The sequence below is a fragment of the Alcaligenes sp. GCM10023179 genome, from assembly GCF_042653705.1.
Classification (GTDB): Bacteria; Pseudomonadota; Gammaproteobacteria; order Burkholderiales; family Burkholderiaceae_B; genus Alcaligenes; species Alcaligenes phenolicus.
In genome coordinates, this window is record NZ_JBHSIQ010000002.1 from 575490 (window position 1) to 631703 (window position 56214).

A 56214-nucleotide genomic window follows, 5' to 3' on the forward strand; every position below is an offset into this window, starting at 1 on the left:
CCCGGCCAGATCATGGACGAGATCGCCCGTCTGACCCCGACCTTTGCCGGCGTGTCTTACGATCGCATCCAGGAACTGGGTGGCAGCGTGCAATGGCCTTGCAACGAACAGGCGCCTGAAGGCACCCCCACCATGCACATCGACGAGTTCGTGCGTGGCAAGGGCCGCTTCATGCTGACTCAGTACGTACCCACCGAAGAGCGCAGCAGCCGCAAGTTCCCCTTGCTGCTGACCACCGGCCGTATCCTGTCGCAATACAACGTGGGCGCACAAACCCGCCGTACCGACAACGTGGCCTGGCATGCAGAGGACTTGCTGGAAATTCACCCGGTGGATGCCGAAGATCGTGGCATTCGCAGTGGCGACAAAGTCTCGGTCAAGAGCCGTGCGGGCGAGACCGCCCTGCGCGCGACGGTGACCGAACGAGTGCAGCCAGGGGTGGTCTATACTACTTTCCACTTTCCCGAGTCGGGCGCCAACGTGGTCACCACCAACAACTCGGACTGGGCAACCAACTGCCCCGAGTACAAGGTGACGGCCGTGCAGATTCAGCGCGTGACCTCCGAGTCGGCCTGGCAAAATCGCTGGAACCGTTTCCACGATATTCAGCAGCGTCTCCTGCAAGGCGAGACCGTCCCGGCCGAGGATTTGGCCCAGGCGGATCACAGCCATTCGCATGAGCATGCCGAGGCCGTCGCGAAAGTATGATGCGTCCCAACAGGCCCTAAGGAGTTGCCCACGTGAGCCAGGCAGATTTTCGTGATGCCAGCGCCCCTGCCACCGTATGGCGGCAGGCGCGTACCCCAGCAGAAGCACAAGCTGACACCCTGCCCCAAGAGGATCAGGATGCGCTGGCGCGCGAACAGGCCGTGGCTCTGGAGTTCAATGGCATCAGCCATAGTGCCTTGTTATGCAGCCCCAGCGATCTGGAGGATCTGGCTTACGGATTTTCCATGACCGAGGGCATCATCCGTACCGCTGACGATATACGCGGCGTGGATGTGCTGGAAGGCGAGCGCGGCAGCCTGCTGCAAATCGAGATTGCCAGTGCTTGCCAGCATCAGCTCAAGGCGCGTCGCCGTCAGCTGGCTGGCCGTACAGGCTGTGGCCTGTGTGGTCTGGAAAGTCTGGACGAGGTACGCCGACAGCTACCCCGTCTGGATGCTCCCGAGCACCGCCCCGATGCTTCCGCCATCTTCCAGGCCCTGGATGCCTTGCGCTCCAGCCAGCCCTTGCATCGTCTGACGGGCGCTACCCATGCGGCTGCCTGGTGCAATCTGCAAGGCGATATCCTGGCCGTGCGTGAGGATGTAGGTCGCCACAACGCGCTGGACAAGCTGCTGGGCCACATGCTGCGCAACGATATTGATCCCCGCTCTGGCATGGTGCTGATCTCCAGCCGTGCCAGCTTCGAGATGGTCCAGAAGGCCGCTGCCATGGGCATCAACTTTGTGGTGGCCGTCTCCGCCCCCACCGCCTATGCCGTGCAGATTGCCGATGAACTGGGTGTCATGCTGGCCGCCTTCGCCCGTGACCGCAGCTTCACGCTGTACAGCCATCCCCATTATCTGAATTCTGCCGAGTCACGCTCGGCCACATCACCATGAACATTGTTCCTTTGATTCCCATGGCCAACCAGATCGGTCAGTTCTTTGAAATCCTGAGCAATCGGGAGCAAGGACTGCGCGAGATTGCGGAACATATCCAGAAATTCTGGGACCCGCGCATGCGCCGCTCCCTGCTGGATTTTGTGGAACAAAATCCCAGCGGTAAAAGCGAAGATGGCGAGCTGCTGCCTATTGTTTTGCAGGCAGTCGTGACCCATAAACAGCAACTGGAGCCACGCAGCCAATAAGACTTGCCGCAGACACAGAAAAGCCCGCCTAGGCGGGCTTTTTCTTTGGGCTGAAAAACGATTAATCGCTTTCTTTGACGCGGTACACCAGCACGGTGTTCTTGGCCATATTCAGCACCTTGATGGTCACGCTACCCAACAACAGGCGGGACAGACCACTGCGGCCGTGACTGCCGATAAAGATCAGATCGCAGCCTTCCTGCTCGGCAACCTGAACCACACCGTCGGCCACGTTGAAGTTCGATACGGATTTGCCGGTAGCCTTGACGCCAGCGGTCTCGGCACGGTCCAGAATTTGTTGCAGGTATTTCTGCGACTGTTCTTTGGCGGTCTTGTCGTAGTCCTCGTCGGTGATGGCGTAGGCAGCAGCCATACCATCAAAACCAACGGTGGCAGCAAATGGCTGCGTCACGTGCAAAGCCAGAACCTCGGCACCAATTTGGCGGGCAAAGGTCACGCCTTTGTTGGCTGCTTGGGAGGAGAGCTCGGAACCGTCAGTTGGAATCAGAATTTTCTTGAACATGGCATAACCCCTTTGAATGGAGACAGATAGCTTACCGCTGCATACCGGCACAGGACAAGCTAGTACAGACCTGAACCTTGAGCCAGGTCAGGATTCGTTCAATGCGCGGAACAATACGGCACAGCGAGTACCCGTGCGGCAGTAGGCCAAAGTCGGGCCAGGCAAGGCTTCAAGCAATTGACCAAAACGGGCAACATCAGCAGAAGTAATAGCGCTACCCACTACTGGCTGATACTCCACCTGCAAGCCTGCCGCCTGGGCGGCCTTCATCACGTCTGCCGACAAGGGCTGGTCGGGACCGCCTTCCATATCGGGACGGTTGATGATGACACTTTTAAAACCGGCATCGGCCACGGCTTGCATGTCCTCCCCCGATAATTGAGGGGCGACGGCCAATTGCTCGGTCAAAAACTGGTGCGGGAAGGACATAGAAACTCCTGAAATCGGGATAAACTAAATCAGTTCAAAGGAAAAATAGTATGTTCCCCCCCGATAGTACGCAAGCCCCTTTCTCTGCCTCCCTGCCGCAAGGCAATCACGCCAGTGCCTTGTTGATACGTCAGGCCACGTTGGACGATATGGCAGCAGTGCAAAACATCTATGCCTATCACGTGCTGCACAGCACGGCGACCTTTGAACAACGTCCACCGGACGAGCAGGAAATGCGTGCCCGCTTCACACAAGTGCGCGAGCAGAATTTGCCCTGGCTGGTCGCAGAGCTGGACGGGCAGATCGTGGGCTATGCCTACGCAGGAACGTATCGCTCCCGCCCGGCCTATCGCTTCACGATAGAAGACTCCATCTATCTGGCTCAAGGTCAGATTGGCAAAGGTCTGGGCAAAGCCTTGCTGGAACAATTGCTGCTGGAATGCGAGAAAGGCCCGTGGCGGCAAATGGTGGCCATCATCTCCGGCCATGACAGCCGGGGCTCGATTGCTCTGCACCGTTCGCTGGGCTTTGCCCATGTAGGTACTCAGCCAGCGGTAGGCTATAAATTCCAGCAGTGGATTGACGTGGTCATCATGCAGCGCAGTCTGGGTGACGGCAGCCAAAGCCAGCCAGCCCAGACGCTCTGATCTTCCTTCTCAGGCAATGCGCAGGCTGTATTGATCCAGCCATTGCTGCATCTCATCGGCAGCCAGCACCTCGTACTCTGCCTGACGTTGCAAGCCCACAGGATCGTCCTGCACGCTGCTCAAGGAGGGATGGCACATCATGCTGTCCCCGTGCTGCATCACCGCCAGCCAGGCTTTGACCAAGGCGCTGTAGCGCTCCTTACCACCTTGAAAGTCGTATACACCGGTAAAGCTGCTATTCAAGGTGGCACCTTTGGCTCTGGCCAGGCGCAACAAATCTCTGGAACCCAGCCCGGCAATAATCTGCGCCTTGAATCGGTCTTTAAACGCAAAACCCGTAGCCAGACGCTGGGCACCGGTATAGCGCAGCCAGGGCATGGAAGCGGCGTAACGACGCTCCATTTCCGCCAGCAAGGCCTCGCGTATCATGGGTAGTTGATGCACATGCTGATGCCCGTCGATATAGTCCGGGCCCTGCCCCATCACCTCTTCAAAACGATCCAGCTGGCGAGCCACGCTATCCTTGACCTTCTGATCATCCAGACGATGCAGCAGGCTGCGGATAATCACCTGCTTGAGCGGCATGGCATACACGCCCGCTTGGGAAGCAAACTCGGTAAAATTCAGGTGCAAACCTTTTTGCAGCGTGCTCTGGCGCAGTGCTGGTGCATTTTGCACAAAGCTGTCCCCATCGACCAGGCAGGATGTTCCTGTCAGGCGTCGGGCCTGGGCCAATTTCAGTATGGCCTCGTCCACGGCGGGGGCCATGCCAAAATCATCCGCGCATATACTGATCTGCCTGTCCTTGGCCACTGCTCGCTCCGCTTTATGTCTCGTCAAATCATTCTGTTCATACTGGTCGGCACTTTGGCCGCCTTCACGCACTGGGGCATTGTAATCGCCCTGGTGCAAACGCTGAGCCTGTCTCCGCTGCTGGCCAATCTTTTTGGCTGGTTGATTGCGTTCCTGGTGTCCTTTGGTGGCCACTACTGGCTGACATTCCGCTCCCAGAATGCCCGCTTTCTGCCGGCTCTGACACGTTTTTTTCTGGTGTCTGCCGCTGGCTTCGCCGTCAACGAAGCCAGCTATGCGTTTTTACTGAATCATTCTGGTCTGCGCTACGACTTGCTGCTGGGCCTGATTCTTATCGGCTTGGCTGTGCTGACGTTTCTGGCTGGGCGGCTTTGGGCGTTCCGCCGCACATAAGCTCGTACTCGTCGTGATCAAAGCGCCACAGAGCAATACGCTGATCTTCATAAAGGCGCTGAGCATGGTTAAGCACCTGGCTTTGGCGCACGGCATCTGGCGAGCCGATCAACCAGACTACCGCCTTGCTGTCCCGACATAACTGCTGACGAAGGGTTGCCCGATCTATCAAGGTCAGCGCCCCACGTTGCGGCTCAAAGCGAGCTGCCTCCAGCAGCTCCTTGCGCCAACTATCGGTGCGCATGATTTCCGGATCATCCCAGCGTCCCATCACGCTGATGTTCTGCAGGCCCGGAACATAGAAGCCCAGGTCATAACGGTAATTATTCAGAAAGACGACACGGTCACCCTTTTGGTATTCACTGGCCAGTACACGGCCCAAGGCCTGACTGTTGACCTGTGGGCGCAACATCATCGTCACCACGGCAAACGCACAAATCGCAACACAAACACCCAGGCTCCAGACCGCAAAGCGCTCTACCTTTGCTTCCCCATCCCGCTGACTGCGGCGAATCACCACATCCGCCAGAAAAAAAGCCCAAGGGCCAATCGCAGGCAGGACATAGCCCACCAGCTTGGACGTAGGAACGGAAAAGAAAACCAGCACAGTCAGCAATGCCGACAGCATCAAGCCTCGTACTGCTCCCAAACCGTCGGAAGCATTAGCAGAACCACGAAAGCGCTTGAACAAGAATGGCGTCCAACCCAAGGTGGCAACAGGCATCAGGGCAAAGTAGAACCAGAAAGGCTGAGGGTTGTTAAAGCCGGTTTCCAGAAAACGCTGGAAGTGCTGATAGACGATGTAATAGTCAAAAAAACCGGGGTAGCGCGCCTGCATGGCCCACATCCAGGGCGTGGCAACCAGCAGCAAAACCCCCAGGCCTGTCACAGAAAACAGGCGCAACAACGTACGCCACTGGCCTCGACCCAGCAGCCAGAACACCAAGATACCGCCGGGGATCAAAATCCCGATCAAGCCTTTTGCCAGAAAAGCCAGGCCTGCGGTGGCATACAGCCCCATCAAGGCCCAACGATAGGAGCGCCCCTGCTCCATCTGCAAGGCAGCATGACCACCCAAGAGCACACAGCTACTGATCAAGGCAGCAACCGTCATGTCCAGATTGGCGTAATGGGAAGCACCGAAAAGCAAGGGGCTGCTGACCAGAATCAAAGCCGTCCAGCCCGCATGTTGCTGGCTGGCATGACGCTTCAAGAACGCGTGCATACCGGCAATCAACAAGGCCGCCATCAAGGCAGGTACCAGACGAGCAGCCACAAAATTCACACCCAACACTTTCAGGCTCAGGGCAGTCAGCCAATAATGCAAGGGAGGTTTATGGAAAAACGGCAGGCCGTCCAGACGCGGCACCAGATAATCACCGGATTCCAGCATGGACAGGGCCACGCCGACATAACGCCCCTCATCCGGAATCAACAAGGGGTACGCCCCCAGGGTCAGCGCAAACCACAGCAGTGCCAGCAGCCCCACGGACACACTAGAGAGCGTACCCAGGCGCTGGACGCCGCAACGTAACCAGTAGGCCGGTCCACGCGCTTGTCCAAGCGGTAGCGTTGCACCGGAAGAGGAAAAGGAATTATCGGTACTCATCGCTCAAAGCCAAACCAATAGGGGTAGGCAGCTACTTGTGTAGCTGTCGAAGCGATTCAGAATATCGATGTAGCGTTCAATTACAAATGAGAGCAGTTCGCCAATTAAACGATCCGGCCTGCCTTCAAAACCAGGCTTGCCTTCAGCCTTGCTGCGGGTCCTGATCGGGGGTCGCTAACTGCTTCTGGTCAGGTGCCGGTTCAGAGGCCTGAGCCAGTCCCTGCCCCCGGCGACGATGCACCAGATACAAGGGCCGATGCTTGACCTCGGCAAAGATGCTGGCGACATACTCGCCCACCACACCCAGCGAGAGCATATTCACCCCCGCGAAAAACAGTACCACCGTAATCAAGGTTGCCCAGCCCCGAACGGCATCCCCATACAACAAGTGCTTGAAGATAATGAACAAGCCGTAGCTGAAAGACAGCATGGCCAACACTGCCCCTAACAGGCTCAACAACCGCAGTGGCCAGGTGGTGAATGCCGTCAAACCATCCACCGCAAAGCGCAATAGTTTAGTGGGGCGGAATCGGCTGACACCATGCAAGCGTTCGGCAGGCGAGTAGTAAATGGGCTCGGACGGAAAACCCACCCAGGCAAACAAGCCTTTCATGAAGCGGCTGCGCTCGGGCAAGGCCATCAAGGCATCAACGACACAGCGATCCATCAGGCGAAAATCGCCTGCATCACGCGGCACACGCAAACCGTTAGACGTGCGCATCAGCTTGTAAAACAAACTGGTGCCCGCCCGCTTCATCCAGGTCTCGTCGTCACGGGTTTCCCGCACGGCATAGACCATTTCCAGGCCTGTAGACCAGCGCTCCAGCATGGCTTCGATCAAGGCAGGGGGATGCTGCAAATCCGCATCCATGCACACGACTACCTGCCCGCGGCTGGCCTCCAGCCCTGCCGTCAACGCCGCCTCTTTGCCAAAGTTGCGCGATAACTGCAAATAGACCAATTGAGGGTAGGTTTGACGCAATTGCTCAATAACCAAAGGCGTTGCGTCGGTACTGCCATCGTCAACGAAAATGATTTCAAAGTCCGGAACCAGTTCGCGCAACTTTGCCACCAAAACCGGCAGCAATGCGGGCAGGTTTTCTGCTTCATTCAAACCAGGGATAACGCAAGAAAGCGTTTGGGCCTGTCGTTTTGTAATCATTATTCCTTGAGCACCGTGCTGTAACAAAACCAAGGTCTAGCCAACAAAAAGTAATCGTAGCCCGCCAGACCGCCTAGTGCAATTTACCTTCGGTGATACTTGTCTTTCTTAAAGAGCACCGTTCAAGACTTGTACAGCCCTTGCAAGCCGGCCAGACTGGCCAAACACCGCAAACGCAACATCCATACGCTGAAACGTGCAAGCAGTGTAGGAAAGCAAGCGTTGAATCAGCGTGAAATCCGGCGTGAAAATGTCCCGTTCCCAAGCGTTTTCTTTCCGGCTTGACCCCGATGAGTCCTACCAATAAGATAGATAAAATATATATCTTTAAATTCAAAATATTATGGCTCTCAACCCTTTGTGTACCCGCCAGGAAATTCATGACCTGGTCTGGGACTTTTACGATCGCATCCGCATGGACGACGTCCTTGGCCCCATTTTCTCCGAGCGCATCAAGGATTGGGATACGCATCTGGGCGTAATGGAAGAGTTCTGGTCATCTCTATTGCTCAAGACCGATGGCTTCAATGGCAATCCCATGGCCAAGCATTTGTCGCTCAAGCATATTCAGGCCAGCCACTTTGAACAATGGCTACGCCTGTTCAAGGAAACCTGCCAGGAGCGTGAAAACCAGGCCATGGCCGCGCTGGCATTGGAATATGCCCAGCGCATCGCCCGCAGCTTCTGGTTTGGCTACCAGTTCCAGCACAACCCCACTCAAGTGGCCAGCGAGCTGCAACTGCCCTGATCATGCGTCTGACCAACCTTACCGACTACGCCCTGCGTCAATTGATGTATCTGGGTCAGAACGAAGACAGGCTCTGTACCATCGCGGAAATTGCCCAGTACCACCAGATTTCCCAAGCCCATCTGATGAAAGTCACCCACCTGCTCGCCAAGGGCGGGTGGATTCAGACACAGCGCGGGAAAAACGGCGGAATGCGGCTGGCCCGTGCGCCGGAAGACATCAACCTGGGCGAGCTGGTACGCTATACCGAAACCGATCTGGCGGTAGTGGAGTGCCTGGGCAGCGGCACCCACTGCATCCTGAGCGGTCGCTGCAACCTGAGCAATATCCTTAAACAGGCGCTGGCCCAGTTCCTGAGTTATCTGGATAACTACACCTTGCGCGACATTATTGTTCCTGGCAGCAGCCCGGAACAGACGATTGCCTGGCCCACCAAGTCCATGCACTCGGCCTGATCGCAGACGGACGGATAGCAGACGGCCCCGGATTCAAAAGAATCCGGGGCCGTTTGTTTAGGATCCGATTACCGCTTCAAGCCGGGAAAATCAGATCGCTCCGTACGGTACCAGGATGGGCACGCACAGCTTCCAGCAAACCCTGCTCGGGCACACGATCCAGGTCCGTCATGGCATAACCCAACTCGCCTTGCGTTTGCAGCTGCTGGCGGGTGATGTTGATACCGTGCTGGGCCAGAATATTGTTCAAGCCACCCATCGCGCCGGGAACGTTGCGATGAACATGCAGCAGGCGCACAGCACCCTGGATGTCGTAGTAAGACACTTCGGGGAAGTTCACCGCGCCCTTGGTAGCGCCGCTACGCAAGTAGCTAACCAGTTTCTCGGCCACTTCACGGCCAATGTTTTCCTGGGATTCCTGAGTACTACCGCCAATATGCGGCGTCAGGATCACATTAGGCATACCGATCAAGGGGCTCTTCAAAGGTTCGTCCACGCTTTTCGGTTCGGTTGGGAACACGTCCAGCGCAGCACCTGCCAGATGACCGCTAAGCAAAGCCTGGTGCAAGGCATCAATATCCACCACCGTGCCGCGAGAAGCGTTGATCAGGATGGAACCGGGTTTCATGGCCGCAATCGTCTCGGCATTCATGATGTTGTGCGTGCCCTGCCCGCCTGGTACGTGCAAGGTGACCACATCGGACTCGGCCAGCATCTGCTTCAAGCTGCCATAGACACGGGCATTGCTCAGCGGCAGTTTGGATTCCACATCGTGGTAGAGCACGCGCATACCCAGCGCTTCGGCCAGAGTACCGACTTGGGAACCAATATTGCCGTAACCAATCACGCCCAAAGTCTTGCCACGGATCTCGAAAGCGCCATCGGCACTTTTGTCCCAGAAACCCTGGTGTACGCGCAGGTTCTTCTCGGGGATACGACGTAGCAACAAGATGGCCTCACCCAGCACCAGCTCGGCAACGGAGCGGGTATTGGAGAACGGCGCATTAAAGACCGGTACACCATGGTTCTGGGCTTGATCCAGATCCACCTGGTTGGTACCAATACAAAAGCATCCCAGCACTTTGAGCTGGTCTGCGTGCTCCAGCACCCGGCTGTCAAACTGGGTACGGGAACGAATTCCGACAACTTCGGCGCCTTTGACAGCGTCCAGCAGCTCCTGACCCGACAAGGCTCCCTTGTAGGTCTGAATATCGGTCAAACCCGCAGCCTCAAAAACTTCACGGGCGCTAGGATGAATGTTTTCAAACAGGACAATGCGACTCATGATGGTTCCAGTCATTGAAATAGTATCTAAATGGTACTATTTTTTTAGCCCGCCTGATCGAGCATCAACAATAACAGCAGGGGATTCTTGTCTTGAACGCCAAGCAAGGCCATGAATCCACAGCCAAATACAAAAACCCAGGCCAGGAAAATAAAAAATCCAGGACCTGGGTCACTTCAAGGCGGCCTAGCTCATGAAAAGCCGCCTGAATAGCCTGCTATCAAGAACCAAATGGCACCGGACGTGGTGTGTTGTCACGCGAAGGTGGCAGAATTGGCAGCACGATTTCAGGCTGTTTGCCCGTCAGCGTTTTCAGGAACGCGACGATCTGGGCATTTTCCTCTGCAGAGAAACTGCGACCCAACTGCAGACGACCCATTGTATCCACTGCTTCAGTCAAGGTATTGACGGCACCATCGTGGAAGTAAGGGTAGGTCAGCTCGACGTTACGCAAGGTAGGAACCTTGAAGTTGAAACGGTCAGCATCCTTACCCGTCACAGCCGCACGGCCTTCAGCCGGGTTGGTGGTTTGGTACGGCTCGATCAGACCCATTTTCTGGAAGGAGGTACCGCCCAGATTGGGACCGTTGTGGCAGGCCACACAACCACTATTCTTGAACAGTTGATAGCCAGCCAGCTCCTGATCAGTAATGGCTTTCTTGTCACCCTTCAACCACAGGTCAAAGCGGGAATCGGGCGTCACCAAGGTTTCTTCAAAGGCGGCAATTGCGGAGGTGACTTCATCAATACCGAAGTCGGCCTTGCCAAAGACTTGCTTGAACTCGGCCTTGTACTCGGGGATGGAGCTCAGGAACTCCATGGCCAGCTCGTGTGTGAACGCCATTTCCTTGGGGTTGGCAATCGGGCCACCGGCCTGCTCTTTCAGGTCGCTGGCACGGCCGTCCCAGAACTGGGCCACGTTCAGGCTGGAGTTCAGGACGGTAGGCGAGTTGATGGGGCCTTCCTGCCAGCGATCCCCGATGGAGGTACGGATATTGTCCGTGCCACCCATGCTCAGGTTATGACAGGAGTTACAGGAGATGAAACCAGAACGGGACAGGCGAGGTTCAAACCACAGCTTCTTGCCCAGTTCAACGCGTGCCGGATCAGTGACAACTGCGGCGGGAATCGGCTGTACAGGCTCATTTTCCTGAGCTTGCGCGGCACTGCCAAGCAGCAGACCGGCGGCCAGAGCAGAGAGAGTGAACAGGCGTAATTTCATAACAACTTCCTTATGGGATGACAGAGCTTCCTGCCAGTGAGTGGTCCGGTTAGGACCCATAACCCTGCTGGCCTTATGGACATCGTAAGGAATGCCATTTCATTACACATTGATACATCGCAAGGAAATAATCTTTCCAGAGATGCTTAGGGAACTTTCAGAAGAAAGTGCAACTACTCCGCCACAATCCCCTATAGCGCCTTGACGAAACTCATAAAAAATGCCGCCTGCAATCAAGCAGGCGGCATCTTGGGATTGTTGCAGTTTGTGTTTTTTTACACGCCCAAATAGCGCGTCCACAAGGTGCGATCAGCCCCCAATGCTTCGGAGTTCCCCTGCCAGACCAATTTGCCACGTTCCAGAATAATGTGGTGATCCGACAAGGCCATCAGCCGCTCGACATATTTGTCGATCAGCAAGATGGTTTGCCCTTCTTCACGCAAGACGGCCAGACAGTTCCAGATTTCTTCACGCACCTTGGGTGCCAGTCCCTCGGAGGCTTCATCCAGAATCAGCAGCTTGGGGTTGGTGACCAGCGCACGGCCAATGGCCAGCATTTGCTGTTCACCGCCCGAGAGCTGGTTGCCCATATTGGACGCACGCTCACGCAAGCGCGGGAAAAAGTCATAGACACGCTCGGGCGTCCAGGTCTTGTTGGCTTTGGGGTTGCGGTTGCAAGCAAAGGCCGTCAAGTGCTCGGCCACGGTCAGGTTGGGAAAGCACTGACGCCCTTCGGGCACAATGGCAATCCCGGCACGGGCAATACGGTCCGGATTCCAGCCCGCAATGGACTGGCCGTCGAACTTCACATCGCCGCCGCGCACCGGCAACTGGCCCAGAATGGTTTTCAGCAAGGTGGTCTTGCCCATGCCATTACGGCCCAGCACAGTCACAACCTGCCCGCTACGAATGGACAGATCTACCCCGAACAGCACCTGGCTGGCGCCATAGCCGCTTTGTAATTGAGTCGTTTCAAGCATGGCTTTCCACCTTGGTTGGAACTGGCGTGTCGTCGTCGCCCAGATAAGCTTGACGCACAGCCTCGTTATCGCGGATTTCGGCAGCCGTGCCGGTAGCAATAATGTGCCCCGCCACCAGCACAGAAATCCGGTCAGCCAGACGGAAAACGGCTTCCATATCATGCTCGACCAGCAACATGGTGGCTTTGCCACGCATGGTTTCGATCAATTCAGTCAGGCGCAGCGTTTCGTCCGGCCCCATCCCGGCCATAGGCTCATCCAGCAGCAGAACTTGCGGACGGCTGGCCAAAGCCAGGGCGAATTCCACCTTGCGCTGCTCGCCATGCGGCAACACACCGGCCTGGGTATGCAGCAAGGACGCATCAATGGCACATTCGGCAGCCAAAGCACGGGCTTGCTCGTACAGCTCGGTTTCCGCCTGACGAGCACGCCAGAAGCGGAAGCTGCTGCCACTGCATGCCTGCAAAGCCAGCACCAGGTTATCCAGCACCGTGTAGTTCTTGAAGATGTTGGTGATCTGGAACGAACGTGCCAGACCGGCAGCCACACGCTGGTGACCCGACAAGGAAGTCACATCCCGGCCACCCAGCAAGAGCTGGCCCGAATCCGGGGTCAAGGTGCCCGACAGCAAATGAATCAGGGTCGATTTACCAGCCCCGTTCGGGCCGATCAAACCATGAATTTCACCAGGCACCAGGTCCAGGGACACATCGTTGGTAGCCTGCAAAGCACCAAAGCGCTTCATCAGACCACGGGCTTGCAAAGCGGCCGAGCCGCTGCCCGCCTTGGAGGCGGTTGCTATCGTGTTCGTCATGCTTGCTCCTTGGCGGTAGTAGCGGGATCAGCGGCCGAGCGGACACGCACCAGCCCGGCCAGCCCCTTGGGTGCAAAAAACACCACCAGCAGCAACAAGATACCCAAAGGCATGTGCCAGTACTCGGTCCAGTTGCGCAGCAACTCTTCCAGCACCAACATCACGAACGCACCCAGAGCACCGCCATACAGCAAGCCAATACCCCCCACCAGCACCATGATGATCAGGTCAGCCGACTGGGTCCAGTTCATCAGGCTGGGCGAGACAAACAGGTTGTGGTTGGCCAGCAAGGCTCCGGCCAGACCCATGATGGCGCCGCTCAAGGTGTAAGCCGTCAGGCGAATGCGGTAGACGGGGTAACCCAAGGTTGTCATGCGGCTTTCGTTTTCACGCGTGCCCATCAAGGCCTGCCCGAAACGGGCTTTAACCAGACGATTGAACAGGAACAGCACCCCCACCAGAATAGCCAGAACCAGGTAGTAAAAGCTCAGCTCATTGCTCAGATCAATCCCGGGCAAGGATGAATGGCTGTACATGTTCAGGCCGTCCTCGCCACCGTACTGGCGCAAGGAAATGAACAGATAAAAGATCATCTGGGCAAACGCCAGCGTGATCATGATGAAGTACACACCACGAGTACGCAGCGACACGGCACCGGTCAGGAAAGCCAGCAAGCCGGAGATCACCATGGCGGCAGGCCAGGCAATCAGGCCACTTTGCACGCCTTCGGTAGCCAGGATACCCACGGTATAGGCCCCTGCCCCGAAAAACGCGGCATGGCCCAGGGCCACCATCCCGCCATAACCCAGCACCAGATTCAAGGCACTGGCAGCCAGGGCATAGATGAAGATACGGCGTACAAACGAAATGTAGAACTCAAGTCCATACATCGGTGCAATCAAGGGGAAAGCCAATAAGGCCACCAGCACCAGGGCGGACAAAATACGCGAAGTAGACATACATTAACCTCGCGCCGGGAACAGGCCCGAAGGACGGAAAACAAGAACAACAGCCATCAGGACATAGATCGAAATGGCGGCAATCGTAGGACCGACGCTGGAAGCCACATCTGCCGGGAAAACGTTACGCAGCAACATAGGCAGGAATGCACGGCCAGCGGTATCAACCATACCCACCAGCAAGGCACCTACAAACGCGCCACGAATCGAACCAATCCCGCCAATCACGATGCAGACCAGAACCAGGATCAGAATGTCCTCGCCCATACCGATCTGAACCGCGGTAATCGGACCCAACAAGGCACCGGCCAGCGCTGCCAAAGCGGCTCCCAGAGTGAACACACCCAGGAACAGAATAGGCACACGCACCCCCATCAGGGTGGCCATTTGTCGGTTGGAAGCACCGGCACGCACCAGCACCCCAGCTCGTGTTTTGGTCACGAAGGCATACAGGGCCAGCGCCATCACCAGACCGACCGCAATAATCATCAGACGGAAGGCGGGATAGAGAAAGTCAGGCAAGAGTTCTACCGGCCCGGACAACAAGGCAGGCATATTCAACATAACGGGGGTTGGGCCCCAAATCATTTTGACCACATCATTGGCGATCAAAATAACGGCGTAGGTTCCCAGTACCTGAGCCAGGTGATCACGAGTGACCAGCTTGCGCAGAATGAGAATTTCCAAGGCAATACCGACCAGGGCTGTCACCGCCACCGCCACCACAATGGCGGCGGTAAAAGACCCTGTACGCTGCATGGTTTCCGCGGCCACATAGGCTCCCGCCATATAGAGGGAGCCGTGGGCCAGGTTCATGATATCCATAATGCCGAAGACCAAAGTCAGGCCCGCGGCAATCAGAAACAACATCAAACCAAACTGCAAACCATTCAGCAATTGCTCGCTAATCAGAATGAGCGACATGCTTTTACCACCTGTGAATCTTAATTAAGTTTGCATTCTTTGGCGTAGACGTCCTGGTAGGAGTCAAACACCTTGCTGACCATACGGTTCACAAGACGTCCGTCCTGATCCTTGACCACTTCACGCAAGTAATAAGCCTGCACGGGGAAGTTGTTGTTGCCGTAGGTAAATGGGCCGCGAACCGAGTTGTAGTCGGCGGCTTTCAGTGCCTTGAGCACCGCTTCGCGGTCGGACACCTTGCCATCAACCTGTTTGACGGCGGCGTCGATAGCCAGAATCACGTCATAGGCCTGAGCAGCGTAAACCGATGGATAGCGGCCGTCGTAGGCTTTGCGGAACTCTTCCACAAAGGTCTTGTTGGCAGGAACATCCAGGTCAGGCGACCACTGAGCCGTGTTCAACATGCCCAGGATAGGCTCGCCCACGGCGGGGATGATGTCCTCGTCACCCGAGAAGGCTGGGCCCAGCAACACCACATCTTTATTCAGGCCAGCGGCCACAAACTGTTTGATGAAGTTGATGCCCATGGCGCCGGGCAGGAAGAAGAACACGGCCTGGGGCTTGGCCGCACGGATCTGTGCCAGTTCAGCCGAGTAGTCAATCTGGCCCAGCTTGGTGTAGAGCTCGTCGTTGACGGGTTTGCCGTAACCACGCTTGAAGCCGTTCAGGTGATCCTTGCCGGCTGGATAATCAGGGGCAATGATGAACATTTTTTCGTAGTTGCGATCCGCAGCCACTTTACCGGCGGCCTCGTCAAAGGCGTCGTTCTGGTAGGACACGCCAAAGAAGTACGGATTACAACCGGCACCGGCCAGTTGGCTGGGGCCCGGGTTACTGGTCAGGTAAGGCACTTTGGCCGAGAACAGGGCGGGAGCCACTGCCAGGGCTACGTTGGAACCCACGGGGCCAGTAAAGAAGTCGATCTTGTCGCGCTGCACGAAGCGATTGACCAATTGGCGGGCCTGGTCGGGATTACCGGCCATATCTTGTTGAATGAACTCGGCCGGGAAACCGCCCAGCTTGCCGTCCAGTTGTTTGATGGCCAGATTAAAGCCATCACGAACTTCACCACCAACGGCAGCGAACGGACCGGATGTGTCCATTGCCATCCCCACTTTGATGGTATCGGCATGAGCCAAAGAACCGCCAAAAGCCGCCGCCAGAGCTACGGTCAATGCAATACGTTTCATGTTATCTCCTTGCGCCACCGCGCTTATAGGCTGTCTTTAAATAAGATGCACAGCAGATCGAACTACAAATTCAACTATGCCAACCATTCATTTATAAATAGTTTAGTTATGAAACAATTTTGCTGGCAAGCTGTGGTTTTTACCTACACCCCTCAAATGCCCTGGTAATTCGACAGGAAACAAAGCCCCGTGCCAATCCCATGGACGGATAAGCACTATAACGACTGTAGGGATAGCCGTTTATGCAGGTTTTCCTTGATTTTGTTAACAATCCCGCACTAAGCGCGCTGCTAAACTGAAGGCTCGCCTCATTATTGGAGATCCCATGCGTATTTCCCATTCTCTGTGCCGCCTTGTCCTTGGCAGCGCCCTGCTCGTTCCTTTCCTGAGCAATGCACAGTCCTCGGAATCCGTTTATCTGGCTGACCTGGCCAAGTCCAACAAGCAAGTGGCCCAGCAGTATCAGAGCCTGATGCAGGACGTCGCCAAAAACGCCAGCTGGGTTAAAGATTTCGGTACGGCTTCGCCGGGCGAAACCGTGTCTCTGGATGGCCGCGACTACCAGGTTTTCCAGGGCTGCAAACCCCATGACTGCACCAGCTCCAGCTACGTAGTGCTACTGGACACCCAAAAGCAGACCATCTCCTACGGTGCTTTTGTGGAAAACAAGGAATCAGGCCCAGGTTTAGCCAGCAGCCAGATTCAATGGCTGGGCAATCCCGAGTTTGATCAGATCCGCCTGATGTCACCGGCCCTGTTTTAAAAAAAACAGCACTTGACCTTGCCCCCGTGGCAAGCCTTAAGCTGACTCCATTGTTTTTATCAAAGGAGTCAGCTATGTCCACCTTCTCCGTACCCGACATGACCTGCGGCCACTGTGTACGCAGCATCACTGAAGCCATTCAGGCTGTCGCCCCTCAAGCCACCGTCAGCACGGATCTGGAAAAACACCAGGTTACCGTTCAAGGTCTGGATGGCGCACAAGCCCTGAAAGTGATTGAAGAAGCGGGTTACACCCCCAGCGCCCTGTAAGCACGACGCGCCTTTCACGGTGCCAGCGCTTCAGAGCCAATAAAAAGGCCGGTTGATACCGGCCTTTTTTCATACTGCTTCGTTTAGCACGCACATACCGTCAACAACTGACAGGCTCTTGTGTGGTGTCAGCCGGGTCTGTCAATATTGACCGCAAGAATCGGAGTGCTTGCGATGAAAGACCCGCGTATTCTGGCTTCGTAATTGATGATGTCAGGATCCCTGCCCTATGACTACGAACCCTGCTTACAAAACCGACGATCAGCGCTGGGCGGCTGTGCAGGCACGAGACCCCGCTGCCGATGGCCAGTTCGTCTATGCGGTGCGTACCACAGGCGTGTACTGCCAACCCAGCTCAACAACACGGTTGCCCAAGCGCGAGAATGTCGAATTTTTCGATTCGCCCCAGAGCGCTGAAGCGGCAGGCTATCGTTATAGCCGTAGGGCCCATGGCTCTCAAACCAGCGCCGCAGCCGAGCGGGCCGCCATCGTGGCTCGTGCCTGCCGCCTGATCGAAACTTCGGAGACGCCGCCATCGCTGGACACGCTGGCAGCCGCGGTGGGCAAAAGCCCCTTCCATTTTCATCGGCTGTTCAAAGCCGAAACAGGTTTGACGCCCAAGGCATACAGCTCGGCCTATCGTGCTCGCAGACTGCGCGAGGAACTGAGTAGTCCGGACACGTCCATCACCAATGCGATCTACGACAGCGGATTCAACTCCAACAGCCGATTCTACGAAGCCTCTGAACAGTTGTTAGGCATGCGTGCACGGGACTACCGGGCTGGAGGGGCCGGTGCTGTCATCCGTTTCGCTGTAGGTCAGTGCTCTCTAGGAGCGATTCTGGTAGCCCAAAGCCAACGCGGCATCTGCGCCATCTTGCTGGGCGACGATCCCGATCAACTGGTTCGTGACCTGCAAGATCAGTTTCCCAAAGCCGAAATCATCGGCTGCGACGGCGACTTCGAGCAATTGATCGCTCAAGTCGTGGGCTTCATCGAAACGCCCTCTATTGGCTTGCACCTGCCAGTGGATGTACAAGGAACGGCCTTCCAGGAACGAGTCTGGCGCGCGCTCTGTGAGATCCCGCCAGGCGTCACCGTCAGCTACACCGACATTGCCGAACGCATAGGCTCGCCCAAAGCTGTGCGTGCCGTGGCCCAGGCTTGCGCCAACAACCACATTGCCGTGGCCATCCCATGCCACCGCGTCGTACGACGCGATGGCGATCTGGCCGGTTACCGCTGGGGGATAGACCGAAAACGTGAACTGCTACGCCGCGAAGTACAAGACTGATAGTCGGCTGCCTGCCCAATCATCAAGAACGAGTTTTGAAGGCAAGAAACGGAGTTCCCCGTCAGGCCAGGACACATACGATGTGAGCTCCCAATAGAAATACAGGAGATTTCACTCATGGCTTTGCTTGATGGAAAGGTTGCCCTTGTTACCGGCGCATCCTCTGGTATTGGACGCGCCATCGCATTGATGTTTGCTGAGCAGGGAGCGGCACTTGTTCTTACGGCAAGGCGTGGCGCATTGCTTGAGGCCGTCGCCAAGGAGATCCGGCAGTCTGGCGGCCGTGCCGAGTTTGTGGCGGGGGACATTACGCAGGCTGAAACCCATGAGCAACTGATCGAAGCCGCGAACAGCAGATTCGGTGGGCTGGATATTGCGATCAATAACGCCGGTATTGTCGGTGCCCTCAAGCCGCTGGCCGAGATGTCCCTGGAAGAATGGCAAGCAACACTGGATACCAATCTTGAGGCAGCCTTTCTGGGTGCCCGTAGCCAGATTCCGGCCATGCTCCATCGCGGAGGCGGCTCGATTGTTTTCACATCGAGCTTTGTAGGTACCAGTGTCGGCCTGCCCGGTATGAGCGCTTATGGTGCCGCTAAAGCGGCGCTCATGGGGCTGGTCAAAGGCATCACGGCGGACTATGCGGCGCAAGGTATACGTGCCAACGCTCTTTTGCCTGGCGGAACTGACACAGACATTGCCGGAGATCAGAGCACCAAGGATTGGGCGGCGGGGCTGCACGCCATGAAGCGAATCGCCCAACCTGAAGAAATTGCGTCCGCAGCGCTCTTTCTGGCCAGCCCCATGTCCAGTTTTGTGACCGGCTCCGCCTTGTTCGCGGATGGTGGCAATGCGGCCGTGAAGTGACAATGCGGTGCTTCCTGATAGCTGATGAAGCACCACGCTGATAACAGGCAAATACTGAGGCTTGTTAGCCCAGTTGCCCTAACACCGGGAAGGTCTTGAGCACCCAGATAGCAAACCGCGCCAGCTCGCCGGTTGCCATGGCCCAACCCATCACAATCAGCACCAGCCCCGCCCCCCAGCGCACATAGCGCCCGATCTTCCTGATCTGGGTCATGCGCTGCAAGAAGGGGGTCAGGAAGCAGGCGGCCAGGATGAAAGGTACGCCCAGACCCAAAGCGTAGACGGACAACAGGATACTGGCCTTGCCCGCACTGGCCGTGCTGGCTCCCATCATCAAAATGCCCGCCAGAATCGGGCCGATGCACGGAGTCCAGCCAAAGCCGAACGCCAGCCCCATTACCGTTGCCCCGCCAGGGCCTGCCGCTTTGCCGGATTCAAAGCGATAGTAACGTTGCAGACTCATGGGCATGCGCAGCACCCCCATCACACTCAAACCCGCTAAAGCCACCATGACACCTGCCGCCACATTCAACTCGTAGCGATAGGCCATCAACAGCTGACCAAGGTAAGAGAGACTGGCTCCCAAGGCGATAAAAACCAGTGAAAAGCCAGCCACAAAGCAAACGCTGCGACCCAGTAGCTGGCTGCGCTTGACCTGCGTATACACCTGCCCGTCCCCGGCCAGATAAGACAAATAACCGGGAACCAAGGGCAAGACGCAGGGGGACAGAAACGAAGCCATCCCCGCCAGAAATGCCGTTATCAGGGCGATAAGGCCCAAATCCAAAGACACTATTTCCATATCAAGGGGCCGTGGCAGGTTCCGCTGCAGGGGCGGCCGGCATACGCATACGTTCGCGCGCCAGTTGCAAGCCCTGGTTCACGACCTTGGCGGTTTCCGAATCAGGTGGAAACTGCGCCAGCAAACGCTGCCAGTAGTCGATCGCCGCCGGATACTCCTCTTTATGCAAAGCGGCAGCGCCGGCCAGCATCAAGCCCAATGGCTCCTCGGGATACAGCTCCAGCGATCGCTTGACCAAACGACCCGGCAAACCGTCCAAGGTATCGACACCGGCCAGCAGCATGGATTCCGCATATTCAGCCAATGCCGTCGGGTCTCCATCCACCACGGCCATGGCCTTGGCATACGCCTGTGTCGCTTCCTGATGGCGGCCGTAATAGCGATGCGAACGAGCCATCATCAACCAGGCACCCGGATCGTCCGGGTTTTCTTTCAGACGCTGCTCCAGACGGGCCACCATGGCCTCAATATCCACGGGCTGTGCGTTGGCCTGCTGCTGCACGGCGGCAGGATCGAGCATGGCCGGATTTCCCAGATAAAAGTACAAGGCGATAGCCGCGACCGGAATGCTGACCATCAAGGTCCAGGCCAGCTTCGGTGCGCCTGCTTGCTGCACAGATTCCGTTTTCAGCCCTTCGTTCTCTTCCAGCACACGCTGGCGCAAATCCATCTGCGCCTGTTCAAAGTCCTGAGCAGACAAGACACCGGCCTGCTTGTCCCGTTCGATTTCCTTGAGCTGCTCACGCAGAATCGCCAGATTGGCCTGCTTGTGTTCAACCACACGCTGCACGGCGGGCTTGCGCTTGACGCTCAACATCAAATACACCGCGCACAGCAGCACCAGTAGCGCGGCCACAATATAAAAAACAATAGTCACGATTGTTCATCCCGAGAAGAGCCCTGCAAGAGAGCATCGGCTTGACGACGTTGTTCCTCGGTCAAGGCCGTGTCATCACCCGCGCGGCGTCGACGGCGCAGGGTAAAGGCATAAACCAGAAAGCCAGTCAGCAATAACAGAGCTGGCCCGAACCAGAGCAGCAAGGTGGTGGATTTAAAGGGCGGGCGATACAAAATGAAGTCGCCATAGCGATCCACCATATACGTGCGGATCTGATCGGGGCTACGCCCCTGCCCCAACTGCTCCATGATCTGCTGACGCAAGTCCACCGCCAGCTCGGCACGCGATGCCGCAATGGATTCGTTCTGGCACACCAGACAACGCAGCTCGGCCGCAATTTCCAGCATCACCGATTCCTGGGCACCCTGCTCCCCCGACTGGGCCTGCGCCGCCGGCACCAGAAACCACACACTGGCCATCAAGGCCACCATCCATTGACGCATCATCATGGCTGCTGCTCCAAACGACGGATCAAAGGCAACAAGGTTTCCTCCATGGATTCACGCGACACGGGGCCTATGTGCTTGAAGCGCACAATGCCCTGCTTGTCGATCACAAAGGTTTCCGGCACACCGTACACGCCGAAATCAATGCCCACACGACCGTCCCTGTCCATGACAGAGACCTCATAAGAATTGCCATTGCGTAGCAGCCACTCGCGGCTTTCTTCAGGTACGTCCTTGTAGTTCAAGCCCACAATCGGCACCTTGTGCTTGGTGGACAGCTCTTTGATGAAAGCATGTTCGGTCAGGCACGGGTAGCACCACGAGGCCCACACGTTCAGCAACCAGACGCGTCCCTTCATTTGCTCCCCCGAAAAACTGGCTTCGGGATTGTGCAATTGAGGCAGGCTGAACGCCGGAGCCGGTTTATCGACCAAGGGCGAAGGCACTTCGCTGGGCTTCAAGGTCAAACCTATGCCCAGAAACACCAGCAACAGTACAAAACCGATCAAGGGAACAGTAAAACGGTTCATGCCTGCACCTGCGTATTCATGGCTTTGTTTTGCACAGCGGCACGGGTTTGCTTGGCGCGATAGCGTCGATCACTGATTGCCAGCGCACCGCCCAAGGCCATCAGCAAACAACCCAGCCAGATAAAGTCCACCAGAGGCTTGTAGTACAGACGAACACTCCAACCGCCCTGATCAAAGTTGTCGCCCAGCGCCACGTAAATATGACGCAAACCATTGGCGTTGATGGCCGATTCCGTCATGGGCAAGGCCGAGGACAGATAGGTGCGCTTTTCCGGATACAAGGTGGACACCACCTTGCCATCCTGCAGCAGTTCTACCGTGCCGCGTTCGGCCGAATAGTTCGGGCCGGGCACAATACGCACGCCCTGGAAGCGCGCGTCATACGCGCCCACCTGCGCCGTCTGACCGGGCTGCAACAAGACATCGGTTTCTGTCTCGTAGTGGCTGACCATGGTCACCCCCAGGACAAAGACAGCGACCCCGATGTGGGCCAAGTGCTGACCCAGCCAACTGCGTGGTTGCGAGAACACGCCGGACCGCGTGGCGCGCACACGCTTGACCACATCAAACAAGCTGCCCAAAACAATCCACATGGCCAGACCCGCGCCCAAGGCGGCAGTGCCCTGCCACTGGCCGTACAGCAAAGGAATGGCTGCACCCAGCACGATACTGAACAGGATCACCAGGGCCAGTTGGCGCACCATATCCATCATGCTGGCACGCTTCCAATTTGCCATGACGCCAAACACGATCAGAACCAGAGCCGGGATCATCAAAGGCACAAACACCTTGTTGAAATAAGGTGGCCCCACGGAGATTTTGCCCAGGCCCAGCGTATCCATAATCAGGGGATACAAGGTGCCCAACAGCACCGTGCCCGTCACCACTACCAGCAAAACGTTGTTGACCAGCAGCAAGGACTCACGCGACACCACGGCAAACTGCCCACCTGCTCCGACACGCGGTGCGCGCCAGGCAAACAGGATCAGGGAGCTGCCCACAATGACGGCAAACAGACTCAGAATGAACACACCTCGGGCCGGATCTGTAGCAAACGCGTGTACTGACGTCAGCACGCCAGAGCGCACCAGGAAAGCGCCCAAAATGGATAGCGAGAAGGTGCTGATTGCCAGCAACACGGTCCAGTTTTTGAAGCTGCCACGTTTCTCCGTGACCGCCAACGAGTGAATCAGGGCGGTACCCGCCAACCAGGGCACAAACGAGGAGTTCTCTACCGGGTCCCAGAACCACCAGCCGCCCCAACCCAGCTCGTAATAGGCCCACCAGCTACCTACGGCAATACCCAAGGTCAGAAAAAGCCAGGCCGAGGTTGTCCAGGGACGCGACCAACGTGCCCAACTGGCGTCCAGACGGCCTGCCAGCAAAGCGGCAATCGCAAAAGCAAAGGCCACCGAAAAGCCCACATAGCCCATATACAGCAAGGGAGGGTGAACAATCAGGCCAATATCCTGCAAGAGCGTATTCAGATCCAGACCTTCGGCCGGAACCGGGAACATGCGCTCAAAGGGGTTGGAACTAATCAACACAAACAGCAGAAAACCGGCGGTAATCAGACCCAAGACGCCCAGCACACGGGCCAGCATGGCTTCCGGCAAGGAACGCGAATAAATGCTGACAGCAAAGGCCCAACCCGTTTGCATGAACATCCACAGCAGCAGCGAGCCCTCATGCCCGCCCCACACTGCAGCAATGCGGTAGAACAAAGGCAGTTTGGTGCTGGAGTTCTGCGCCACGTAGGCAACAGAGAAATCAAAGCTCACAAAGGACCAGGCCAGACACAGCAAGCTGAAGGCCACCAAACCGAATTGCCAGCGGGCTGCGGGACGTGCAAAAGCCATCCAGGCCAAATTGCCACGCCAGGCACCATACAAGGACACAATGCCTTGGGCCAGCGCCAGTACAAAAGTCAGAATCAGGGCAAAGTGTCCAAGCTCCGGGATCATGGCTGGGCTCCTTGTTTCGCGCGCTCGGCCTGCTCCATGGCATGCATGGCCTCGGGCGGCATGTAGTTTTCATCGTGCTTGGCCAGCACTTCTTCCGCCACAAAATGGCCCTGCTCGTTCAAGCGACCTTGAGCCACCACGCCTTTCCCCTCTTGAAACAGGTCCGGCAAAATTCCCGTATAGCTGACAGGCACCTGGGCCGCGCCGTCTGTCACCACAAAGTTCACGGCCATGCCTTGGGCGCCACCACGGCGAATGCTGTCCATCTGCACAATGCCGCCCACCCGGAAGGTCCGGTTTTCAGGGCTTTGCCCCTGGCTGACTTCAGTAGGGGTAAAAAAGAACACCAGGCTGCTTTGGAAGGCATTGAGGATCAGGGCGGTTGCCGCCCCCAACACGATCAATGCGCCCAGAATCAGGACCAGACGATTTTGTCGCTTAGTCATGGCGCTGGTCCCCCAGGGCGCGCTCGTCACGTACCCGCTGCCAGGCCCGTGCCCGCCCTGACCGGACGCTGAGCACTTCACCCAGCATCAACACGGTACAGGCCAGCACCGAGCCCCACACATACACGGCATAGCCGCCCATAGCGAAAAAATCGCCCACACTCGACCAATGCATCATCAGCCCTCCGTCAAGTTGCGAACCCAGGCGGTATGCGCCTCACGTTCAAGAATCAAATTGCGCACCCGGTACAGTGCGATGGCAATGCTGTAGCACCACATGGCCAGACTCATCAGCAACATGCCTGTCAGCATGACGGTGGCCATGGATGGCGAGCTGGTCAGCGATACCGAAGCCCCCTGATGCAAGGTGTTCCACCACTGCACCGAGAAATAGATAACGGGCACATTCACCACCCCGACCAAGGCCAGGATGGAAGCGGCTTTGTCTGCGCGGCGCGGGTCGTCGATGGCACCACGCAAGCCCATGAAACCCATGTACAAGAACAGCAGCAACAATTCGGAAGTCAGACGGGCATCCCAGACCCACCAGGCGCCCCACATAGGTTTGCCCCACAGGGCTCCGGTGACCAGGGACAAGACCGTACAGATCGCCCCGGTCGGGGCCAGCGCGGCTGCCATCATGGCGGCGGTACGACTATTGAAAACCAGGCAGATCAAGGACCAGAAGCCCATGGCCAGATAGATCAGCATGGACATCCAGGACACGGGCACATGCAGGAAAATGATGCGATAGCCTTCGCCTTGCTGGAAGTCGGTAGGGGCCAAAAAGAAGCCTACATAAGCGCCGACCAGAAACAGCAGAAAGGCCAGGATGGCAGCCCACGGGATAATGCGTCCGGCCAGAACATAGAAGTTTTGAGGAGCGGCGTAGCGATACAGAAAGTTCATGGAATTTACTCAAGAGCAAGGCGCAACGCCGCTGCCGTAGCAGGTGGCGCAAAGAACAAAGCCAACAGTAAAAAAGCGGCCAGAACGGACAGATGCGCTTGCGCACCCAATCCGGCCTGAACCGCTTGCACCGCCCCCGCCCCGAAAACCAGCACAGGCACGTAAAAGGGCAAAATCAATAAAGCCAGCAAAACCCCTGCCGAGCGCAGGCCCAACACCAGAGCCGCGCCAATCGCCCCCAACAAGGTCAGAACGGGCAGGCCCAGCGCCAGGGACAGCATCAGCACGCCCAGGCTGGACGTAGGCAGACTGAATTGCAGCCCCAGAATCGGAGCCAGCAAAAGCAAGGGCAGGCCTGTCAAAAAGGTATGTGCCAGCACCTTGCCCAAAACCCAAACGCTAAGCGGCAGGTGAGAAAACAGAACCTGCTCCAGTGCACCATCCTGCTCGTCCTGTTCAAACAGGCGGCTTAGCGACAGCATGGTGGCCAGCAAGGCCGACACCCACAGCACGCCAGGCGCCATCTTGGACAGCAAGGCCGCATCCGCCCCCACACCCAAGGGAAACAGGCTGCACACCACCAAAAAGAAAACCAGTGGAATCAGGACATCGCCGGGGCGACGCATCGCCAGGCGCCACTCACGCTTCATCAAGGCTAAAAAGAGACTCAACATGCCTGCCCCAGATCCAGGTGCTGCACCTTCAAATCCCAGGGCAAGGTCTGGTGGCTAGTTAGAATGACAGCGCCCTGCTTATGCAGATGCTGCGCAATCAACTCGCCCAGAAACTTCTGACCGGCGCTGTCCAGCGCAGTCAGCTGCTCGTCCAGAATCCACAAGGGGCGATTGCTCAGGGACAGGCGCACCAGAAACACGCGGCGACGTTGTCCGGCTGACAACTGCCGTACAGGCACGCGACGGTAAGCCAGCAAACCGCCAGCCAACAACGCTTGGTCGCAAGCGTCCCGCTCTAGGGGAACGCGATCCTGCATGAGCAGGCTGTCCAGATTTTCTTGCACCGACAAACTGCTATTGAGTCCAGGCGCATGTCCGCCATACACCAGCTGCCGTCGGTAATCGCTATCGTTGCTTTGCACGGGACGGTCGTGCCAGATCAGTTGGCCTTCGTCGGCCTGGGCGATATTGGCCAGGATACGCAACAAGCTGGTTTTGCCGCTGCCATTGGGCCCACTGACCAAACAGCATTGGCCAGCTTCAAGCCTTAGGCTCAGCTCGGAGAACACACGACGCTGGCCCCGTCTACAGGTCAGCGAAACAGCTTGAAGCACAGCAACCCCTTGTCAAGAAAGCAAACAGAGCGAAGCCGCCCCTGAAAAAAGGCGGCTTGCTTAGCTCGCTAAGTAAAGACGAGCCCTCTTCAAGACAGGGGATGTTTTACTTAGTTCCACAATACCCACGAGAAACTCAAGCTTATTGATCTAGGCCAATCCGGGTTCAAGGCTGCATTCTTGATAAGATGCTGCCTTAGTACTTTCTTTGAGCAATAAACCATGAGCACCCCAATCACCCTGACTCCCCAGCCCCTCAGCCCCGAGGCTTTTGCTCCTTATGGCTGGATGTTGGGTAAAGGTCTGGCCACGGCGCCAGCGACGGCCGCCTTCAGCAATGCCGCCACTGACTTCTGGCACGAACATGCGTTTGACACAGGTCCAAGCGGTCAGACCGAAGTGCTATGGGTGAATTACCGCATTCAAGACCCCAACATCACGACCCTGGAAAACCACCTGCTGACGCAACAGGCACTGATCCCGCTGACTGGCGAAGTAGTCCATATCGTGGCCGAAAGCAAAGCCGAAGGCGGCCCGGATCTGTCCACCCTGAAAGCCTTTCGCATTCCTCAAGGACAAGGTGTGTGCATGCGACCCGGCTGCTGGCACAGCAGTCGGGTTGCTGGGGGTGAAGTGGCCTGTCTGATGTTGACGCGCATCTCTACCACGGTAGATCTGGTCGCCCATTTGAACGAGGGCAAACCCGCCACGGAAAGCGAGCTGCGCCCTCTGGAACAAAGTGTGGTGGTGACGCTATAAGGTGCCCGCAGCAGAGGGGGACCATCGCTCTGCCCGGCACCCGCATCAAAACGTTGATGCCGCGCCGTATTTCAGCGCCAGCTCAATAAAGGCGCGCATTGCAGCAGATTGATAGGCGCCCTTGCGCTGCATCAAAATGGCCCGTCGTTGCGGCGGGGCCGGGTCCAGACTCACAGCCACCAAATACTCGCTATTGCCGGCAATCGCGGCAGGCAACAAAGTCGCCAGACCCGTGCGCCGAACCACCTCGATCACGGCATTGAGCGAATTCGACTCCATTGATACGTTCAAATCCAGATCATGCTGACGACAATGGCGTTCGATCTGCCCACGCGTGGCAAACTCGGGCGTCAGCAAAACCAAAGACTCACGCATCAGCGTGTCCCTATCGATGCTGCGGCGCTCGGCCAAGGGGTGCGTGCGGCTCATCACCAACGCCAGCGTCTCCACCAGTAAAGGCTGAAACTCCACGGCAGCCGAAGTCGGCTTTTCAAAAGCGATACCAATATCCAGCTCGTCTTCGACCAATTGCGTTTCCACACGCTCCTGCAGCATTTCCTGCACCACCAGGCGCACATTGGGATAACGGCGGTAAAAGGCCTCTACCAGAGGGCCAATCAAGTAAGACGTAAAGGTAGGCGCCACCGCCACTCGCAAGGAGCCTCGACTCAAATCGCTGACGTCATGCAAGGCCCGCCGCCCTTCTTCCAGATCCTGCAAGGCTTGCCGGGCATAGCGCAAGTAGACCTCGCCCGCATCCGTCAAACGCACAAGACGTCCGGTGCGATCAAACAGTTGTGCGCCCAGATGTTCTTCCAGCTGGCGTACCTGCTGAGACAAGGCCGGTTGAGACACGTGCAAGGCGCGTGCGGCGCGGGTAAAGCTTTGATACTGGGCAACCGCCAGAAAATAATTAAGATGGCGCAAAAGCATAAGGGACCCTTCTATAAGCAAACCCAATGCAAAGCATCAGAAATCGGTATTTTACCTTATGACCCTGAAGGGTTAATCTTCTATCCAAGCCGAACTACAAGGACAAGGATGAAAGACATTATCGACGGTTTCCTGAAATTCCAACGGGAAGCCTATCCCAAGCGCGCCAAGCTCTTCAAAAATCTGGCCACACAACAAAACCCCCGCGCTTTGTTTATCTCTTGCTCCGATAGCCGTCTGGTCCCCGAGCTGGTAACACAACGTGAACCCGGCGATCTGTTCGTGATTCGTAACGCTGGCAACATCGTTCCCTCCTACGGCCCGGAACCCGGTGGTGTGACCGCCTCCGTGGAATACGCCGTGTCCGCCCTGCGTGTATCCGACGTCGTGATTTGTGGACACTCGGATTGTGGTGCCATGACCGCCATTGCCTCCTGTCAGTGCCTGGACCATATGCCCGCTGTAGAACACTGGCTACGCTACGCCGACTCGGCCCGCCTGGTGAACGAAGCCCGCACCCACGCCAACGAGCAAGAACGCATCTCTTCCATGGTGCGTGAAAACGTGGTGGCCCAGCTGGCCAATATCCAGACTCACCCTTCCGTGCGTCTGGCCATGTCCGAAGGCCGCTTGACCCTGCACGGCTGGGTCTACGACATTGAATCGGGCACGATCGACGCTTACGACGGTGGCAGCATGAAATTTGTGCCTCTGGCTGACAACCCGAATGTGTGTGTTGCTCCCTTGGTACGCCGATAAGTTCCTCCCGGACTGAACAAAAAAACGCCATGCAAATGCATGGCGTTTTTTTTGCTGCCTGCCTACGTTTATCCCGCCTTCAAAAACCTGTGCCTGTCTGTGTCAGGAATAAACGCCTCCCCACTATGATGGTCCTGATCCGATGATCTTTTCATCCCTCTATTCCATCCGAGTAGCGCGTTCATCTTGAACATCACGATATAACTAGCAAAGCGCTGTTCAGAACATGCCGCTCGGAGACTCTTTTTTAATGGCTGAACAATGAAAAAAACATGTCTTGCCCTGGCCTTGATGGCCTTGCATGCCGGGACACAGGCACAAGGCTTCTCCAACACCTACTTTATCGGCGACAGCCTGACTGACAGTGGGCAGTTCGGCTCGCGCTTTACCACCAATCCTGGCCAGGTCTGGTCCCAGGTACTGGCTCAGAAACTGGGAACCGACGCGGCCCCTAGCAGCCAAGGTGGTAACAACTATGCCGTCGGCGGAGCCCGCGTGGCTGTCGATGAGCTGCTGGATCCCAGCAAGCCTCCCAGCCCCACTAATCCCCCTTTGCCCGCCATGACCACGCAGACCGCTCAACTGCTGGCCATGCACAATGGACGCCTGGACGGACAGGCCCTGTACACCGTCTGGGGTGGCGCAAATGACTTGTTTGCCGCCGTAAAAGATCCGTTCAATATGTCCCAAATCGTGGCTGATTCCGTAGGCAATCAAGCCGCCTTGATCAACACGCTATCGCAAGCGGGCGCTCGCTACATTCTGGTCCCCAACATTCCTGATCTGGGCATGACTCCAGAGTTCGCCGGCTCCCCTATCAGCGCGGGTATCGCCACCTTGCTCAGTGACAGCTACAACCAGGCGTTTACCCAGCAGCTCAGTTCCAGCTCTGCCAATATCATTCCCTTGAACGTCTCGGCACTCTTGCATGAAGTGGCTGCCGACCCGCAGGCCTACGGCTTCAGCAACGTCAATACAGCAGCTTGCGGCAGTGTGTCCTCTCGCCTGTGTACGCCTGCCGATCTGGTGGCTCCTGGTGCAGACCAGAACTATCTGTTTGCTGATGGTGTCCACCCCACGTCAGGCGGCCATGCTGTTATTGCCGACTATGCCCACGCTGTCGTCAGCGCCCCCAGTCAGGTAGCCATGCTGGCCTCCGCAGCCAATACCGCCGGGCAGATGCAAATGCAGCACATTGACCGTCGTCTGCAAACGGTCAGTTCGTCACAAGACAGGGATCTGGCAGTCTGGTTCCAGGGAGAGGCCATCACGCGCAATGGCAGCAGTGCGAACTCACATCTGGATGGCACGCAGGCAGCCTGGAAGCTGGGTTTGGATAAGCGTCTGGCTGATTGGACGGTCGGTGCCTACCTGTCTTACGACAATCTGGATGGCGATACGAACGAAAAAGGCACTTATAGCCAGAAGCGTCAGTCCGCTGGTCTGTACGGCCGCTGGCAGGCCGAGAATCTATGGGTGAACGCCCAGCTTTTCTACAGCGATCTGGACAATAAAACCCGCCGTCATATCCGTCTGGGTGCCGCCACGCGCGAGCACCAGGCCAAAGCAGGCGGCAGCCAATACGGCGGCAAGATCAGCACGGGTTACGACTGGCAGGCCGGTGCCGTCATCCATGGCCCGCTGTTAAGCCTGAGCATGCAGAAATCCAAGATCAAGGCTCTGTCGGAAGATGGCCGAGGTTTGTCTACCTCCATGGGTTTTGATGCTCAGGACCAGACTTCGATACAAAGCAGCCTCGGTTACCAGATCAATGTTGCTGTCAGCAATCAGTGGTCCGTTTATGCCTCCGCACAGTGGCTGCATGAATTCAAGAAACCGGCAGAGCTGCTGGGCGCGCGCTTGCAGGACGGCGTCTACAACCACCGCCACTTTTATCTGCCTACGGATCAGGAGCGCGTGCGTGACACAGGCCTGCTGGAATTGGGTGCGACGGGTCAGCTAAGCAATAACTGGACGCTGGGAGCCGGTGTCAGCACCCAGGTTGGTAAAGGCACCAGCGCTCAAACAGCCTTGTACCTGAATACGGCTTACCGCTTCTAAGTCGGCAAGTCTTCACAGCTATTGCGGCATCCTGGCCAGGCCAGGATGCCGCAATTTCAATCTGCTTTACGTACCGATCTGCTGATCAGCCCAACAAGGAATCCAGGGTCTGATTCAGCGTTTCCAAAGGAGTACCAACCGCGGGTAGCTTAGTCACTTTTCGACCATCCACATACAGCAAGGTCGGATAGGATTGCGCGCCTAAAGCCCGAGCCAGGGCAAAATCAGCCAAGGCTTGTTCCCGGCCTGAACCGTCAGTCAAATGGCGTCGCACAGCATCTACATCCAGGCCATTGGCAGCAGCGATTCCCAGGCAGACCTCCTGATCAGACAAGCTGCGTCCGTTCAAGTAGAAAGCCTGCTGCAACTCGTGCACCCAATGAATGGCCTGCTCCGGATCTTGCGCTCGCAGCACCGCCAAGGCCGTGGCCGCATCCAGTGAATCCATGACAGTCGAGCCCTCCTCTGCCAAGGCTTTATAAGCAGCCCCAAACGTCGCCCCCGTCATTTGCGCGATGCGCTCGTTGGATTCGGAAATATAAGGGTAGCGGGACATAGGAGCAGCCCGGTCACCCACGAACAAGCCACCCGAGACAGCGGTAAAAGGAATGCGGTGTTTATTGGCCACTTCGAACTCGACCATGCGTTCGGCAAAACCCCAGCACCAACCGCAATACACATCCTGCACATACACAATCGAACGAGCGGGTAAATTGAATGTGTTCATGACATTCCTTCAAAATGGTGCGGCTTCCCGAATTGGGGGAGAAAAGGCAGTCCTGGCTCTAGCCTCCAGACATGAAGCGGTACAGAGGATGAAAAGCCGAGGACTCCACTTTATTGAATAAACGTCAGGAAATAAACTTCATTTCCTGTCGGGTGAAAGTCCCTCGCGGCTCGGTATTTCAAGCGGCCTGCAGCAGTACAGACCTCACCGCGCTGAAACCTGTAAAACAAGACCTCCAAACCGTGAGACAAACCTAAGCTTCTGAACCCAAACCGGCTCCTGTGTTGGAATGACACGACTTTCACCTCCCCCTTGAGAGCCCGACCGGCTTTACCTTCCCGGCAAAATGCTTTTATAGTGTGGCTTCGATTCATTTCCCGTGAGGTATTCGTCCAATGCGCCACTAATGCCGCCGTCTCTTTGACGGCCAGTCTCCACCCGCCCCCACTACGACTCAGGGGGAGTTCCTGGCATTAATGGAAGCATTACGCATGACGAATCCTTATCTGACGCTGGAAGGCGTGTCCTATACCTTGCCGCAAGGCAAGACCCTGTTTTCCCAACTGAACGAAACCTTCGACTCGCGGCGCACTGGCCTTGTCGGACGCAACGGTGTGGGCAAAACCATTCTGGCTCAAATCCTGGCCGGAGAAATTCAGCCTAGCAGCGGCCGTTGCCTGCGCTCGGGAAAAGTGCATTATCTGGCGCAGCAAGTGGCTTCTGTCAGCGGCTTGCGCGTCGCCGATCTGGCGGGCGTAGGACCGGCACTGGACGCCCTTGCCCGGATTGAATCCGGCAGTAGCGCCGTAGAAGACTTCACTCTGATCGAAGACCGTTGGGATATTCGACAGCAATTGCAGGAAGCGCTGGAGCGCAATGGTCTGGGTCATCTGACTGCCGAGACGCCTGCCGAAACATTAAGCGGCGGCCAGGCCATGCGGGTGTCGCTGATCAATGCCTTGCTGTCTCAGGCCGATTTCCTGATTCTAGATGAACCCAGCAACCACCTGGATCGCGACAACCGGCTTGCGCTGATTGAGCAGCTACGACACTGGCCCCATGGCCTGCTGGTCATCAGCCATGATCGCCAACTACTGGACACGATGGAGCGCATTGTGGAGCTGTCTTCCCTGGGGCTACGTAGCTATGGCGGCAATTACAGCCACTACGCCGAGCAGAAAGCCTTGGAGCAGCAAAGCGCCATGGACCAGCTGGAGCACCGCAAGCTGGAGCGTCAGCGCGCAGAAAGCACCATGCAAGAGCAGCGTCAACGTCAGGAGCGTAGACAGGCACGCGGCAATCAACAGGGCAAGCAGGCCAATCAGGCCAAAATCCTGCTGGACAGGCAAAAGGGCCGCAGTGAAGCCACCACCGGCAAGCTGCGCCAGCAACACGTGACGGCTCAAAAGCAGTTGGCACAACGCGTACAGGAGGCTGCCGAGTTGATCGAGCAGGACACCGCTATCAATCTGCACGCCCTGCCCTTGATGCCGCTAAGCCGCCAACGCGTTGTGGAGCTGGATGAAGTAAAGCTCCCTTTTGCCCCGGTAGACCAAGCCCCAATCTCGATGCTACTAAGCGGCCAGCAACGGATAGGTGTCATAGGCCCGAACGGATGCGGGAAATCCACGTTACTCAAGGTCATTGCAGGCCAATTGGCACCCGTTTCAGGCCACTGCAAAGTCGTGCCACAGCATGTTTACCTGGATCAGGGCTTGGCCGATCTGGACCCGCAGCAAACCGTGCTGGAACAAATACAGGCAGTCAACCGCAAAAGCAGCGAGGGCGATTTACGCATGCGTCTGGCACAGCTGGGACTGGACGCCCAAAAAGTCACCGGCCCCAGCGCTGCCTTGAGCGGTGGCGAACGCCTGAAAGCCGCCCTGGCCTGCGTGCTGTACGCGGATCCTCCGCCACAACTGCTGCTTCTGGATGAACCCAGCAACCATTTGGATCTGCCTTCAACCTTGGCCCTGGAAACCATGTTGAGCAGCTACCAGGGCACGCTGATGGTGGTCTCGCACGACGATGCCTTCATGAACAATCTTGGGCTGACGGAACGGCTGGAATTCAGTGAAGAACGCTGGAGATTGCTACCTTGGTAGCGGCGCAAAACATAAGTGGCGCTCCCCCGCTATCTGAACGACAACCACTGATAGCGGTGGGACCGAGGGCCAAATTCAGGGCGCACTCTTACAAAGCCTGCTTAATGTTTCCAAGTAGTGCCTGCGCCAAACGCTCTGCTTCCTTGCCCCTTGTGTCCCAGCGATCAAGCACCTCACCGACATAAGCCAGACGCGCATATTCCAAGGTCTTGGCCAGCTCCGCGGACAGCCTGGGAATAGCCCACTCTGCTGCCTGCTCTTTAGTCACAAAATCCCCATGAACACCTGTTCGCCACATACGCGCCAAGGTCAGCAGAACATTGCGCTCGTCTCCACGTAGCCCTTTATACAAAGGTTCTACACCATCCCGCATTGCCTGGCGTATATGCTCAATCGGCGTGGCAGGAACATCGGCCAGCACGTCTCTTCCCCATAACAACTGCGCCTGCTGACGAGCCTGGGCCAAGAGCAAGGTGTATTCCGGGTCAGCAGCGGCGTCGGACAAGTAGCCCTCCCTGAAGGCATCACGCAGCCATTCGCCGTAGATAAACTCCACCTTGGCCGGATGCTCATTGCGTTGAAGATCAGCCAGATGACACACCACCAGTTCGATACAACGCGGACCACCAGGCGTGGCCGGATGAGGGGCTGAAACAGACAATAAAGCCGCAATCAGATCCTGACGCTGTTCATCTGACAGGGGAGCATCAACCACCGCCAATATATCCAGATCGCTATGTGGCCGGAGCCCTCCGGCCACAGCGGAACCGTGCAGATAAAGAGCTTGCACATTAGGGGTCAAGATTTTTTGTACGAGTTCCAAGGTAGCGCGCAACTGGTTGTTTGGATTTTCTGAATCCAGCATTCAACAAAGTCTCTTCAAAAACAGGATTAGCGACATAAGACAGCCATCAAGGTTGGTGGCCCCTTCCTGCCATGCACCCTCACAAACCCCGACTGCCCGTCAAACTCTTAGCGCGTCGCTGGATACGAAACCGGACGCACCGGCCCTTTATAAAGCCCAAAGGCCAGACCCGCAATAATCGCGCTGATCGACAAGGCCTCCACAAAACTTACTTGCTCGCCCAATATCAGCATGGAACTGCCCAAACCAAACACCGGAATCAGCAAGGACAAGGGGGCTACCGTGGACACCGGATACAGCTTGAGCAAGGAATTCCAGCCCCAGTAAGAAAAGTGCGTAGCCAGATAAACCTGAAACAGAATCGACATGACCGACATCAGGTTGATCGCCTCTGGCAGAGTCGTGAAGGGTTCGGCCCCGTGCAGCCAGTACGAAACCAGAAAAAGTGGAATAGGTGGAAACAGGCTGGCCCACACCATGAACGAGAAAATCTCCTTCACACCGGACAGCTTGATGATCACATTCCCGATACTCCAGGACACGGCGCTCAACACAACCAGCACCAGCCCGAAAGTGGCATCCCCACCACCCTGAGACAAGATAATGCCCACCAGGCCCACAAACGCGATCAAGGCTCCCAGCAGCTGCGTAGCTCGCAAGCGTTCCTTGAACAGCAAAGCGCCCCAGCCCATCGTAAAGAAGGCACTAAGCTGAATCAGCAGCGAGGCCACGCCCGGATGGACACCCACCTGAATGCCATAGTTGATAATCCCCCACATGCCCAGGCCAAAAATAAAGCCATAAATCACCACATAGCGAAACGGGATATTGGGTCTGGGAATGAAGAACACCAGCGGCAAGGCCGCCAGAGTAAAACGTATCCCCGTAAGCAGAAAAGGCTCCATGGAAAGCAAACCCAGCTTGGTGATCGGGAAATTCACTCCCCAAACCAGAGTGACCAAAATGGCAAGAATCAGGTGTTTTTTTTGCATGTCCGACAGCTCCAGACAAGGCCGGGGGGTCAATTCCCCCGGCCTGCTCCACTAGTTGATTGAAAACCGCTTCTGCATCAGGCAAAGCCCCGCGATTTCCATCAACAAGTGATCAGCAGACAAGCGCTGCTCACTAGAAAGCGTGGGGATTTTCTTCAGGAAATTTCTGACTCGACCGGCATCGAAAAAGGGCACCCGATTCAAGAGATCGCTATGAAGGGTGTCACTGACAAACTGATGCAGCCGCGACTGAGGTGCCAGGCTGGCTGGCGGCGCACGGAAGTACTGTTTTTTGCGCTCGTAGATTTCAGCAGGCAGGTAAGGCCGCATTGCTTCACGCAAGGCGTACTTCTCCGTTTTACCGCGTACTTTCATGGGAATGGACAGGTTGCACGCATACTCCACGACACGGTGATCCAGCAGCGGAGGACGTCCCTCCAGACTGCCTGCCATCTCCATGCGGTCACCCAGCGACGTCAGCACCAGATTGGGCAAACTGGATTTGGCCACCATATACAGGGCCCGATTCACAGGCGACCAGGACGCAAAGGAATGCGGCTTGAGGCGGTTATAGAACTGGCCATAGGGATCGCGATACGCATTTCTGTCCATAAAACCCGTGCTGTACAGGCTGGCCAAAGGATCAAAAATTCCGGCCTGCCCATCCAGCCAGGAGACTTTGTGCCCCAACTCGCGATTCACCCAGGCCGTCCCTACTTCCTGACTGTCCAGATAGCGACCAGAACCTGCCCCCATCTGCTGCAACAACTCGGACACTACGGTCTGGTCCTGGCCCTGGTTGTCGTACAGCAGCATGTCACGGCGGCTATAGGGATAACCGGCAAACACCTCGTCTGCCCCTTCGCCGGTAATAACGGCTCGCATCCCATTGCTCTGTACAAATTTGCACAATAGATACTTGCCTACGCTATGAGCATTGGTGAAGGGCACTTCAGCGTGCCAGAGAGCATGTTCGTAATTGTCTGCAAGGTCGTTAGAGCTGACGCTAAGCACATTCATGTGTGCTTGATTGTGCCGGGCAGCGATCTCGGCAAAATGACGCTCGTCGTAGCCTTCTTCACCCTCAAAAGACAGGTGAAATGCTTGCAATTTCTGACCTTGCAGTTGCGTGCACATGCCCAGCATGGCTGAAGAGTCCAGGCCGCCACTCAGGCAAACCCCAATTGGTACATCCGCATGCAGACGCAGTTTGACCGACTCCTCGACCACTGCGCGCAGCCCCTCAATCTGCTCTTGTTCAGAACGCACTTCCTGAATCTGGCCTGAATCCGGAAAGCTCCAATCCCAATAGCTCTCGGTCTGAACGCCGCTTTGATCCACGATCAGCCAAGAGCCTGGTCGTACGCTGCGGATCTTCTGGAACACGGTACGATCGCGCAAAATGAAATAGCGATTCGCGTACGAATCCTCATCCCACTGAGCCGGCACACCAGCTGCCAGCAAGGCTTTGATTTCGGAGCCGAAGTACCACCGGCCATTATGCTCGGCATAGTACAGAGGCTTGACCCCGATCCGGTCCCGGATCGCAATCAGTTGGCGACGCGCACGGTCATACAACAGAATCGAGAACTCGCCGCGAAGCTCTTTAAGAGCACGCACACCATGTCGCCGGTACAAATGCAGCGCAATTTCACTGTCTGACGATGTTTTAAAGCGGCAACCACTGTCTTCCAGTTCTTTGCGAATGCGCTTGTAGTCATAAAACTCGCCATTCACCATCAGAACCAGATCACCCTCGTCCGCGACAATAGGCTGGGTGCCATTTCCCAGGCCCACCAAACCCAGTCGCACATAACCAAAACCCACTTGCCCCATGGGGTCAAACCAGGTGCTGGAGCTATCAGGCCCGCGATGGTGAATTTCGCGCAAAGCCTGATCAAACATACTTCGGGGCAAGTCCGTAGGGACTGCAGAGAACACACCGACATAACCACACATACAGCTCTCCCTTACTGCTCATTTATTTTTGATGCCAAGTCACAGCGCCATCGCTTGATTGGCGATTTAATTGAGAAACTTCTGCTTCTTGCTAATGCCGGGCTTAGCTCACCTTGTTCTTTTTCTTATCCAGAAAATCTGCCAGCCTGGCACTGGTTTCCGGATCAGACTGAACCACGGCGGCAATCAAGGCCTCGGTCAGCAAACCGTCTTGCTGGCTTTGATCCGTGATACGCGGCAGCACATGAGTAATGGCGTAATTGGTCATGGGCAGATTGGAGGCAATCGTCCTGGCCAGCTCCTTGGCTTTGGCCAGGGCCTCGCCTTCGGGCGTCAGATACTGGGCAATACCTTTGGTGATGCTCTCCTCGGCATAAACGCTACGGCCTGTCAGCATCATGTCCGTCATCAGGCTCAAGCCCGCCAGACGAGGCAGGCGCACGGAGCCACCTACCCCCACGTAAAGACCACGCATGCCTTCAGGCAAAGAGAAAAAGGCAGTCTCATCGACCACTCGGATATGGCATGCCGTGGCAATTTCCAGTCCACCACCAATTGCCGCGCCCGACATGGCCGCCACGACGGGGACCTTGCCGTACTGAATCAGCTCGAAGGTCTCGTGCCACTCACGGAAGAAATGCACACAATCAATCACCGACTGATTGCGCACTTCACCCAGATCCAGGCCCGCACAAAAATGCTTGCTGGTGCTGTAGAGAACAGCGGCCCCAATGTCGCTGCCTATCGTGGAAAAAACACGACGCAATTCATGCATCACCGCCAAGGACATGGCATTGCGCTTTTCTGGCCGGTTCAAACCCACCAGCAGCACCGCACCTTCCTGCTGCACCGTTAAATACTCAAAATCGTCCATTCCCTCTTATCCCCAAGTAATTAATGTTTGCTGATCTTATGGGGACTGCCGGATTCCCACCTTTAAAAGTGGGTCAGTTTTTGGCAAAATTGGGCCATGAGCATTTCCGTGAATGACTACCCTCTGGAAAACTCGAACTGGGATGTGGAAGTCAGCCTGCGTGCCTTCACATCAGGGTCGATCTTTCCCAAGCACGTGCACCAGTGCGGACAGCTTGCCTATGCCGCATCGGGGGTTTTGTCGATGTTCACGGAAAAAGGAAATTGGGTCGTGCCCAGCAAAAGGGCACTGTGGGTGCCGCCGGGCGTGGCGCATGAAATGCATATGCGTGGCGATGTCACGATGGTGAATACCTATCTGACACGGCAGGCAATCGAACAGGCGCAACTGCCTGATGACTGCCAGGTGTTCGGCGTCTCGCCCTTGCTGCGGCATCTGTTCAGCGCGGCCATGGAACTACCTGCCGAACGGCCGGATTGCGAACGTACTCATCACGTCATTGGTCTACTGGTAGAAGAAATCCGGCTGATGCCCAGGCTGGGCCTGAGTGCCCCCCTGCCCTCTGACAGCAGACTCGGGGCCGCCTGTCAGCGCTTTCTGGATAATCCCACCCAGAATATCTCTACTGATGAGATGGCCGCCTGGGCCATGCTAAGCCGCCGCACCTTCACCCGTCGCTTCAAGGAGCATATGGGCATGACGTACCTGGCCTGGCGACAGCAAATGTGCCTGCTGGTGTCGATTACTCGTTTGGGAAATGGAGAGCCGGTCACCCGAGTGGCCTCGGATCTGGGCTTTAGCAGCCCCAGCGCATTTTCTACTATTTTTCGTCGCGCTTTGGGGCAACCGCCTAGCCAGTATCTGGCGACGAGCAGGGAAGTGCCGGTTTATTAAGTCTTACGCTTGCTTTTCATCGGCTTAATTTTCTGGCTTTTGTATAAGCTTCAGGTGCAACGACAAGCCTCATAAAAAAAACAGGCCTTTGGAATATCCAAAGACCTGTTATGTACTCTGCACGTCAAAAGACATTTAGGGTATTAGACGTTGATCACACGTTTAAACGTTGATCGGTCGGCAAAGGCTTGTGAACACTAGGTTTCGCGGGGAAATCGGGCCACGGCCTTTGCGGGAATCGCTGGAAGTACCCCCAGTTGTACCCCCAAGGGGGTATCGGGATGATAGATCAGTCTGGATGCGGGTGCCAGCGCTACGCCTGCCGGATAAAACGGGTATGGCGCAGACCGCATTGTTGGCTGACGCTTGGAGCGGTACGCGATGAGATGCAGGGGAACGGGCCGCTGTGGCCCAGACCTTGGAGAACTCTCATGGCAGACCAGCACACCCGCCACAACTCGCTGGGGCAAGATGCCCTGTTCACTACGCCGGCCTCGCTCATGCTCGATGCCCGCCTCACACCGCTGGAGCGCAACGGCTGGCAGGTTCTGCGCATGCTGCGCTCTGCGGAGGGCATCAGTCCGCAGGCAAACCTGGGGCAGTTGCGCCGCTATCTCACCTCCACCCCGCTGGGCCAGCGAGCCGGGTACGAGACGGCATGGCGCGTTCTCGTCGTGCTTCGGCTGACGGGGTGGATCAGTCTGGTGGGCCAGCAACGCGATCCTCTGACCGGCCATGTGCTCAGCGAGCTGTATCAGGTTCACGAAAGCGCCCTGCGCTTCCAGCAGGCCTGCGCGCTCGATGCCAGTCTGCTCGCGCTTCTGCAAACCTCCATCGGCCACGAAAACAACCAGGTGGATCGGGTGGCCGTCCACATTCAGGCAACGCTGGCGCAGGCACCTGAAGCCGCCTCCATTGCGCCCCACGATCAGCGCCACGATGACGATGATTTGCCCCCTACGCCGCTGTCGCAGGCGAGCGAGGCAGCCGACCCACTGCCATTGTCTGGCGATTCCGCTGGCAGCACGCTTGTTCCGCAACAGACCGAGCACGCTCGCCACATGACGGCTGAGCAGGACAGTACGTATAAGACGTATATGTATAAAAAAGAACGTACGTACCGCGTGCGCGAAGACGACGGCCACTCGGCATCGCAGTCGGTGAGCTTGCCGCCTTGCCTGAGCAATGTCCAGGCAGATCAGCAAAAGGATGTGCAGGCCGCATTGCGGCGGCTGCCGCCGCAGCATCGTCAGGAAGTGCTCGACGAGTTGCAGGCCCGCAGCCAGAGCGGCACCGTGCGCAATGTCGTGGCCTACTTCTTCGCCTTGGTGAAGCGCGTATTTGCCGGCGAATTCCGCCTGTGGGCAGGTCGTAAGGAGACATCTGCCGCCTCACGGCCTGTCGAAAATCGGCCTGCTGGTGTGCCACGCACCGAACACAGCCCAGAACCGACTGCGCCACCGGCATCGCGTGAAACCGCCCTGGCGCACATCGCCAGCATCCGCAAGATGCTGAGTGCCCCGACGAACGCTGGGGACATCGCGGCACAGGCAATGCAGGCCAGGGGATGGCAGCCGCATCCTGCGTAGCAAATGCTGCCGCGAAACGGGTCGTCACTGCACGCCGCAGTGACGACCCCGCCCACGCCAGCAACAATGCGGGCGAATGCCGAATCCTATTGCGTGCGGCAGACATGATGATGGCCGCCCTACACTGACCGGGCAGTTGCCAAGACCGATGGGCTTCGTACATCGGAAACCCCAACAGCGCAGGTTCCTGCAAGCGCTAGCCCGACAGGGTGGAACCGCCCCAGGTATGCCCAGGCTCCGACCGCATACCGGCCCTACCTAGGGCGGAGCCTTCTTCGTCTGTTTGAACTCATCCCTACCGCGCCACCTGGCGCACTGTCCCTTGCGGCAATTACTTGTGTGCAACGCACAGGGTTCCCGCTGCATTTCTCATCCCACTCACTTCATAGGAGGGCTCGTCCACGTTCACATCACTTTCGTCTTGTAGTACCTCCGTCCGGGCTTCCAGCAGGGAGCAAGACGGATGCCTCATTCGAGGCCCTGGTGTCTCCTGAACACCATGCCCTTGCCCTCACGGGATCTCGCCTTGGCGAGTTGGCACCAACACTAACCATTGAGTTTCAGGACAACGCAGTACGGCGCTTTGCTTGGAGGCCGGAAGATGGACGACTTGACCTACACCCTGCGGCAGCTTTGCCAGCGCAACCGTGACGGCAGCTACACCACGCAGGCCGACCGGATGCGTTCGCTGTCGCTGGCCGCGCGGCAACTGCGCGAAGCCGGTTTCCGGCAGATGAAGGCTTCGTCGCTCAAGGGCAAGCACGTCCAGGCGTTGCTGGACCGCTGGCAAGGCGAAGGTTTGTCGTCCGGCACCATCAAAAATCGGCTCTCTCACCTGCGCTGGTGGGCGGAGAAGATCGGCAAGTCTGGCATCTTGCCGGCGGACAACATGCAGCTTGGCGTGGCCGAGCGCCGCTATGTGACCAACGTCAGCAAGGCCAGGGAACTGGGCACAGGTCTTGAACAGATCACCGATGTCCACGTGCGTATGAGCCTTCAGCTACAGGCCGCCTTCGGATTGCGTCGGGAGGAAGCGATCAAGTTCCAGCCCAGTTACGCGGCTCGGGGTGACCACATTGCCCTCAAGGGATCGTGGACCAAGGGTGGTCGGGAGCGAACTGGGCCCATCACAACAACAGAGCAACGCGACGCGCTCCAGGCTGCACACCGTCTGGCGGGCGCAGAGTCATTGATTCCGGCAAACAAGACCTACATCCAGCAACGACACGTCTACGACGGACAGTGCAAGGCAGCGGGTCTGAGTCATATGCATGGCCTTCGCCATCAGTACGCGCAAAGCCGTTATGAGACGTTGACGGGGAGGCCGTCGCCAGCGGCAGGTGGACCATTAGTCACGGAGTTAAGTCCAATGCAGCGCATAGAAGACCGCCATGCTCGTCAGACCATCAGCCATGAGTTGGGACACGAGCGCGTTCAAATCACTGCCATCTACCTCGGTAGCTAGGTCAGGCGGTATGAGGCTCCCTGGCCTACATACACAGCCGTCCACCGGCTCAATCTGCAGGCCCTACAAACGTATTCAGCGCCGTTGCAATCCTCTTGCGTCGCTCAAGCAAGAAAGCCTTGTAGCTTTCCACTTCCAGCAGCGATGCCTCAACCGGGATGCACTGTGCTGCGAACGCTGGCTCGCCAAGCTGGTCCACCAGCGGGGGCAGGTAAACCGCCGGGGCCTTATCGCTGATCGCGCGATTCGTCTTGCCGCCGATGAAGGCCAGATTGGCGATGTCATCCGCCTCGCGGGCAGTGAAGCTGGTCTTCAGTACGGCTTTGGGAAAGATGTGATGGAACTGCAAGCGATGCTGGGCGCCCGAATGATCCAGAGCAATGGTCAGATGGCTGCGCCAATCTTTCGCACCGGCAGCGCGGAAAGCCAGGAACATGGTCTTGAACAGCGCGCTGCGCTGGTTGCGGCCTTCCAGCTCCTCCGCGGTAATGTCCAGGCGGCCGAACTGCAGGCGCAGCCGGTCGATCAGCTCGCTCACCGCTCCGCCCTGACGAATATTTGCCAAATCCTGATCCAGAATGGTTTCGCTGGAGCCTCGGGAGAAGCGGCCTTTGGCATTGGCCATCAGCGCCCAGTAGCGCAGTTGGCGGGCCTCATCGTTGCTCAGCGCATAGTTGCGGCTATGCCCGAAATACGCCAGCACCACCAGCAGGAAAGGCGACGACAACAGTGCCGGGCTATCGATGCCAAGATTGCTACGCAGGAAGTTGAGTGCGAATTCCATGCCATCGCAGGCTTCTTTCCATGCCTTCTGCAGCTTCTCCACATTCAGGCTACCCACGATCTGAAAACGTGATTGACCGGTGGCAAACGCCATCAGATTCTTCAAGTGCAAACCGAGATCAAGGTCAAAGCCCGTCTTGGCGCATACCTTCTGGAAATCCTGGAACGTCTGCAACGAGTGCCGCCACTTGGCGGTGATCTGAGCCAGAGCCAAGTCGGAACTGCGCAGCTTGGCTCCCAGTGAATTGACCCGTACAAAGATTTCCGTGACCTCATCGTAGGAAAGCGTGCGTTCCAGCACGTCCATCCGATAAACGTACTTGCGGATGCCACGTAGCCGGGCCAGGCGCTGGCTGTACTTCTCGTACCGCGGATCGTCAAAACCACTGATACCGGCACGTTTTAGGAAAGGCGCATCGTTGTCGGTCTTGAACACTTCCGACACTTTCACCCAATGCGGCAACTGCTCCAGCTTCCTCGTGGCCACCACGAACGTCATCTTGTTGAAGCGCTTGAGCAGTTCGTCCTCGGTCGAGTCCGTCTCATCACCAATCAGTTCGCTATCGTCGTCAACATCGTCCTCGTCGTCGCCGTTCTCTTCCACTTCGGTCACCACCACCAACTGGTCGGGATGTTCCAAGTTGAACAGCAAGTCGATAGGCCGGCGACGGCCGCGCACCGATACTGGCTCGCCGCGAATGACGGCAGAGAGCGATGTCAGACGCTGCTGACCGTCCAGCAGAAGCCGCGTGCTCTGGTAAGGATTTGTGCTCTGGCTGACCGCGAAATCCTGCAGCGGCACAGCTTCATCCGTTTCCCAAAGCAGGATTGCGCCCGATGGGTAGCCGCGATACAGCGAATCCAGCAGATCGCGCACTCGCGTGGAGCGCCATACATACTGGCGCTGCATCTCTGGCAAGCGCAGTTCGCCCCGCTCGATCATTGATACCAGTTCTTCAACGCTTGCTTCGGCCTTGGCCATGTTTTTCCTTCGATCAGGCACCGAGCAGGAAGCGCTCGCGGTGCCACTGTAAATAATGCCGGTGCTCGCTGGTCAGCCAGCGCAACGTCATTCCCGAATGAATGCCAAGCCCAGGCAGATCGCTTTGGGACAGGCGGGTGCTGGTCAGCAGATGCCCGGCATCGTCGAAGCTGATCAGGAAGCGATCGAACAGTGCATCGAGATTGGCAACCAGCAGAAAGCCGTTGAAGGAATCCAGCCGCTCGACATCGTCGGCACATTCAGCCCAGGGTTTGGCATGGCTGGCACGCAACGCCTCCGTCACGGTCACGCCAGTCACTGCGCATGCGCCGCCCCAATAGGTGAGCAAGGCATCGCGGTAACGCTCCTGCCCTACGCGCTGGCGCACCAAGCTTTCAACTTCCGTGCTTCGGCATTCATCAGACAGCGCCTTTACAGCTTGCGCTACGGCTGCGTGGTAATCGCACACCGCCTGATTCGGCAAGGCCTGCGACAAACTGGCTGCACGACGCAGCAGGGCTGCCAGATCGGCCAGGGTGAGCACGAAAAAAACGTCATCAGCCTTGGCCCAAGATTGGAAACTGCGCAATAACTCCATCACCAGCACGGACGTGGCTGGCTGAAAGCACACGTCAACGCCGTCACCCAATGCCGTCACCACAGCCTGGCTTCGATGACGAGCCGAAGCCAGTATCACCGAGTCGCTCGCCGAGGACAGCACGTGCTCGAAACCATTGTCGTGGCCGGCTTTTTCGATGAGGGCGCATTGCAGAGGATTCATGCCCTCGTCCAATCCACCCGGTTCCACTCGATGGCGCGCTTGCGCCAATGGGTGTCGATGGCTTGGGCGAAATCCGGACGCACCAGCTTGGCACGCGCCTCGCACCAATCGGCTGATTCCCGCCGCACCACTACGCCTTCTAGGGGCAGCCTGGCGCGATAGCGGCTGGGTGTATCCATGACCAACTGCTTCAGCGCCGCCAAAGTTGTGCGACCACTCAATACCAACGGCACGGTAAACAAACCGACGTCTGCGGCCAGCGCATTGCGTCGAGATGTACTCCAAAAACGCCCGCTGTTGCGGTCATAGACATCGAACAGCAGGAACCAGTCGGGCAGCGTACCGTAGTCTAGTGAATGGCGAGCGGCGCACCATTCGCCGAACAACACCAGCTCGGAATGAAGCACGGCACGCAAGCCGGGCCCATGCTGCCCAAGCCAGGTAAGCAAGCGGACGAACTGTCCGGTGTAAGGTTCACTCAGATACTGGCCGCGATTCTGGGCACGCAAGGTGCCCTCAGGCGACAGCGACAGGCCCAGATTAGCACCATCGAGCTTTTCCTCCACGACCACATCGCCGGACAACAGCGCCTGCGCTTCGGCGGGCGACAACACCTTGTCGTCGCGTGGCATACCGTTTTTCGCCAGCCAAGCGAGGTGTGGAGTGGTGGGGAAACGGAAGAAATCCTCATCCATAGCATTCAATCAGGCAGCTGAGGCGCAGAGCGCTTCGGAAACTTATTACTGTAGAACGAGCAGGCGTCAGCCGGGCACAAGAAATGGACCCCAACACCCTTGGCCCGGAGGGCTGGCCACCAATCTAGCCATTTGCAATCCGCTGCTTGCCATATCTCGGGCTTGTCAGGGTGAGCATTCGAGACGGCGGCAAACTTGCGATCTGGAGCGTCAAACTGGGGCTCCAGTGCTGGATCTGGGAATTCAGTAAAGCAGTCAGCAGCCGTTTCATTCAACATCACTTGCTCCATCTGCCCTGTTCCTGATTGACGCAATAGCCATTTCAAGAACACATCGCCCACGCCCTTAGGTGGGTTAAGGCGGGTCTTATGGTGGTACTCACCTAGTATGCGATAACCATCATCAACAACTGTGACACTAGCCTTTTGCATCATGGATTGCAAACGCCTGACGCATTCGGCCACACAATCAGGTGAAACATCGGCATGCTGACCATTTGCCACCAACAAAACATTAGTGTCGATCACTGCCTTCATTGCTTACCGCCTTGCTCTTTGAGTTCTTTTTTGCGCTGCATGGCTGCCAGAGTACGCCCTGCAATATCGGCCATTTCGTCACCAAAAAAATTCTCCGGCCAGTTTTCGATCTCACCAAACATATTGAGACGCAGAGGCTCCAATTCGGTGACCGATCCTGCGCGACGGCAAAAGTACACCGCCACATCTTCAGCATGGAGAGCACCCTCAGCCACACGGCGTTGCAGCCGGTTCAGAAAGTGCTCGGAATGACTCTCCACGATCAGTTGCACGTCCCGAGGGCTACCATTTTCTCTCGCCTGAATTGCCGAAATGAAAACGTCGGCCAGTTCGGCCTGTACCTGCGGATGCAAGTGAATCTCCGGCTGTTCCATCCACACAGTGGAATGCGGTGGACAATAGAAAGCCTGCACCAAGGCTGGTAACACCTGAGACACACCAAAGCCCACATCAGTAATCTTGACTGCACTACCCGCGGCATGGGTTTTCACGACGACCTCATACTCCTTGCGACCTTCCGCCACGGGCTTGACTGCAAAGCTGTCAATAATCCCTAAATCCTTGAGCCATTGAGCGATAAACTCATCAAGCCGGTAAAGGTGTTTTTTGGGCCCGCGATTCAGCTTCCGCTCTTGTGCACTAGCGGCCAAAATGGCTGCGATGGCAAATTCACCCTTTTGACCGACACTTTCCGGTGTTTCTCCAGACCAAGAGTAAATACGCTTGGGATGTTCACGCAGCGGGCCAAGGTAGTAAACACTATTCAATGCAGCTTCTGTTTCCAAGGCAAAATCTGATAAGAACTCTGCATTTTGAAAGCGCGCCCGACTTTGATCCGAAATTCGATAAAATTTGTCTGGCTCATCCAATGGCCAGCTTCGACCGGTATTGCGTACCAACTTGAATTCATTAGAAACAATTTCAAGTTTTCCTTTCTCGTCTCTTCTGTATTCAATTCCCAACTGATCGGAACCCCGGTGCGAAAGCCGGTAGGCCAGCTTATCTACCCTGGGTTGCTCCTTTACGTCGGCAGAAAACGTGACGGACAGCATTAGCTCATCACCTGAAAATTTTCTCTTGCTGAGTGGATCACGCACTTCCATATCCTTGCCGTGCGTTTCCCATCCCATTACAAATTCAAGTGAACTTTTCAAGTCATGATTGTGCAAGCACTCTTCAAATGTTCCCAGATCAACGAGAGAGTTTTCATCTCCCAGGTGAAGTGGTCGCTTACGATCAGCGGACAAAGTGGTTTGTTTTAAAGCCAGCAGCAAGTGTCCAAGGCTGCTTTTTCCGGCACTATTGGCGCCAAAGATCACAGTCAGGGGAGCCAGACGAATAGGGCCTGTATCTTTCCAAGCCTTGAAGTTCTTAATCTCAAGATGTGTCAGCATCTGCGCAAATCTCCCATCTCAACTTTCCCCCACGCCTCCAGCAATAGCCGCTGCGTACGACATTTAAATAATTCCTGACTTTCATCTCTATACATATATCACTCCTCTATTCCAATGGTGCCTGCTCTTCACCCAAACGCCGACAAAAAAGAAATCCATTCTTCTCATCACCAGATGAAAGCCTGAGCCGCTCAAAAGACTTGAAAGCGTCTGAGGGCTCAGTCGATGTGGTGACGATATACTGAAAAGAATCACCTCCAATCGATGCGACATGCCCAAGCAGTGACCACAATACGGCCTCACTCATTTCTGCCTCGCGGGGTGAGTCATGCAGCAGGAATCCCGGATGAAAGCTATCCGTAGATGTGCTATCGAGCAAACAGGCGATATCCCCGGCCAGGATTTCCAGAACCTTGAAAGTTGTTGAGCGCATTGGCCCCATCTGAAATGGATGGTTGCGGTGCTTATGCTCATCGTTGAAAACGCCCCATTGGAAAGAGGACAATGACTTGGCAACAGCCTGCATAGACTCACTAATCGCCTGGCGACGCCCCTTTACTGCCTCACGTTCCTTATCATGCTGTATTTGAAGTTGCTCGTGACGGTGCCGAGTCGACTCTAACTTGTGCTCTACTGTCACGATATCGGTTGATTGTGATCTTCCAGATGCAATGTTCTCGTAGTGTTCGTAGTCCTCGATGGCATCACTAAGAAGCTGATCGGCTGACAGGGATTGTGCGTGCCTCGTCATAAGCTCGGCTTCCCGTTGATCGATAGCTGCAACTTGTGCATTCATGAGCGCTGTCTCGGCCTCCAGCTCATCTCGTCGGCAACGCAGGGCCGCCAGTTCGCTTTCAAGCTCTCCTTTGGAGCGCTGATGCAGAGTGATCCGCTGCTTCCGATTGATCTGTGTCTGCTCGATCCGCTCCATCACATGGCTGCAATCCCTGAGCAATCGGTTTCCCGCATCGCAGCGGGTGTGTAACTGTTGTTGCAAAGACGACACTTCTTCCTGCAACTCGACTACCCGCTGCATGTCACCGGCTAACATGGCTTCGCTTTGCTTGATCTCATTGGTCAAAAGGTCAATACCAGCTTTCAGCGGCGCACGCTTTTCCACCCACGCCTGACTCTGTGCCGCGAGTTCTTCCCGCTCGGCATCGATGGCCGACAGCTCCTGTTGATAAGCCTCATGACGCTGCTTGGCGATGCCGATCAGGTTTGGGTGCTCAAGCAAGCCGTCCTGCCGGAACGGTGTAACGGCAGAGACATCGAGGCGGCGAGCCAGTTGGCGTCGTACGTGTTTCAACAAACGCGCAGGCTCCTCGCGCAGTGCTTGCAACTTCGATTTCTGATCCTCCATCTCCCTGGCGGCGCTGTCCAGGTCTCGCAGTGTTGTCACGTCATGCAATAGACCCAACACGATTTGCATGAGTGCCGCAGGCGACCTTGCTGGCAAGCTGAATCCAACGCCATCGGCGCGCCACTGGTAATAGTTGTGGTAGCGCGCATTCTGGTCGCGGGAACACCAGGCCAGAATCTGGTGCCACTCTATGGATTGCTTCGAGGTTGGCAGTTCCTGAACGGGCAGAATTTCGACCAGATGCTGGCGCAGAGCAGCCTGGTAGGCACTGAATTCGTTTTCGGCTTCATTGGCCGCCAGTTGCCACCAATCAGCAGATCGCGATGCTCGATAGTGTTTCTGATGCAGCCACGGCTTCAGGACCGTCCACGCCTCGCCACCCACATGCACACGGGCGGCGACTGCGCCTTCTTTCAGCTCGCGACTGCTCAGCAGTTCGTCGCGTAAGGTCGAACCATCGGACCAAAGCGGATCATCCAGCACGAAGCGCAACAACTGGCAGAAGGCTGTTTTTCCGACACCGTGACCGGAGCTGCCCGCTCCAGGTGGCGACACGATCAGATTGAGCCCGCGCCGCAAAGGGATCTCGCGCAAGGGTCGCTGGGATGTCAGCGAATCCAGCAACCACAATGCTTCGACCCAGAGGCGTGGCTTGGCATGGCCTGTCGTCGAAAGGGTGGCACCATTCATAAGCATTTATCCCCGTTTTCGCAGTTCGTCGGTTTGCGCATCCGATGCCGAATCTGCCATCACTTCTGCCAGAGCGGCCTGATGGTGGCGACGGGCCTCGATCAAGTAACGAGCCAGCGATCCGGTGCGATGATCACCAATGATGTCGGCCAGCGCTTCCGGGTTGCGGATGGACAGCGGCGCCATTGCAGCGACGCCCAACAGATCACGAAGCCAACCACAAATGTGCGTCCAACGCTCCGTGTTCACCGGCCCCAGCCAATCATGCAGTCTCTCGGCATGTGGCGTGTCTTCCGGCAATCGTACCCGAAGAATGCGTCGTAGGCGATTGTCGTCACACGGCCCGGCTTGCAAGAGTACGTCGCAGACCAACCCTGCCAGCCAATCCTCGGCTTCGGTAGCGGGTGTGCCGCCTTCTGCATAAATTGGAAGGGGGGCCGTACGACGTGCGGGTTTTGGTGGGGGAGTAGCGAGCGGTTGTTGGGTTTCCAATGCATCCCACGCTGCCAGCACCAGCCGCTGCGTTCGGTACTCGCCGAACTCCTTCAGTTCCTTGTTTTTGAGCACGCGGAAGGTTTCGCTGGGGTAGTCCTCGCCCATGACGTCGGGGGGGCGAGGATGTAGCGGAGTTCCTCGCGAGTGAGGCCGTAGAGTTTGGCGTAATAGGCGTCGAGTTCAGCGCGCAGAGTGGCGCGTCGGTCGGGGTCGAAGGCGAAGGGCGGGCCTTCGTAGCCCAGATCCTTGGCCCAGGCGGCGAGGTCCTGGGCGGTGTAGGTCAGTTCCATTACGCGTGCGACGATGAACGCGAGGTCAGCTTGGATGTAGCGATCTGGCGGAAAAATCGGAAGTTGCTTTGTGATGAAGTCCGCTAGATGCGTACCACCAATTTTCTGCCGAGCAACAAAATCAAGCACCAAAGCATTCAAATTTGCTACCAAGCAGGCATAAAACGCCGCCAGCCAGGGAGAACCGCCAACGTTTATACGGATAGTGAAATCAGTTCCTAACAACGGCATTACCGATGCAATCACAGTGCGCTCATCTGTAGCACGGCAGATGTCTCGCCACCCGATCAACCAGTCATGTTGCCAGCCTTTATCGTTGAGGCGTTCTTCTACTTCTCTGCGGTTGGTCCAGTAGCGCGGGGTGACAGTGAAGTCTGGTGCTTGTTTTTCGGCAATAGCCACATCACGGCTACGGCCATCGCTGTCGTAGGTGGCCCAGCGATGGTCGAATTGATGGATGAGTTTGGCTTCATACATCGGGGAAAATCCAGCCATTGGCTGCCGAACGCAACTTCCGACGACCTCGGCTTTCGCCATGTCGAATGCTCTGCGAATTTGGATGTGCCACGGGTTCTGCAAGGGGTTTACTACCTTGGCCTGCTGACCCGCACCTGCACTGACAGCATCGCGCATCAGCACCGGGGCAGCGCGGTAGAGCTTCTTGGTCAGTTCCGCGTCGCGCTCGCTGCGAAAAACCGGACACGTGAGCGTGTTGGGGTTGATGAGGCGAAACTCATCGGGTGTGAGGGTGAAGCGGCGGCGCGGGTCGGCCAGTTGGCTGACCTGGGTGGCAAAGCAGACGAACTCGGCCTGCTCCGCTGCGCCCAGGGTGAGCAGGCAAAATTTGTAGCTGCGGTGTACCGAGGGGAATACCGCTTCACGGTTCTCGATGTCGTACAGGCTGACCAGCCGCCGGTTCTGGGTGATGTGGCCGAAGTACGCCTTGGTGCTGTCGTCGGTAGCGATGCCGGTCGGCACGATGAAGCCGGCGCGGCCGCTGTCGGCATGGATTTGCAGGATGGTTTCGGCAAACAGCGCGTAGGTGTTCACGTCGCCCACGCCGGTCAGCGGGTAGCGGCCGCCGTCCACGCCTTTCACATGGGCAAACACGCTGGCCGCCTCCGCCGTGCGGCGGGCGGTGACGAATTCACGGTAGAGGCGTTTTTCGGCTTCGTCCTCATGCACCTCATGGGCCAGGTCGGGGTACAGGTGGCGTGCCAGCATGCCTTCACTGAGCCACTGGATGCGCTGGGCGCGTTCGGCCTTGTTGCGAGCTTGCGCCACGTCGCGGTGGCGGGTGGCGAAGAATTCTTCTTCTTGCAGCTTGATGCGCTCCCACGGCGGATTGCCCAGCACGCAGTCGAAGCCGCCTTGCGCGAACACCTGCGGGAAGGCCAGCGGCCAGTGGAACACGCGCGCCTGCTCGCAGGCGTCGCGGGCCGCAACGATAGGAGCGGCGTGCTCGGTCTGGGCGCGTTCCGGCGCGGTTAGCAGCGCATGCAGGGTGATGCTGGTGGGCACGGCTTCTGCCATGTCCTCCGTCTTGGGCAGCAGGTAGGCGCCCACCAGCGCATCGGCGGCGTGGGCCAGCGGGCGGTGGGCGGAGTCCTCCAGAAAGTGGCGCCAGGCTTGTTCCTTGGCGGCCACCTGTTCGGGCGTGTCAGCGGGCAGGGTTTCGATGGCGCGCAGGGCTTCCAGGCCGCTGCGGTTGTCCACGCCCAGCAGCATCTGCTTGCCTTGCAGGTCTTTGGCGATCTGCCTGAGGCCGGCGGCATTGGCTTTGGCCAATTCCTTGCAGACGTCCTTGTCGTCGCCGCTCAAAGGCTTGAAGGCATCCTTGGCGATGCCTTGTTCCAGCACGGTCAGGTCGGTCAGGCCCAGCAGGGCGTCGCCCACTTGCAGGTGATGGTCGAGAAAGCCCAGCGGGCGGCCTTCCTCGTAGCCCTCCAGCCACAAGGCCATGCGCGCCAGTTCGATGGCCATGGGGTTGCGGTCCACGCCGTAGATGCAGTGGCCCACCACTTCGCGCAGGGCGTGGCGGTAGTCCTGCGGCTGGATGGCGCCTTCCTGCCCGCCTTCGAGGCTGCGCAACTGGGCCAGTTTTTCCGCCAGGCGGCGGGCAGCGGCCAGCAGGAAGTGGCCGCTACCGCAGGCCGGGTCGATGACACGGATGGCCAGCAGCGCCTCGGTTGGGCTGGCCGGGTGGGCGGCAAGGCGCCGTTCGATGACGGGATCGAGCGCGCTCTTGATCAGCTCCTGCACCAAGCTGTCGGGGGTGTAGTAGCTGCCGGTGAGCTTGCGAGCGTTGCCGGCGGTGCTGCCTTCCTCGGTGCGGCCGACAAAACCGAAGGTGCGTGCGGGCAGGTCGATGGCGGGCACCAGTTCCAGCAGGCTTTCGTAGACGCTGCCCAGTTCCTCAGGCCCCATGTTGCGATAGTCCACCGGGGTGAGGCTGCTGCCTTTGCCCTGCGCGACCACCGCCCAGCGCAGGTGTTGCAAGCCAGTGAGCAGGTGGGCGTTGTCCAGATTGGCGTTATCCAGGTCGGTGCATTGCTGGGGAGCGAACAGGCCGCCCAGCGCGGGCAGCGCCAGGCGCGGCTCGCCTTGCGCCAGGCCGCGAAACACGATGCGGATGGCTTGCCACTGGTCGTCATGACGGGTGCGGGCGCGACGCTTGAGGCAGAGTTCGCGCAGGCGGGCCAGGGCGTAGCCTTCGGCATAGGCACGGCGGGCAACCTGTGCTTCGGCGCTATCTTCCTGCGGGTGCAGCACGCCGCGCTCTTCCACGGTGAACACAAAGATGAGCCGGTAGATCAGGCGCAGGAGTTGTTGGAAATATTCATCCTTGCTGAGTGTGCCGTCGTTCAGAGCGGCACGCAGGGCATGGTTGGCGGGGTGTTGCAGGAAGCCTGCACCTAGGGTCAGCAGGGCCTGCTCGACGCCGTTGCGCAGACCATCGCGCACGCGAGTGCCTTCCTGTTGGCCTTCGCTACGCCATTGTTCCCAGATGCACGCCGTAGCGCCTTGGCCGGGGCGGAATGCGCGACTGGCATGCAGTAGACGCCAAACGTTGGCGAATTCGGCATAACGCTGGCCGCCCAGAAGGTCGGCCAGATCGACTTCGAGAAAGCTGGGACGGGTGAGCGAGGCAGCGTCGCGCAGCAGACGCAGTTGCTTGCCGTTGCTGACGATGCCCCATTGCAGCGCTTCGCTGGCGTTGAGCAATTCCTGCATCGCCTGGAACGGGGCTTTCTTGCGGTTGCCACCGCCCTGCACGGCAAATCGCGCGTCGGCCTCATCCAGGCCCAGAGTGTGCGGGGCCACCAGCACGGGTAAAGTGCCTGCCATGAGGCTGACCGAGTAACGCAGTTCACCCACTTGCTGTGCTGACGCGGCTTGCAAGGCGGCGTAGCCAAAGGCGTCGCGCAGCAGTTCGTGGACAAAGGCGGTGGTGAGCTGCGCAGCATCGACGTCGGCGCGCTCCAACTGCGCGGCAAAGTGCTGCCATTGGGCGCAGGCGATCTGGAAAGCGCGGCTGTATTCGTCCTTGAGCTTGACGCCCTTGGGGGTGCCGTAGTCGGCCTCGCTCTGGGCACTGGCGCGACCCTGTGCGGCTTTTTCCAGTTGATCGGGCAGGAACAAGCCGCCTTCGAGCTTGAGGGTGGGCAGGTTGAGCGTGGCCTGGGCCTTGCGGATGCGTTTCATGGTTGTTCTTCTCCAGGCCGAGGCTTATAGCGAGTCAGGCAGCAGTACGTACACGCCCATCACATCGACCGGCAGGCAGGGGCTGACGCTGTACTGGCCGACGTCACGGGTGGCTTCGCGCACGCGCTGGTGGTCGGCCAGCAGGGCATCGGCCCGCTGTTGGGCTACCGCTTGCAGTTGCTGCGGGTGCGCGGCGAGGAAGTCGAGCGCGGTGCGGATTTCGCGCTGTGCCGCCTCTGGCGGCAGGTTACCGCTGGGCGTGCATTCGAGCAGGCGACTCATGCCGTCGTCAGCCAGCCATTGAGGAGCGTTGCGGCCCTGCACAGCCAGAGCAACGGTTTCCTCCGCCATCATCTGAAAGGGTTCGCGGCGGCGCACGTAGCTGAGCTGGTGGCGCAGACGCAGAAGGTAAAGGGTGGTGACAACCTCCACGTCATTGGTAAGAGTGGCAGCGCAACGGGCGGCCAGCGGACGTTCGCCACCGAGTGCGTCTTCCAGCAAATGCTGGGCCAGCAGGCCAACCAACGGATGGCTGCGATGCAGTTCGCTAAAGTCGATGAACTGGGGTGTGTTGATGCCCTCATCGGCCAAGCGCTGGCGCAGGGCTTCGGGCAGGTGCTGCGGCAGGAAACGTGCGGTCTGTTTGCGGCCGATTTCCAGCGGCGCCCCCAGCCGCACACAAGCGCTTTGCAGGAAACGCTGCACGTCAGCCTGGGTGCCCAGAGCCTGTTGTTGTTTGTGCCATTCGGGCAGCACCTCGTCTGGCTTGATGCGACGCTGGGCGAACACAGTGCGATTGGCCTTAGCCTTTTCCAGCGCGTCACGCCATTGGGCTTGCAGTGGAGCGAGCAATTGCTCCGGCTCACCAAAGTCGAATACGGCCTGCGGCGATGCGGTGCGACTGTCGCTGCGTTTCATCAATGCCGCCTTGACCAAGGCCTGATTGATGCGGGCTTCATCCTCGGGCATGGGAACGAGCACGCCGAGCTCCTTCTGAATGGCCTCGCCCTTCTTGAGGATAACGTTGAGCACGAAGCCATCCACCGGGTTATCTTGCCCGTAGAGCATGGTGCAGCGAACTTCATCGGCCTGCTGACCGAAACGATCGACGCGGCCTTCGCGCTGTTCGTGGCGGGTGGGGTTCCAAGCCAGGTCGTAGTGGACGACAGCGGTGAACAGATGTTGCAGGTTGATTCCTTCGGAGAGGCAGTCGGTGGCGACCAGGATGCGTTGCTCGGCATCCTCCAACTCATCCACGCGCTCGCGGCGTTCTTCGGGGGTGAGTTCGCCGGTGACGGCATCGACGGAGGCTTTGGGGAAAGCGGCCTTGAGGTGTTCGGCCACGTAATGGGCGGTGGCGATGTAGCGGCAGAACACCACCGGGTGGTAGCCATCCTTCACCAGGAGGTCAATATGCCGGATGAGCGCAGCCAGCTTTGGATCACCGGCCTTGCCGGAAAGACGTTGCGCGTCGGCGATCAAGGCTTGCAGGCGCGGCGCAGCGTCCTGCACCTGGGCAGGCGGCTCCAGATCACTGCCGGAGAGGTCATCGGTCTCGCCATCGTGCAGGCGCTCATCGCCGAGAAGCGCCTCATCCGGCACAGTGCCTTCCAGCCGTGTGGTCAACGCCTTGACGGCGGCTGCGGGCGACGATGCCACGCAGCGCAACAATGCCAGGGTGGCGTACCAAATGAGGCGCGCGCCGCCTTGCCGTTCTTGCTGCTCAACGGTTTCAGCCAGTTCGCGGCAGTAATCCTGCACGGCGTCAAAGAACGCGCCCCATTCGCCGCTGAGTTGATAGGTAAGCTCGGTTTTCATGCGGCGGGGAAAACCTCGTCCGTCATGGGTCTCGGCCTGCCATTCAACGATGTCCTTGCGACGGCGCTGGACGAAGTGGCGGGCCAATTCCTGACGCAGCGGGTCGGAGGCCGTCATTCGGCCTTGCAAGGCCGCAAAGCGCGGATCGAGCAGCGACAGCAAGTTGTAGAAGGCGGTTTCGTCACCAGAGTGAGGGGTGGCGGTCAGCAGAATCAG

General features: G+C 57.5%; 55 protein-coding genes (2 of these 55 running past the window's edge). 18 read left to right on the forward strand and 37 right to left on the reverse strand.

Annotated features, from left to right (window positions below; genetic code table 11):
* The 3 genes in view from fdhF to ACFPDR_RS11990 are tightly spaced (at most 32 nt apart) and all read left to right on the forward strand, a layout consistent with a single transcriptional unit that may run on beyond the window.
* Window positions 1-708 carry the final stretch of a formate dehydrogenase subunit alpha gene (gene fdhF, locus ACFPDR_RS11980; protein ID WP_060186304.1) on the forward strand. Its footprint begins 2214 nt before the window's first position, so the window shows 708 of its 2922 coding nt (coding positions 2215-2922); its start codon lies off the left edge, out of view; the stop codon is at window positions 706-708.
* Between the two features lie 32 nt (window positions 709-740).
* A complete protein-coding gene (gene fdhD, locus ACFPDR_RS11985; RefSeq protein ID WP_060186303.1) occupies window positions 741-1607 on the forward strand; it encodes a formate dehydrogenase accessory sulfurtransferase FdhD in 867 nt (288 codons plus the stop codon).
* Window positions 1604-1855: a formate dehydrogenase subunit delta gene (locus tag ACFPDR_RS11990; protein ID WP_009463888.1), complete on the forward strand. Its 252-nt coding sequence runs from the start codon at window positions 1604-1606 to the stop codon at window positions 1853-1855. Before fdhD ends, ACFPDR_RS11990 begins: the two co-directional genes overlap by 4 nt.
* A 61-nt stretch (window positions 1856-1916) precedes the next feature.
* Here ACFPDR_RS11990 and ACFPDR_RS11995 read toward each other — a convergent pair whose 3' ends face one another.
* Window positions 1917-2378 carry a universal stress protein gene (locus tag ACFPDR_RS11995; RefSeq protein ID WP_035271213.1) on the reverse strand — a complete coding sequence of 154 codons (462 nt, stop codon included), beginning with the start codon at window positions 2376-2378 and terminating at the stop codon, window positions 1917-1919.
* Window positions 2379-2465: 87 nt separating this feature from the next.
* Window positions 2466-2807: a TIGR01244 family sulfur transferase gene (locus tag ACFPDR_RS12000; RefSeq protein WP_009463890.1), complete on the reverse strand. Its 342-nt coding sequence runs from the start codon at window positions 2805-2807 to the stop codon at window positions 2466-2468.
* Between the two features lie 50 nt (window positions 2808-2857).
* On the opposite strand from ACFPDR_RS12000, the gene ACFPDR_RS12005 reads away from it, so the two are divergent.
* Window positions 2858-3454 carry a GNAT family N-acetyltransferase gene (locus ACFPDR_RS12005; protein WP_060186302.1) on the forward strand — a complete coding sequence of 199 codons (597 nt, stop codon included), beginning with the start codon at window positions 2858-2860 and terminating at the stop codon, window positions 3452-3454.
* A gap of 9 nt (window positions 3455-3463) precedes the next feature.
* On the opposite strand, the gene ACFPDR_RS12010 is transcribed toward ACFPDR_RS12005, so the two are convergent.
* Window positions 3464-4222: a ChbG/HpnK family deacetylase gene (locus ACFPDR_RS12010; RefSeq protein WP_080748027.1), complete on the reverse strand. Its 759-nt coding sequence runs from the start codon at window positions 4220-4222 to the stop codon at window positions 3464-3466.
* Between the two features lie 60 nt (window positions 4223-4282).
* On the opposite strand from ACFPDR_RS12010, the gene ACFPDR_RS12015 reads away from it, so the two are divergent.
* The gene (locus ACFPDR_RS12015) at window positions 4283-4660 is read left to right on the forward strand and encodes a GtrA family protein (protein WP_022983235.1); all 378 of its coding nucleotides are present in this window, start codon (window positions 4283-4285) and stop codon (window positions 4658-4660) included.
* On the opposite strand, the gene ACFPDR_RS12020 is transcribed toward ACFPDR_RS12015, so the two are convergent.
* Together ACFPDR_RS12020 and ACFPDR_RS12025 are read right to left on the reverse strand one after the other, a co-directional pair.
* The gene (locus tag ACFPDR_RS12020; protein WP_376911163.1) at window positions 4599-6269 is read right to left on the reverse strand and encodes an ArnT family glycosyltransferase; all 1671 of its coding nucleotides are present in this window, start codon (window positions 6267-6269) and stop codon (window positions 4599-4601) included. The two genes, ACFPDR_RS12015 and ACFPDR_RS12020, sit on opposite strands and share 62 nt — an antisense overlap.
* Before the next feature lie 142 nt (window positions 6270-6411).
* On the reverse strand, window positions 6412-7431 hold the full coding sequence (locus tag ACFPDR_RS12025; RefSeq protein WP_060186300.1) for a glycosyltransferase family 2 protein: 1020 nt from the start codon (window positions 7429-7431) through the stop codon (window positions 6412-6414).
* A gap of 343 nt (window positions 7432-7774) precedes the next feature.
* Between ACFPDR_RS12025 and ACFPDR_RS12030 the strand changes: the two genes are divergently transcribed.
* The gene (locus tag ACFPDR_RS12030) at window positions 7775-8179 is read left to right on the forward strand and encodes a group III truncated hemoglobin (RefSeq protein WP_009463895.1); all 405 of its coding nucleotides are present in this window, start codon (window positions 7775-7777) and stop codon (window positions 8177-8179) included.
* Between the two features lie 2 nt (window positions 8180-8181).
* On the forward strand, window positions 8182-8634 hold the full coding sequence (locus tag ACFPDR_RS12035) for an RrF2 family transcriptional regulator (RefSeq protein WP_035271217.1): 453 nt from the start codon (window positions 8182-8184) through the stop codon (window positions 8632-8634).
* A 76-nt stretch (window positions 8635-8710) separates the two neighbouring features.
* Here ACFPDR_RS12035 and serA read toward each other — a convergent pair whose 3' ends face one another.
* The 7 genes from serA to ACFPDR_RS12070 form a co-directional block, all read right to left on the reverse strand.
* Window positions 8711-9919 carry a phosphoglycerate dehydrogenase gene (serA, locus tag ACFPDR_RS12040; RefSeq protein ID WP_035271218.1) on the reverse strand — a complete coding sequence of 403 codons (1209 nt, stop codon included), beginning with the start codon at window positions 9917-9919 and terminating at the stop codon, window positions 8711-8713.
* A gap of 220 nt (window positions 9920-10139) precedes the next feature.
* Window positions 10140-11141, reverse strand: a complete 1002-nt coding sequence (locus ACFPDR_RS12045; RefSeq protein WP_009462237.1) for a cytochrome-c peroxidase — start codon at window positions 11139-11141, stop codon at window positions 10140-10142.
* A 275-nt stretch (window positions 11142-11416) separates the two neighbouring features.
* Window positions 11417-12121, reverse strand: coding sequence for an ABC transporter ATP-binding protein (locus ACFPDR_RS12050; RefSeq protein ID WP_009462239.1), 705 nt, complete (start codon window positions 12119-12121; stop codon window positions 11417-11419).
* Window positions 12114-12935, reverse strand: coding sequence for an ABC transporter ATP-binding protein (locus ACFPDR_RS12055; protein WP_009462241.1), 822 nt, complete (start codon window positions 12933-12935; stop codon window positions 12114-12116). Before ACFPDR_RS12055 ends, ACFPDR_RS12050 begins: the two co-directional genes overlap by 8 nt.
* Window positions 12932-13894, reverse strand: a complete 963-nt coding sequence (locus tag ACFPDR_RS12060; protein WP_035271219.1) for a branched-chain amino acid ABC transporter permease — start codon at window positions 13892-13894, stop codon at window positions 12932-12934. Before ACFPDR_RS12060 ends, ACFPDR_RS12055 begins: the two co-directional genes overlap by 4 nt.
* 3 nt (window positions 13895-13897) lie before the next feature.
* Complete coding sequence (locus ACFPDR_RS12065; protein WP_022983237.1) at window positions 13898-14818, reverse strand: branched-chain amino acid ABC transporter permease; 921 nt, start codon at window positions 14816-14818, stop codon at window positions 13898-13900.
* A 20-nt stretch (window positions 14819-14838) separates the two neighbouring features.
* Window positions 14839-16008, reverse strand: a complete 1170-nt coding sequence (locus ACFPDR_RS12070) for an ABC transporter substrate-binding protein (RefSeq protein WP_009462245.1) — start codon at window positions 16006-16008, stop codon at window positions 14839-14841.
* Window positions 16009-16333: 325 nt separating this feature from the next.
* On the opposite strand from ACFPDR_RS12070, the gene ACFPDR_RS12075 reads away from it, so the two are divergent.
* The 4 genes from ACFPDR_RS12075 (at window position 16334) to ACFPDR_RS12090 (ending at window position 19201) form a co-directional block, all read left to right on the forward strand.
* On the forward strand, window positions 16334-16771 hold the full coding sequence (locus ACFPDR_RS12075) for an Ivy family c-type lysozyme inhibitor (protein ID WP_137430704.1): 438 nt from the start codon (window positions 16334-16336) through the stop codon (window positions 16769-16771).
* A 74-nt stretch (window positions 16772-16845) separates the two neighbouring features.
* Window positions 16846-17040 carry a heavy-metal-associated domain-containing protein gene (locus ACFPDR_RS12080; protein WP_022983238.1) on the forward strand — a complete coding sequence of 65 codons (195 nt, stop codon included), beginning with the start codon at window positions 16846-16848 and terminating at the stop codon, window positions 17038-17040.
* A gap of 229 nt (window positions 17041-17269) precedes the next feature.
* Complete coding sequence (gene ada, locus ACFPDR_RS12085; protein ID WP_060186297.1) at window positions 17270-18334, forward strand: bifunctional DNA-binding transcriptional regulator/O6-methylguanine-DNA methyltransferase Ada; 1065 nt, start codon at window positions 17270-17272, stop codon at window positions 18332-18334.
* A gap of 117 nt (window positions 18335-18451) precedes the next feature.
* Window positions 18452-19201: an SDR family oxidoreductase gene (locus tag ACFPDR_RS12090; RefSeq protein WP_239055127.1), complete on the forward strand. Its 750-nt coding sequence runs from the start codon at window positions 18452-18454 to the stop codon at window positions 19199-19201.
* A 64-nt stretch (window positions 19202-19265) separates the two neighbouring features.
* Here the strand turns inward: ACFPDR_RS12090 and ACFPDR_RS12095 are convergent, their stop codons facing one another.
* The 10 genes from ACFPDR_RS12095 to ccmA are packed head-to-tail and all read right to left on the reverse strand — an operon-like array spanning window position 19266 to window position 26484.
* Window positions 19266-20003, reverse strand: coding sequence for a cytochrome c biogenesis CcdA family protein (locus ACFPDR_RS12095; RefSeq protein WP_022983239.1), 738 nt, complete (start codon window positions 20001-20003; stop codon window positions 19266-19268).
* A 1-nt stretch (window position 20004) separates the two neighbouring features.
* On the reverse strand, window positions 20005-20880 hold the full coding sequence (gene ccmI / locus ACFPDR_RS12100; RefSeq protein WP_022983240.1) for a c-type cytochrome biogenesis protein CcmI: 876 nt from the start codon (window positions 20878-20880) through the stop codon (window positions 20005-20007).
* On the reverse strand, window positions 20877-21350 hold the full coding sequence (locus ACFPDR_RS12105) for a cytochrome c-type biogenesis protein (protein WP_009462259.1): 474 nt from the start codon (window positions 21348-21350) through the stop codon (window positions 20877-20879). Before ACFPDR_RS12105 ends, ccmI begins: the two co-directional genes overlap by 4 nt.
* Window positions 21347-21877 carry a DsbE family thiol:disulfide interchange protein gene (locus ACFPDR_RS12110; protein ID WP_009462261.1) on the reverse strand — a complete coding sequence of 177 codons (531 nt, stop codon included), beginning with the start codon at window positions 21875-21877 and terminating at the stop codon, window positions 21347-21349. Before ACFPDR_RS12110 ends, ACFPDR_RS12105 begins: the two co-directional genes overlap by 4 nt.
* A complete protein-coding gene (locus ACFPDR_RS12115) occupies window positions 21874-23841 on the reverse strand; it encodes a heme lyase CcmF/NrfE family subunit (protein ID WP_035271224.1) in 1968 nt (655 codons plus the stop codon). Before ACFPDR_RS12115 ends, ACFPDR_RS12110 begins: the two co-directional genes overlap by 4 nt.
* Window positions 23838-24287, reverse strand: coding sequence for a cytochrome c maturation protein CcmE (gene ccmE / locus ACFPDR_RS12120; RefSeq protein WP_022983242.1), 450 nt, complete (start codon window positions 24285-24287; stop codon window positions 23838-23840). The genes ACFPDR_RS12115 and ccmE overlap by 4 nt, the downstream gene beginning before the upstream one ends.
* Window positions 24280-24465, reverse strand: a complete 186-nt coding sequence (ccmD, locus tag ACFPDR_RS12125) for a heme exporter protein CcmD (protein ID WP_321290103.1) — start codon at window positions 24463-24465, stop codon at window positions 24280-24282. Before ccmD ends, ccmE begins: the two co-directional genes overlap by 8 nt.
* On the reverse strand, window positions 24465-25196 hold the full coding sequence (ccmC, locus tag ACFPDR_RS12130; protein WP_009462363.1) for a heme ABC transporter permease CcmC: 732 nt from the start codon (window positions 25194-25196) through the stop codon (window positions 24465-24467). The genes ccmD and ccmC overlap by 1 nt, the downstream gene beginning before the upstream one ends.
* A 5-nt stretch (window positions 25197-25201) precedes the next feature.
* Window positions 25202-25870 carry a heme exporter protein CcmB gene (ccmB, locus tag ACFPDR_RS12135; protein ID WP_376911164.1) on the reverse strand — a complete coding sequence of 223 codons (669 nt, stop codon included), beginning with the start codon at window positions 25868-25870 and terminating at the stop codon, window positions 25202-25204.
* Complete coding sequence (gene ccmA, locus ACFPDR_RS12140) at window positions 25864-26484, reverse strand: cytochrome c biogenesis heme-transporting ATPase CcmA (protein WP_035271226.1); 621 nt, start codon at window positions 26482-26484, stop codon at window positions 25864-25866. Before ccmA ends, ccmB begins: the two co-directional genes overlap by 7 nt.
* 222 nt (window positions 26485-26706) lie before the next feature.
* Between ccmA and ACFPDR_RS12145 the strand changes: the two genes are divergently transcribed.
* Entirely contained in the window at window positions 26707-27243 is a 537-nt protein-coding gene (locus tag ACFPDR_RS12145) for an ureidoglycolate lyase (RefSeq protein WP_035271227.1), read from the forward strand.
* A gap of 45 nt (window positions 27244-27288) precedes the next feature.
* Here the strand turns inward: ACFPDR_RS12145 and cynR are convergent, their stop codons facing one another.
* The gene (gene cynR / locus ACFPDR_RS12150; RefSeq protein ID WP_035271228.1) at window positions 27289-28176 is read right to left on the reverse strand and encodes a transcriptional regulator CynR; all 888 of its coding nucleotides are present in this window, start codon (window positions 28174-28176) and stop codon (window positions 27289-27291) included.
* A 108-nt stretch (window positions 28177-28284) separates the two neighbouring features.
* Here cynR and ACFPDR_RS12155 point away from each other — a divergent pair, with 108 nt between their 5' ends.
* On the forward strand, window positions 28285-28935 hold the full coding sequence (locus ACFPDR_RS12155) for a carbonic anhydrase (RefSeq protein WP_035271229.1): 651 nt from the start codon (window positions 28285-28287) through the stop codon (window positions 28933-28935).
* A gap of 261 nt (window positions 28936-29196) precedes the next feature.
* Window positions 29197-30996: an autotransporter outer membrane beta-barrel domain-containing protein gene (locus ACFPDR_RS12160; protein WP_266108151.1), complete on the forward strand. Its 1800-nt coding sequence runs from the start codon at window positions 29197-29199 to the stop codon at window positions 30994-30996.
* 85 nt (window positions 30997-31081) lie between these two features.
* Here ACFPDR_RS12160 and ACFPDR_RS12165 read toward each other — a convergent pair whose 3' ends face one another.
* Window positions 31082-31723 carry a DsbA family protein gene (locus ACFPDR_RS12165; RefSeq protein ID WP_266108152.1) on the reverse strand — a complete coding sequence of 214 codons (642 nt, stop codon included), beginning with the start codon at window positions 31721-31723 and terminating at the stop codon, window positions 31082-31084.
* A 491-nt stretch (window positions 31724-32214) separates the two neighbouring features.
* Between ACFPDR_RS12165 and ACFPDR_RS12170 the strand changes: the two genes are divergently transcribed.
* The gene (locus tag ACFPDR_RS12170; RefSeq protein WP_376911165.1) at window positions 32215-33828 is read left to right on the forward strand and encodes an ABC-F family ATP-binding cassette domain-containing protein; all 1614 of its coding nucleotides are present in this window, start codon (window positions 32215-32217) and stop codon (window positions 33826-33828) included.
* Window positions 33829-33916: 88 nt separating this feature from the next.
* Here ACFPDR_RS12170 and ACFPDR_RS12175 read toward each other — a convergent pair whose 3' ends face one another.
* From ACFPDR_RS12175 to ACFPDR_RS12190, 4 genes are all read right to left on the reverse strand, one after another.
* Window positions 33917-34693 carry an aminoglycoside adenylyltransferase domain-containing protein gene (locus tag ACFPDR_RS12175; RefSeq protein WP_376911166.1) on the reverse strand — a complete coding sequence of 259 codons (777 nt, stop codon included), beginning with the start codon at window positions 34691-34693 and terminating at the stop codon, window positions 33917-33919.
* A 107-nt stretch (window positions 34694-34800) separates the two neighbouring features.
* Window positions 34801-35685 carry an EamA family transporter gene (locus tag ACFPDR_RS12180; RefSeq protein WP_115634260.1) on the reverse strand — a complete coding sequence of 295 codons (885 nt, stop codon included), beginning with the start codon at window positions 35683-35685 and terminating at the stop codon, window positions 34801-34803.
* 51 nt (window positions 35686-35736) lie between these two features.
* On the reverse strand, window positions 35737-37644 hold the full coding sequence (asnB, locus tag ACFPDR_RS12185) for an asparagine synthase (glutamine-hydrolyzing) (RefSeq protein WP_376911167.1): 1908 nt from the start codon (window positions 37642-37644) through the stop codon (window positions 35737-35739).
* Between the two features lie 103 nt (window positions 37645-37747).
* Window positions 37748-38518: a crotonase/enoyl-CoA hydratase family protein gene (locus ACFPDR_RS12190; RefSeq protein WP_115634262.1), complete on the reverse strand. Its 771-nt coding sequence runs from the start codon at window positions 38516-38518 to the stop codon at window positions 37748-37750.
* A gap of 96 nt (window positions 38519-38614) precedes the next feature.
* On the opposite strand from ACFPDR_RS12190, the gene ACFPDR_RS12195 reads away from it, so the two are divergent.
* The 3 genes from ACFPDR_RS12195 to ACFPDR_RS12205 all read left to right on the forward strand — a co-directional run bounded on the left by ACFPDR_RS12195 (window position 38615) and on the right by ACFPDR_RS12205 (window position 42466).
* Window positions 38615-39412 (forward strand): AraC family transcriptional regulator, encoded by a 798-nt coding sequence (locus tag ACFPDR_RS12195; RefSeq protein WP_115634263.1) that lies wholly within the window; start codon window positions 38615-38617, stop codon window positions 39410-39412.
* A 431-nt stretch (window positions 39413-39843) separates the two neighbouring features.
* Window positions 39844-41001, forward strand: coding sequence for an STY4528 family pathogenicity island replication protein (locus ACFPDR_RS12200; RefSeq protein WP_376911168.1), 1158 nt, complete (start codon window positions 39844-39846; stop codon window positions 40999-41001).
* A 601-nt stretch (window positions 41002-41602) separates the two neighbouring features.
* Window positions 41603-42466 (forward strand): phage integrase N-terminal domain-containing protein, encoded by an 864-nt coding sequence (locus ACFPDR_RS12205; RefSeq protein ID WP_376911169.1) that lies wholly within the window; start codon window positions 41603-41605, stop codon window positions 42464-42466.
* A 49-nt stretch (window positions 42467-42515) separates the two neighbouring features.
* On the opposite strand, the gene ACFPDR_RS12210 is transcribed toward ACFPDR_RS12205, so the two are convergent.
* From ACFPDR_RS12210 to ACFPDR_RS12250, 9 genes are all read right to left on the reverse strand, one after another.
* Window positions 42516-44231 carry a GmrSD restriction endonuclease domain-containing protein gene (locus ACFPDR_RS12210; RefSeq protein ID WP_376911170.1) on the reverse strand — a complete coding sequence of 572 codons (1716 nt, stop codon included), beginning with the start codon at window positions 44229-44231 and terminating at the stop codon, window positions 42516-42518.
* Window positions 44232-44244: 13 nt separating this feature from the next.
* Window positions 44245-45012, reverse strand: a complete 768-nt coding sequence (locus ACFPDR_RS12215) for an HNH endonuclease (RefSeq protein WP_376911171.1) — start codon at window positions 45010-45012, stop codon at window positions 44245-44247.
* On the reverse strand, window positions 45009-45707 hold the full coding sequence (locus tag ACFPDR_RS12220) for an RNA ligase family protein (RefSeq protein WP_376911172.1): 699 nt from the start codon (window positions 45705-45707) through the stop codon (window positions 45009-45011). The genes ACFPDR_RS12215 and ACFPDR_RS12220 overlap by 4 nt, the downstream gene beginning before the upstream one ends.
* 5 nt (window positions 45708-45712) lie before the next feature.
* Window positions 45713-46243, reverse strand: a complete 531-nt coding sequence (locus ACFPDR_RS12225) for a hypothetical protein (RefSeq protein WP_376911173.1) — start codon at window positions 46241-46243, stop codon at window positions 45713-45715.
* Window positions 46240-47637, reverse strand: a complete 1398-nt coding sequence (locus tag ACFPDR_RS12230) for a DUF3696 domain-containing protein (protein WP_376911174.1) — start codon at window positions 47635-47637, stop codon at window positions 46240-46242. The genes ACFPDR_RS12225 and ACFPDR_RS12230 overlap by 4 nt, the downstream gene beginning before the upstream one ends.
* Window positions 47638-47743: 106 nt before the next feature.
* Entirely contained in the window at window positions 47744-49690 is a 1947-nt protein-coding gene (locus ACFPDR_RS12235; protein ID WP_376911175.1) for a chromosome partitioning protein ParA, read from the reverse strand.
* Between the two features lie 6 nt (window positions 49691-49696).
* The gene (locus tag ACFPDR_RS12240; RefSeq protein ID WP_376911176.1) at window positions 49697-50203 is read right to left on the reverse strand and encodes a hypothetical protein; all 507 of its coding nucleotides are present in this window, start codon (window positions 50201-50203) and stop codon (window positions 49697-49699) included.
* Window positions 50204-50235: 32 nt separating this feature from the next.
* Entirely contained in the window at window positions 50236-54180 is a 3945-nt protein-coding gene (locus ACFPDR_RS12245) for an Eco57I restriction-modification methylase domain-containing protein (protein ID WP_376911177.1), read from the reverse strand.
* Window positions 54181-54204: 24 nt separating this feature from the next.
* Window positions 54205-56214, reverse strand: partial view of a helicase-related protein gene (locus ACFPDR_RS12250; protein WP_376911178.1) — the 3' portion only. It continues 780 nt past the right edge of the window; only the last 2010 of its 2790 coding nucleotides appear in the window; the start codon falls outside the window, past its right edge; the stop codon is at window positions 54205-54207.

Excerpts from the sequence above, each read along its gene's own strand:
- ACFPDR_RS11990 (WP_009463888.1), top strand. The coding sequence starts at position 1,604 with ATGAACATTGTTCCTTTGATTCCCATGGCCAACCAGATCGGTCAGTTC.
- ACFPDR_RS11995 (WP_035271213.1), bottom strand. The coding sequence starts at position 2,378 with ATGTTCAAGAAAATTCTGATTCCAACTGACGGTTCCGAGCTCTCCTCC.
- ACFPDR_RS12000 (WP_009463890.1), bottom strand. The coding sequence starts at position 2,807 with ATGTCCTTCCCGCACCAGTTTTTGACCGAGCAATTGGCCGTCGCCCCT.
- ACFPDR_RS12005 (WP_060186302.1), top strand. The coding sequence starts at position 2,858 with ATGTTCCCCCCCGATAGTACGCAAGCCCCTTTCTCTGCCTCCCTGCCG.
- ACFPDR_RS12010 (WP_080748027.1), bottom strand. The coding sequence starts at position 4,222 with ATGGCCCCCGCCGTGGACGAGGCCATACTGAAATTGGCCCAGGCCCGA.
- ACFPDR_RS12015 (WP_022983235.1), top strand. The coding sequence starts at position 4,283 with ATGTCTCGTCAAATCATTCTGTTCATACTGGTCGGCACTTTGGCCGCC.
- ACFPDR_RS12020 (WP_376911163.1), bottom strand. The coding sequence starts at position 6,269 with ATGAGTACCGATAATTCCTTTTCCTCTTCCGGTGCAACGCTACCGCTT.
- ACFPDR_RS12025 (WP_060186300.1), bottom strand. The coding sequence starts at position 7,431 with ATGATTACAAAACGACAGGCCCAAACGCTTTCTTGCGTTATCCCTGGT.
- ACFPDR_RS12030 (WP_009463895.1), top strand. The coding sequence starts at position 7,775 with ATGGCTCTCAACCCTTTGTGTACCCGCCAGGAAATTCATGACCTGGTC.
- ACFPDR_RS12035 (WP_035271217.1), top strand. The coding sequence starts at position 8,182 with ATGCGTCTGACCAACCTTACCGACTACGCCCTGCGTCAATTGATGTAT.
- serA (WP_035271218.1), bottom strand. The coding sequence starts at position 9,919 with ATGAGTCGCATTGTCCTGTTTGAAAACATTCATCCTAGCGCCCGTGAA.
- ACFPDR_RS12045 (WP_009462237.1), bottom strand. The coding sequence starts at position 11,141 with ATGAAATTACGCCTGTTCACTCTCTCTGCTCTGGCCGCCGGTCTGCTG.
- ACFPDR_RS12050 (WP_009462239.1), bottom strand. The coding sequence starts at position 12,121 with ATGCTTGAAACGACTCAATTACAAAGCGGCTATGGCGCCAGCCAGGTG.
- ACFPDR_RS12055 (WP_009462241.1), bottom strand. The coding sequence starts at position 12,935 with ATGACGAACACGATAGCAACCGCCTCCAAGGCGGGCAGCGGCTCGGCC.
- ACFPDR_RS12060 (WP_035271219.1), bottom strand. The coding sequence starts at position 13,894 with ATGTCTACTTCGCGTATTTTGTCCGCCCTGGTGCTGGTGGCCTTATTG.
- ACFPDR_RS12065 (WP_022983237.1), bottom strand. The coding sequence starts at position 14,818 with ATGTCGCTCATTCTGATTAGCGAGCAATTGCTGAATGGTTTGCAGTTT.
- ACFPDR_RS12070 (WP_009462245.1), bottom strand. The coding sequence starts at position 16,008 with ATGAAACGTATTGCATTGACCGTAGCTCTGGCGGCGGCTTTTGGCGGT.
- ACFPDR_RS12075 (WP_137430704.1), top strand. The coding sequence starts at position 16,334 with ATGCGTATTTCCCATTCTCTGTGCCGCCTTGTCCTTGGCAGCGCCCTG.
- ACFPDR_RS12080 (WP_022983238.1), top strand. The coding sequence starts at position 16,846 with ATGTCCACCTTCTCCGTACCCGACATGACCTGCGGCCACTGTGTACGC.
- ada (WP_060186297.1), top strand. The coding sequence starts at position 17,270 with ATGACTACGAACCCTGCTTACAAAACCGACGATCAGCGCTGGGCGGCT.
- ACFPDR_RS12090 (WP_239055127.1), top strand. The coding sequence starts at position 18,452 with ATGGCTTTGCTTGATGGAAAGGTTGCCCTTGTTACCGGCGCATCCTCT.
- ACFPDR_RS12095 (WP_022983239.1), bottom strand. The coding sequence starts at position 20,003 with ATGGAAATAGTGTCTTTGGATTTGGGCCTTATCGCCCTGATAACGGCA.
- ACFPDR_RS12105 (WP_009462259.1), bottom strand. The coding sequence starts at position 21,350 with ATGATGATGCGTCAATGGATGGTGGCCTTGATGGCCAGTGTGTGGTTT.
- ACFPDR_RS12110 (WP_009462261.1), bottom strand. The coding sequence starts at position 21,877 with ATGAACCGTTTTACTGTTCCCTTGATCGGTTTTGTACTGTTGCTGGTG.
- ACFPDR_RS12115 (WP_035271224.1), bottom strand. The coding sequence starts at position 23,841 with ATGATCCCGGAGCTTGGACACTTTGCCCTGATTCTGACTTTTGTACTG.
- ccmE (WP_022983242.1), bottom strand. The coding sequence starts at position 24,287 with ATGACTAAGCGACAAAATCGTCTGGTCCTGATTCTGGGCGCATTGATC.
- ccmD (WP_321290103.1), bottom strand. The coding sequence starts at position 24,465 with ATGATGCATTGGTCGAGTGTGGGCGATTTTTTCGCTATGGGCGGCTAT.
- ccmC (WP_009462363.1), bottom strand. The coding sequence starts at position 25,196 with ATGAACTTTCTGTATCGCTACGCCGCTCCTCAAAACTTCTATGTTCTG.
- ccmB (WP_376911164.1), bottom strand. The coding sequence starts at position 25,870 with ATGTTGAGTCTCTTTTTAGCCTTGATGAAGCGTGAGTGGCGCCTGGCG.
- ACFPDR_RS12145 (WP_035271227.1), top strand. The coding sequence starts at position 26,707 with ATGAGCACCCCAATCACCCTGACTCCCCAGCCCCTCAGCCCCGAGGCT.
- cynR (WP_035271228.1), bottom strand. The coding sequence starts at position 28,176 with ATGCTTTTGCGCCATCTTAATTATTTTCTGGCGGTTGCCCAGTATCAA.
- ACFPDR_RS12155 (WP_035271229.1), top strand. The coding sequence starts at position 28,285 with ATGAAAGACATTATCGACGGTTTCCTGAAATTCCAACGGGAAGCCTAT.
- ACFPDR_RS12160 (WP_266108151.1), top strand. The coding sequence starts at position 29,197 with ATGAAAAAAACATGTCTTGCCCTGGCCTTGATGGCCTTGCATGCCGGG.
- ACFPDR_RS12165 (WP_266108152.1), bottom strand. The coding sequence starts at position 31,723 with ATGAACACATTCAATTTACCCGCTCGTTCGATTGTGTATGTGCAGGAT.
- ACFPDR_RS12170 (WP_376911165.1), top strand. The coding sequence starts at position 32,215 with ATGACGAATCCTTATCTGACGCTGGAAGGCGTGTCCTATACCTTGCCG.
- ACFPDR_RS12175 (WP_376911166.1), bottom strand. The coding sequence starts at position 34,693 with ATGCTGGATTCAGAAAATCCAAACAACCAGTTGCGCGCTACCTTGGAA.
- ACFPDR_RS12180 (WP_115634260.1), bottom strand. The coding sequence starts at position 35,685 with ATGCAAAAAAAACACCTGATTCTTGCCATTTTGGTCACTCTGGTTTGG.
- asnB (WP_376911167.1), bottom strand. The coding sequence starts at position 37,644 with ATGTGTGGTTATGTCGGTGTGTTCTCTGCAGTCCCTACGGACTTGCCC.
- ACFPDR_RS12190 (WP_115634262.1), bottom strand. The coding sequence starts at position 38,518 with ATGGACGATTTTGAGTATTTAACGGTGCAGCAGGAAGGTGCGGTGCTG.
- ACFPDR_RS12195 (WP_115634263.1), top strand. The coding sequence starts at position 38,615 with ATGAGCATTTCCGTGAATGACTACCCTCTGGAAAACTCGAACTGGGAT.
- ACFPDR_RS12200 (WP_376911168.1), top strand. The coding sequence starts at position 39,844 with ATGGCAGACCAGCACACCCGCCACAACTCGCTGGGGCAAGATGCCCTG.
- ACFPDR_RS12205 (WP_376911169.1), top strand. The coding sequence starts at position 41,603 with ATGGACGACTTGACCTACACCCTGCGGCAGCTTTGCCAGCGCAACCGT.
- ACFPDR_RS12210 (WP_376911170.1), bottom strand. The coding sequence starts at position 44,231 with ATGGCCAAGGCCGAAGCAAGCGTTGAAGAACTGGTATCAATGATCGAG.
- ACFPDR_RS12215 (WP_376911171.1), bottom strand. The coding sequence starts at position 45,012 with ATGAATCCTCTGCAATGCGCCCTCATCGAAAAAGCCGGCCACGACAAT.
- ACFPDR_RS12220 (WP_376911172.1), bottom strand. The coding sequence starts at position 45,707 with ATGGATGAGGATTTCTTCCGTTTCCCCACCACTCCACACCTCGCTTGG.
- ACFPDR_RS12225 (WP_376911173.1), bottom strand. The coding sequence starts at position 46,243 with ATGAAGGCAGTGATCGACACTAATGTTTTGTTGGTGGCAAATGGTCAG.
- ACFPDR_RS12230 (WP_376911174.1), bottom strand. The coding sequence starts at position 47,637 with ATGCTGACACATCTTGAGATTAAGAACTTCAAGGCTTGGAAAGATACA.
- ACFPDR_RS12235 (WP_376911175.1), bottom strand. The coding sequence starts at position 49,690 with ATGAATGGTGCCACCCTTTCGACGACAGGCCATGCCAAGCCACGCCTC.
- ACFPDR_RS12245 (WP_376911177.1), bottom strand. The coding sequence starts at position 54,180 with ATGAAACGCATCCGCAAGGCCCAGGCCACGCTCAACCTGCCCACCCTC.